The sequence below is a fragment of the Pseudomonas sp. E315 genome, from assembly GCF_055406205.1.
Genome location: NZ_JBUZPJ010000008.1, coordinates 172,246 through 223,622 on the forward strand (window position 1 = coordinate 172,246; position 51,377 = coordinate 223,622).

The 51,377-nt window shown below is 54.9% G+C and carries 39 protein-coding genes, 1 tRNA gene and 5 pseudogenes (1 of these 45 running past the window's edge); 19 read left to right on the forward strand and 26 right to left on the reverse strand.

Going from position 1 to position 51,377, the window contains the following annotated elements; translation table 11 throughout:
* The 3 genes from umuC to ACZRJQ_RS13605 all read right to left on the reverse strand — a co-directional run.
* Positions 1–893 carry the 5' portion of a translesion error-prone DNA polymerase V subunit UmuC gene (gene umuC, locus ACZRJQ_RS13595; protein ID WP_463978862.1) on the reverse strand. 391 nt of this gene lie to the left of the window's left edge, so 893 of the gene's 1,284 nt are visible here — the first part of the coding sequence; its start codon is at positions 891–893; its stop codon lies beyond the left edge, outside the window.
* The gene (locus ACZRJQ_RS13600; protein ID WP_463978863.1) at positions 883–1,311 is read right to left on the reverse strand and encodes a LexA family protein; all 429 of its coding nucleotides are present in this window, start codon (positions 1,309–1,311) and stop codon (positions 883–885) included. Before ACZRJQ_RS13600 ends, umuC begins: the two co-directional genes overlap by 11 nt.
* 685 nt (positions 1,312–1,996) lie before the next feature.
* Positions 1,997–4,396, reverse strand: a complete 2,400-nt coding sequence (locus ACZRJQ_RS13605) for a membrane-bound PQQ-dependent dehydrogenase, glucose/quinate/shikimate family (RefSeq protein ID WP_463978864.1) — start codon at positions 4,394–4,396, stop codon at positions 1,997–1,999.
* An 838-nt stretch (positions 4,397–5,234) separates the two neighbouring features.
* On the opposite strand from ACZRJQ_RS13605, the gene ACZRJQ_RS13610 reads away from it, so the two are divergent.
* Positions 5,235–6,527, forward strand: coding sequence for a carbohydrate porin (locus ACZRJQ_RS13610; RefSeq protein ID WP_463978865.1), 1,293 nt, complete (start codon positions 5,235–5,237; stop codon positions 6,525–6,527).
* A gap of 44 nt (positions 6,528–6,571) precedes the next feature.
* Here ACZRJQ_RS13610 and ACZRJQ_RS13615 read toward each other — a convergent pair.
* The 3 genes and pseudogenes from ACZRJQ_RS13615 to ACZRJQ_RS13625 form a co-directional block, all read right to left on the reverse strand.
* Positions 6,572–6,826, reverse strand: a pseudogene (locus ACZRJQ_RS13615) (Arm DNA-binding domain-containing protein); the annotation flags it as partial.
* A 561-nt stretch (positions 6,827–7,387) separates the two neighbouring features.
* A pseudogene (locus ACZRJQ_RS13620) lies at positions 7,388–7,915 on the reverse strand (RHS repeat-associated core domain-containing protein); the annotation flags it as partial.
* A 46-nt stretch (positions 7,916–7,961) separates the two neighbouring features.
* Positions 7,962–8,375, reverse strand: a complete 414-nt coding sequence (locus ACZRJQ_RS13625; RefSeq protein WP_463978866.1) for a hypothetical protein — start codon at positions 8,373–8,375, stop codon at positions 7,962–7,964.
* 245 nt (positions 8,376–8,620) lie between these two features.
* Here ACZRJQ_RS13625 and ACZRJQ_RS13630 point away from each other — a divergent pair.
* Both ACZRJQ_RS13630 and ACZRJQ_RS13635 read left to right on the forward strand, forming a co-directional pair.
* Positions 8,621–9,345, forward strand: a pseudogene (locus ACZRJQ_RS13630) (IS630 family transposase).
* Between the two features lie 340 nt (positions 9,346–9,685).
* Positions 9,686–10,360, forward strand: coding sequence for an MgtC/SapB family protein (locus tag ACZRJQ_RS13635; protein WP_463978867.1), 675 nt, complete (start codon positions 9,686–9,688; stop codon positions 10,358–10,360).
* A gap of 380 nt (positions 10,361–10,740) precedes the next feature.
* Here the strand turns inward: ACZRJQ_RS13635 and ACZRJQ_RS13640 are convergent.
* The 3 genes and pseudogenes from ACZRJQ_RS13640 to ACZRJQ_RS13650 form a co-directional block, all read right to left on the reverse strand.
* Positions 10,741–11,549 (reverse strand): annotated as a pseudogene (locus ACZRJQ_RS13640) (IS3 family transposase); the annotation flags it as partial.
* A gap of 93 nt (positions 11,550–11,642) precedes the next feature.
* Positions 11,643–11,933 (reverse strand): type II toxin-antitoxin system RelE/ParE family toxin, encoded by a 291-nt coding sequence (locus ACZRJQ_RS13645; RefSeq protein WP_463978868.1) that lies wholly within the window; start codon positions 11,931–11,933, stop codon positions 11,643–11,645.
* Positions 11,926–12,171, reverse strand: coding sequence for a type II toxin-antitoxin system ParD family antitoxin (locus tag ACZRJQ_RS13650; protein ID WP_463978869.1), 246 nt, complete (start codon positions 12,169–12,171; stop codon positions 11,926–11,928). The genes ACZRJQ_RS13645 and ACZRJQ_RS13650 overlap by 8 nt, the downstream gene beginning before the upstream one ends.
* A 254-nt stretch (positions 12,172–12,425) precedes the next feature.
* Between ACZRJQ_RS13650 and ACZRJQ_RS13655 the strand changes: the two genes are divergently transcribed.
* The 3 genes from ACZRJQ_RS13655 (at position 12,426) to ACZRJQ_RS13665 (ending at position 13,999) form a co-directional block, all read left to right on the forward strand.
* On the forward strand, positions 12,426–13,259 hold the full coding sequence (locus tag ACZRJQ_RS13655; protein ID WP_463978870.1) for an endonuclease: 834 nt from the start codon (positions 12,426–12,428) through the stop codon (positions 13,257–13,259).
* 89 nt (positions 13,260–13,348) lie between these two features.
* Entirely contained in the window at positions 13,349–13,468 is a 120-nt protein-coding gene (locus ACZRJQ_RS13660) for a hypothetical protein (protein WP_463978897.1), read from the forward strand.
* A 291-nt stretch (positions 13,469–13,759) separates the two neighbouring features.
* A complete protein-coding gene (locus ACZRJQ_RS13665; protein ID WP_463978871.1) occupies positions 13,760–13,999 on the forward strand; it encodes a hypothetical protein in 240 nt (79 codons plus the stop codon).
* Here ACZRJQ_RS13665 and ACZRJQ_RS13670 read toward each other — a convergent pair.
* The 6 genes and pseudogenes from ACZRJQ_RS13670 to ACZRJQ_RS13695 form a co-directional block, all read right to left on the reverse strand.
* Positions 13,924–14,443, reverse strand: a pseudogene (locus ACZRJQ_RS13670) (tyrosine-type recombinase/integrase); the annotation flags it as partial. The gene ACZRJQ_RS13665 and the pseudogene ACZRJQ_RS13670 overlap by 76 nt on opposite strands.
* A 217-nt stretch (positions 14,444–14,660) precedes the next feature.
* Positions 14,661–14,736: transfer RNA gene (locus ACZRJQ_RS13675), tRNA-Gly, on the reverse strand.
* Positions 14,737–14,802: 66 nt separating this feature from the next.
* Positions 14,803–15,360 (reverse strand): CDP-diacylglycerol--glycerol-3-phosphate 3-phosphatidyltransferase, encoded by a 558-nt coding sequence (gene pgsA, locus ACZRJQ_RS13680; RefSeq protein WP_463978872.1) that lies wholly within the window; start codon positions 15,358–15,360, stop codon positions 14,803–14,805.
* A 32-nt stretch (positions 15,361–15,392) separates the two neighbouring features.
* Positions 15,393–17,216, reverse strand: coding sequence for an excinuclease ABC subunit UvrC (gene uvrC / locus ACZRJQ_RS13685; RefSeq protein WP_463978873.1), 1,824 nt, complete (start codon positions 17,214–17,216; stop codon positions 15,393–15,395).
* Between the two features lie 2 nt (positions 17,217–17,218).
* Positions 17,219–17,857 carry a response regulator transcription factor GacA gene (gene gacA, locus ACZRJQ_RS13690; protein WP_047273603.1) on the reverse strand — a complete coding sequence of 213 codons (639 nt, stop codon included), beginning with the start codon at positions 17,855–17,857 and terminating at the stop codon, positions 17,219–17,221.
* A 154-nt stretch (positions 17,858–18,011) separates the two neighbouring features.
* Entirely contained in the window at positions 18,012–18,377 is a 366-nt protein-coding gene (locus ACZRJQ_RS13695) for a helix-turn-helix domain-containing protein (protein ID WP_463978898.1), read from the reverse strand.
* 81 nt (positions 18,378–18,458) lie between these two features.
* Between ACZRJQ_RS13695 and ACZRJQ_RS13700 the strand changes: the two genes are divergently transcribed.
* The 7 genes from ACZRJQ_RS13700 (at position 18,459) to ACZRJQ_RS13730 (ending at position 25,314) form a co-directional block, all read left to right on the forward strand.
* Positions 18,459–18,701: a DNA-binding protein gene (locus ACZRJQ_RS13700; RefSeq protein WP_463978874.1), complete on the forward strand. Its 243-nt coding sequence runs from the start codon at positions 18,459–18,461 to the stop codon at positions 18,699–18,701.
* A 683-nt stretch (positions 18,702–19,384) separates the two neighbouring features.
* Positions 19,385–20,470, forward strand: coding sequence for a 3-deoxy-7-phosphoheptulonate synthase (locus ACZRJQ_RS13705; protein ID WP_463978875.1), 1,086 nt, complete (start codon positions 19,385–19,387; stop codon positions 20,468–20,470).
* A 274-nt stretch (positions 20,471–20,744) separates the two neighbouring features.
* Entirely contained in the window at positions 20,745–21,626 is an 882-nt protein-coding gene (locus ACZRJQ_RS13710) for an alpha/beta fold hydrolase (protein WP_463978876.1), read from the forward strand.
* A gap of 103 nt (positions 21,627–21,729) precedes the next feature.
* Positions 21,730–22,011: a peptidylprolyl isomerase gene (locus ACZRJQ_RS13715; protein WP_008150918.1), complete on the forward strand. Its 282-nt coding sequence runs from the start codon at positions 21,730–21,732 to the stop codon at positions 22,009–22,011.
* Between the two features lie 121 nt (positions 22,012–22,132).
* A complete protein-coding gene (locus ACZRJQ_RS13720) occupies positions 22,133–22,903 on the forward strand; it encodes a 3-hydroxybutyrate dehydrogenase (protein WP_463978877.1) in 771 nt (256 codons plus the stop codon).
* 149 nt (positions 22,904–23,052) lie between these two features.
* Positions 23,053–24,159 (forward strand): enoyl-CoA hydratase/isomerase family protein, encoded by a 1,107-nt coding sequence (locus tag ACZRJQ_RS13725; RefSeq protein ID WP_463978878.1) that lies wholly within the window; start codon positions 23,053–23,055, stop codon positions 24,157–24,159.
* Between the two features lie 3 nt (positions 24,160–24,162).
* Positions 24,163–25,314 (forward strand): acyl-CoA dehydrogenase family protein, encoded by a 1,152-nt coding sequence (locus ACZRJQ_RS13730; RefSeq protein ID WP_463978879.1) that lies wholly within the window; start codon positions 24,163–24,165, stop codon positions 25,312–25,314.
* A 75-nt stretch (positions 25,315–25,389) separates the two neighbouring features.
* Here the strand turns inward: ACZRJQ_RS13730 and ACZRJQ_RS13735 are convergent, their stop codons facing one another.
* From ACZRJQ_RS13735 to selD, 7 genes are all read right to left on the reverse strand, one after another.
* Positions 25,390–26,163 carry an enoyl-CoA hydratase gene (locus tag ACZRJQ_RS13735; RefSeq protein ID WP_463978880.1) on the reverse strand — a complete coding sequence of 258 codons (774 nt, stop codon included), beginning with the start codon at positions 26,161–26,163 and terminating at the stop codon, positions 25,390–25,392.
* Between the two features lie 16 nt (positions 26,164–26,179).
* Positions 26,180–27,307, reverse strand: a complete 1,128-nt coding sequence (locus ACZRJQ_RS13740) for an acyl-CoA dehydrogenase (protein ID WP_463978881.1) — start codon at positions 27,305–27,307, stop codon at positions 26,180–26,182.
* Between the two features lie 8 nt (positions 27,308–27,315).
* Positions 27,316–28,509, reverse strand: coding sequence for an acetyl-CoA C-acyltransferase (locus ACZRJQ_RS13745; RefSeq protein ID WP_463978882.1), 1,194 nt, complete (start codon positions 28,507–28,509; stop codon positions 27,316–27,318).
* 10 nt (positions 28,510–28,519) lie between these two features.
* Positions 28,520–29,287, reverse strand: a complete 768-nt coding sequence (locus ACZRJQ_RS13750) for an SDR family NAD(P)-dependent oxidoreductase (RefSeq protein WP_463978883.1) — start codon at positions 29,285–29,287, stop codon at positions 28,520–28,522.
* Between the two features lie 16 nt (positions 29,288–29,303).
* On the reverse strand, positions 29,304–30,968 hold the full coding sequence (locus tag ACZRJQ_RS13755) for an AMP-binding protein (protein ID WP_463978884.1): 1,665 nt from the start codon (positions 30,966–30,968) through the stop codon (positions 29,304–29,306).
* 165 nt (positions 30,969–31,133) lie between these two features.
* Entirely contained in the window at positions 31,134–32,228 is a 1,095-nt protein-coding gene (gene mnmH, locus ACZRJQ_RS13760) for a tRNA 2-selenouridine(34) synthase MnmH (RefSeq protein ID WP_463978899.1), read from the reverse strand.
* Entirely contained in the window at positions 32,228–33,262 is a 1,035-nt protein-coding gene (gene selD / locus ACZRJQ_RS13765; protein WP_463978885.1) for a selenide, water dikinase SelD, read from the reverse strand. Before selD ends, mnmH begins: the two co-directional genes overlap by 1 nt.
* A gap of 618 nt (positions 33,263–33,880) precedes the next feature.
* Here selD and ACZRJQ_RS13770 point away from each other — a divergent pair.
* On the forward strand, positions 33,881–34,210 hold the full coding sequence (locus tag ACZRJQ_RS13770) for a hypothetical protein (RefSeq protein ID WP_463978886.1): 330 nt from the start codon (positions 33,881–33,883) through the stop codon (positions 34,208–34,210).
* 80 nt (positions 34,211–34,290) lie between these two features.
* Here ACZRJQ_RS13770 and ACZRJQ_RS13775 read toward each other — a convergent pair whose 3' ends face one another.
* Positions 34,291–34,944 carry a hypothetical protein gene (locus ACZRJQ_RS13775; RefSeq protein WP_463978887.1) on the reverse strand — a complete coding sequence of 218 codons (654 nt, stop codon included), beginning with the start codon at positions 34,942–34,944 and terminating at the stop codon, positions 34,291–34,293.
* Between the two features lie 34 nt (positions 34,945–34,978).
* A complete protein-coding gene (locus ACZRJQ_RS13780) occupies positions 34,979–35,557 on the reverse strand; it encodes a chorismate mutase (RefSeq protein ID WP_463978888.1) in 579 nt (192 codons plus the stop codon).
* A gap of 327 nt (positions 35,558–35,884) precedes the next feature.
* Here ACZRJQ_RS13780 and ACZRJQ_RS13785 point away from each other — a divergent pair, with 327 nt between their 5' ends.
* The 5 genes from ACZRJQ_RS13785 to ACZRJQ_RS13805 all read left to right on the forward strand — a co-directional run bounded on the left by ACZRJQ_RS13785 (position 35,885) and on the right by ACZRJQ_RS13805 (position 45,494).
* Positions 35,885–38,497: a LuxR C-terminal-related transcriptional regulator gene (locus tag ACZRJQ_RS13785; protein WP_463978889.1), complete on the forward strand. Its 2,613-nt coding sequence runs from the start codon at positions 35,885–35,887 to the stop codon at positions 38,495–38,497.
* A gap of 131 nt (positions 38,498–38,628) precedes the next feature.
* Positions 38,629–40,716, forward strand: a complete 2,088-nt coding sequence (locus ACZRJQ_RS13790) for a hydantoinase/oxoprolinase family protein (protein ID WP_463978900.1) — start codon at positions 38,629–38,631, stop codon at positions 40,714–40,716.
* Positions 40,717–40,718: 2 nt separating this feature from the next.
* A complete protein-coding gene (locus tag ACZRJQ_RS13795) occupies positions 40,719–42,377 on the forward strand; it encodes a hydantoinase B/oxoprolinase family protein (RefSeq protein WP_463978890.1) in 1,659 nt (552 codons plus the stop codon).
* Between the two features lie 8 nt (positions 42,378–42,385).
* Positions 42,386–43,282 carry a hypothetical protein gene (locus tag ACZRJQ_RS13800; protein WP_463978891.1) on the forward strand — a complete coding sequence of 299 codons (897 nt, stop codon included), beginning with the start codon at positions 42,386–42,388 and terminating at the stop codon, positions 43,280–43,282.
* Between the two features lie 268 nt (positions 43,283–43,550).
* A complete protein-coding gene (locus ACZRJQ_RS13805) occupies positions 43,551–45,494 on the forward strand; it encodes an avidin/streptavidin family protein (protein WP_463978892.1) in 1,944 nt (647 codons plus the stop codon).
* Between the two features lie 111 nt (positions 45,495–45,605).
* Here ACZRJQ_RS13805 and ACZRJQ_RS13810 read toward each other — a convergent pair whose 3' ends face one another.
* A complete protein-coding gene (locus ACZRJQ_RS13810; RefSeq protein WP_463978893.1) occupies positions 45,606–50,291 on the reverse strand; it encodes a dermonecrotic toxin domain-containing protein in 4,686 nt (1,561 codons plus the stop codon).
* Between the two features lie 281 nt (positions 50,292–50,572).
* The coding region (locus ACZRJQ_RS13815) for an electron transfer flavoprotein subunit alpha/FixB family protein (RefSeq protein ID WP_463978894.1) at positions 50,573–51,377 on the reverse strand (805 nt) is incomplete at its 5' end.

The following is a 51,377-nucleotide window of genomic DNA, read 5'->3' on the forward strand; positions in this document are numbered from 1 at the left end:
CCGGTACGAATGCTGACCCGGATTTTTTTGCAGTAAGACTTTTGCGCCCTTAGCTTTTCCGAGGCGCGCATCATGTAGGTGGCCACGGCTTCCTTGATTGGGGCAAGCTCGGTCAAGCGTTTGCCAAACATGCGGCTGCAGCAGATTTCCTGTTTCGGCGGATCGGGCTCGTCCAGTTCCAGGCATGGCGTGCCGGATAGCTCGCGCGCCGTTTTCTCGATGACTACGCTGAATTGTTTGCGCAGTGTCCACGGATCGGCTTTGGCCAAGTCCATTGCGGTGCGAATACCCATGCGTTCTAGGTGAACCGTCATCCGGCGCCCTACCCCCCACACTTCTGACACAGCCGTGTTGCGCAGTACCCAGTCACGTTCGTAGTCTGCGCATAGGTTCACCACCCCGCCCGTATGGGTTGGCAAGCGCTTAGCCGTATGGTTGGCCAGCTTGGCCAAGGTTTTGGTGTGAGCGATACCGACCCCAACCGGGATGCCCGTGCATTGCAATATTCGGCTACGCAACTCTCGCCCCATCGCGCTCGCATCGGGTATTCCGGTGAGATCTGCAAACGATTCATCAATGCTATACACCTCCACCGCTGGCACCATCGACTCGATCATGCTCATGACCCGGTCACTCATGTCGCCATACAACGCATAGTTTGACGAGAACGCCACAATGCCTAGTTGCTTCAAGCGATGCTTGATCTGGAAATACGGCTCGCCCATTTTTACGTGGGGCTTCGCGTCATAACTGCGTGCAATGACGCAGCCATCGTTATTGCTCAGTACCACGATGGGCACCTTGGCCAGATCAGGTCGAAACACGCGCTCGCAACTGGCGTAAAAGCAGTTACAGTCGATCAGCGCGAAAACCGGCTTGGGCTTAGCGTGCATGACTGCGCACGGTGTAGGTAATCACGCCCCAGATTGAGAGGTCATCACCTTCCATGACGTGGCGATCAGGGTATTTAGCGTTTTCGGATTGAAGAATGATGCGCTTGCCTCTCACACAAAGGCGTTTGCACAGTGGGTCGTTATTGAGCAGCGCCACTACCACATTGCCGTGAACGGCCTCGATCGAACGGTCAACCACAGCCAGATCGCCCGAAAATATCCCCGCCCCCAGCATGCTGTCACCCTCAATGGAGACCAAGTAAACGTGCGGCGCGCGGATGTTCAGCAGTTGATCCAATGAGATTTCTTTCTCAATGTGATCCGCGGCCGGCGAAGGGAAACCCGCCGGGACCTTGAACGAGCAAAGCGGTAAACGCGCTCCGCCTTCAGCAATTGGGCCCAAGGATGTGAAGCTCATGATGCACGCCTTTCAGTTAACTGTATGGACATACAGTTAACTGTGTAGGATGTTTCTGGTCAATTTTTCTGTCAGATATTTCGACAAGCGGGAAAGGGGTTTTGACCGTTGGTAGCTTTGGCTCATGGGTCACTGGATAGAAAGGACGACTGTGCCTATACACGTTATCGTGCTGCCCACGGCGACCATGAGGTTTTCAAGCCCGGATAGTAGGGTATTCGCGCAGCAGGTTGCCGGCCACTGAACTCTATCAGTCAGGATTGTCGTCCCCAAGCCCAGTTTTAAATATGAGCAATAGAAGGCAAAATTTTAGGTATATGAGTCAAATCGGAGGCTTGGGCTCCAGATAAAAATCAAGAACACAGCATGAGACTTCACTAATTAACGGATTGTTTAAAAAAGCTATCCGCTGGCTATATTCATCAAGGCTGTAGGTGCTCTCAGCATGGTTCTTTATTAGGTGGACCTGGAAAGCGCTCGACAAGCCGTCGTTCCTGTTTGATCGCGAGCGCCCGAATATGGCTCTCGGAGGCATCACTCCCAAACAGAAATTGGCCCTGGTGGCCTGACCTTTATTTCTGGTGTGGATTAGAAATGGGGGGATTACCGGTCTAGCCCTAAAGACAGGTCAAAAAGCCCGCCTGCAAGAGCAGGCGGGCTTTTTAGCTAACATCAACCCAAGGCGTTATTTCTGGGTAATGGTGTCCGGCAATGCATAAGCGATGATGTAGTCGCCGACATCAGGCGAGTGGCTCATCCCGCCTGCCGAGATAACCACGTATTGCTTGCCGGTGGCAGGCGATTTGTAGATCAGTGGGGCTGCAACCGCGCCAACCGGCAAGCGGGCTTTCCAAACTTCTTTACCCGTGGCCGAATCGAGCGCTCGCAGGTAGTAGTCTTGGGTACCCGCGAAAAACACCAAGCCAGATGCCGTTGAGGTCGGGCCACCCAGTGTCGGCATACCCAGCGGGATTGGCATGTGCGTTTTGATCCCCAGCGGGCCGGTGTCCTGGACGGTGCCCAATGGAACTTGCCAGACCAGTTTCTGGGTGTTGAGGTCAATGGCGCTCATGCTGCCGAAGGGTGGGCTGTTGCACGGAACTCCCAGAGGCGACTGCAAAATGTCGATTTTCACACCGCCATAGATACCGGCGACTTGTGGGCGAATGGTTCCCATGAAGCCGGGCACTTCATCGGTCGACACTTTAAACTTCTTGGTGTCTTCCTTCGTGACCAGTGACATTCGCAGCGGCATACGCATGTCATTAACGAACATCATGCCCGTGTTCTCGTCGATGGAAATGCCACCCCAGTTCATGCCGCCCAGCAAGCCAGGCCATTCGATGTACGGTTTTTCACTTGGAGGTGTAAACGGCCCCAGATAAACGGAGTCTTTGAACATGATTCGGCAATACAGTTGGTCGAACGTCGTCACACCCCACATCGATTTCTCGTTCAGCGGCTCGACACCGATCGTCGGCATCCCGACCGAAAACGGTTGGGTAGGCGATAGATGCTCACCTTCTGCGGCTGGAGAGGTTGGAACCGCGCGCTCTTCAACTTCTGTGACCGGCTTTCCGGTACGACGATCCAGTACAAAAATGTTGCCCGTCTTGCTGGTCTGGATCAAGACCGGAGTCTTCTCGCCCTGGGCGTTTTTGATGTCATAGAGGACAGGTTGCGAAGGCAGGTCATAATCCCAGACATCGTGGTGAACGATCTGGTAAACCCACTTGGCTTTACCGGTTGATGCATCGACTGCAACGACGGCCGTGCCAAACTTTTCTTTCACTTGATTACGATCACCACCCCAGTAGTCGGGCGGGCCATTGCCCGTAGGCAGGTAGACCAGATTTAACTCTTTATCGTAGGTTGGAATCGTCCAAACGTTAGGCGTCTCCAGAGCGAACTGATGATCATCTGCTGCTGTGTTCTCGCCCTCTGGTGCGCCAACGTCCCAGGCCCACACCAACGCACCTGTCAGGACGTCAAATGCACGCACGGCGCCGGAAGGCTCGCCCGCCACAATGTCACGTACCCAGCCACCGACTACGGTGAGGTGACCCATGACAACCGGCAGCGAGGTTGGATGATAGCGCTTGCTGTTTTCTGTCGGGCCCATGCCTTTTTTGAGGTCGACATAACCGTTGTCGCCAAAGCTCGGGCACAGGGTGCCGGTATGCGCATCAAGCGCAAACAATCGAGCATCTACAGACGACACCAGAATACGCTGACGGCACTGTTGTTCATTGCTATATGACGCCTTGACCTCAGCATCCAGGCTGTCGTCTTTATCAATGTCGTAATAGCCCACGCCACGGCAAGTTACGTGCTCTTCGCTTTTGGCTTTTGGATCGAATCTCCAGATCGGAGTCCCGGTATCACCGTCTAGGGCCGTTATTAGGTTTTCCGGTGTGCACGAGTACAGAACGTTGCCGATCTGCAATGGTGTGTTTTCGTCTACACCCGCACCGGCCCCCGTGGTGCGACGGCCTGTTCTGTAGGTCCAGGCAACCTGTAGATCCTTGACGTTACCCGGGGTGATTTGTGTGTAAGGTGCAAACCGTGTTCCCGAGGCATTACGCCCAAAGAACTCCCAGTTTTCAGGGGCGCTGGTGGGAGTTTCGGCCTTGGGTGCGTCAGTGATGGCGACCGGGTTCGAAATCCCGCCGTGCGGGTAGAACGCTGCGATAAATGTCGCGATCAGTGCCAAGAAAACAGCAAACCCGAACCGGTTAGCCATCCGCCGCGTACTCAGGGGCGTGTGCGGCAAGGCGGCGCCCACCCACAGACTGAGCGTCAGGATGATGGCTGGAATGACCAGACGTGGCAGCAGTTCCCAATAGCTAAACTGTCCAACCTCATAAAAAGCCCAAGCACAGGTCGCAAGAAATATGACAACGGAGAGGCTGATACCAATGCGTTTGCGCAACACAAAGAGTGCCGCCAGCACCAAATAAGCCAGGCCCGCCATCAAGTAATAACTTGAACCGCCCAAGGACACTAGCTTGATCCCGCCATAAATTAAAGCCAGTGAAACGGCAAATACAAACAGGGAAAACAGTAGCCTCGCGATATTACTCATTGAGCGTCTTGCAGTTTGAGATGGTTTGTCATTCGTCATTTTCGTGAATGCTCTGTGGGTTAATACAAAACTGCCCGCACTGCGTGCGAACAACTGGCCGAATGTTCACTCCGACCCGTAAAGGGCTGTGCATGGCTGATGTCGGATTCCGAACTACCGTCTTGCCGACAGAAAACAATCAGTGGAGATCAGCTCAGCAGATTGCTGCAATCGCAATGGGTACGTCGAAGGCTCTAAGGAACGTGGTAGAGGTATTTGTCTGAGCACTGCCGGCTGACATTCCGAGGTTAGGCTGGAGACTTTGAGTCAGTTTATACGGGTACTTTTTTGAATAAATCCAAAGGTTTGAGAAACATTGTTGGCGAAACAGTAATAATTCATAGCAACAGCGAGCTTACGGCCCCCCCTCATGACTTCTTTTGACGCAACGTGCTACTGACCTCAAAAGCAAAGTGCGTTCAGATCAATCGCTCACCGCTTTCGAAGTGAGAGTTCCGATATCACCACTGGATTATTACTGCCTCACCAACAATGTTTCTCAACTCCCTGGATTTATCCAAAAAAACATCTGCATAAACTTATGCCTTACGGCTCACGCCGGACGACATTCATCATGTCTTGTCACTTTCAGGATTTTGTTGTCCAGGTGAGACGAAGATCCAAACGGCTTCGAGCACCTGCAAACCCAATCATGACTCCGTTGATTACACCCAAGCAGGTGCTAACACCGCAGTTCTCACGGCGGTATCAATCCTGAAAAACATGAACTGGCCAGTTTCCTGTCTTGCAGCGTGTAGTTGAGCGACACACCAACATTTTTGTAACGGAGCACACTTCAATGTTTTCTTATTTGCGCACGCTGCTGACCACCAGTCTGTGCGGCGGTTTGTCGCTGTGCATCTTGACCCCGTCCTCAGCATTAGCTGACGCCTCCAGCCTGATGAGTCGGTCGACACTCACCGGCGATTGGGGTGGCGAGCGCCAAAAGCTTATTGACAAGGGCATCACGCTGACCGGTGACTACAGCTCTGAAACGATTTCTAACGTGCACGGAGGGATCAAGCGCGGCACTCGTTATGCGCAACAACTACGCGTGGGCGCCAAGTTTGATCTGAGTAAATTGCTCGATACCCCGAACGCTGGATTTGTGCAAATTCTGGTTAACGACCGTCGAGGCCATAGCGCTACGGAAGACTTGCTCGGCAACCGCCTGTCTGCGCAAGAAAACTACGGTGGCGAATACACCCGACTGACCGAGTTCAGCTACCAACGCAATTTGTTTACTGCGCAGGTGTCCACCAAAATCGGTTATATGGTGATGGGGACCGATTTTGGTGGCATGCCAATCCTGACCAACTTTGTAAGCGCCGGCTTTTGTGCGCACCCGCTGACCATGTCCAGCGGAAGTGGGTGGGGCAACTACCCGACGGCTCATTGGGGTGGCGAGTTACGTTACGACATCAACGATTCACTGACGCTGCAAACCGCAGTCTTCCAGGTCAACCCGGAGCACAACAGTCTTCCTTCCGAAGCGTTTTCCATGCCTAGCCACGACACCACCGGGGCCATTATGCCGCTGGAAGCCATCTTCAATAACAACGCCTTCCTCAATGGCCAATACAAAGTCGGCTGGTACTACGACAGCTCTGACTCGCAAAAAATTGGCAGCACAGAAAAAAGCAGTAACCGCACCGGCGCTTACGTATTAATGGACCAGGCAATCTGGAGGGATGAGCAAGATCCAGAAAGCGTACTACGCCTGTTTGGACAGGCGGCAACCAGCAACGCGGCAACCTCGCCAATGCGTCGCTGGTACTCAGTAGGCCTGGTTAAACAAAAGCCTTTTGCCAGCCGCCCGCATGACACGATCTCTTTTGGCTACGGCCGAGCTGTACTTAACTCACGCACGCGGGATGTACAAGAAGCGGCTGCGATCAGTCTCGGCGAATCCGAAATGATCGCCAACCTCGACAATGGCGAGCAAATGATTGAGCTCAACTATGGCGCGCAAGTCACCCCATGGCTACTGCTGCGTCCCGACCTCCAGTATTACATTGAGCCCGGCGCGTTCTCTGGCAAAAAAAGAGGCAACGCATTGGCCGCGGGCTTACAGATCAAAGCGACGTTTTAAGCGGCTTGCGTAGGTTTAAACGAAGACCTGTGGCGCTCTAGCGGTTACTTCGCGGCTGCGCCCTCACCTACTCGCCCCATCATTGTCGTCTTGCAATGCAGGCGCAGATCAAGACCGCTAGCAACAAGTAAGCGGGCTTCTTCGCGCCGATTATGCGCGTCGTTCAACTTGATCTCAGGATAAGCCCTAAATACCAACCTCAAAGTTCGTCCATACCACTGAGATCTGAGACTCCAACGCCTCACATCACGAGCAAGCACATGCAGCGATAAGCCGCGGCCGTCGCACAGGTAGTAAGCGTCTCTTGGGGCTTGGCTTGTCGAACGACAGCGTCAATCAAGAACGTACGCAGCTCCAGACAATCACGGATAGCTGTCGCTAGAGGGAGCGCCGAGTTGAGTACAGCAGCCAGTCAATCGACCGAGGCGGTGTCATCAACGAACTATCGTGCAGTAATCGGCTTTGAGAGCGGGTGGAGGGCAGCCATTTTTCGGAGACGGATTTAGAACAACTTTCCGTCTACTGGAGGCTGCCCCCTTGGTGGAGCTTCATATGCGAAAAAAGCGACCATAAGGTCGCTTTTTTCAAAGGCCCAGGAACATCACTGAATTTCAGTGGATGCCCTAAGAGCCATAATTTGGAGCGGGAAACGGGCCATTCACCGGTCATCTACCCTCTTGAAGTCCTTGAAGTTTGGCCAACTTCAGCGATTCCAATGGACAAAATTCTGGACTACTTTGAGGGGGGGGGTGACAAGCCGGTACTATCCACGGCGTTCCACTTCCCCATCACAAGCCCTGAAGCTCATTCTTCATCCTCACCGACGGATGCCTCCTTCGGCGCTTGGGGTGACTCAGGTAGGAGTTTTTGTACAGCCGGCGGCCCAATGCGTCGTAGGCGTAGTCAACACTCAAGCGGACGTCGTTGAACTGCACCAGACGGTCGAACAGGTCCCATTGCAGCTGGCTGTGCTGAACGTTGTGTCAGCGCCGGATCTGGTTGCCGCGTTCGTCGTAGTCGTAGTGGGTGCCGGCGTATTCGCGCAGCAGGTTGTTGCGTTTGGGGTCGTGGTCCAGCAGGCGTTGGTACTGTTGGTTTTTTTCATCCAGCAGGTTGCTGGCCGGGTCGAAGGCGAAGGTTTCTACGCCCAGGCGGCTGGTGGCGCTGAGCAGGCGGCCGACCGGGTCGTAGCGGTAGGCCAGCGGCCCGCGACGGCTGTCGTTGATGTCGGTCAGTTGTCCCACCGCGTCGTACTGGTAGGTGCGTTTGATCAGGGTCGTTTTGTCGTCGCGGCGGCCTAAAAGTTGTTCTTGCAGGCGCCCGGCCGGGTCCCATTGTTGGGTTTGCAGCAGGCGGTTGCCTTGGTGGCGGGCGACTTCGCGGTGAAGGCACTGTCATAAACTCATTGAGCCGCAGCCGTGTGGCCAATCTGGCTCAAGCTAAAAACTCAGTCATGGCTTTTTCAATATCTATAAAAAGAGCATCTTTATTGACAAGCTCGCCCAGCTCAGTTGACTTTTCCACCATTAAATTAAGGCAGTCGAACGTGCCTCTTGCTGCGTATTTTTTAAGTTCTTCGAAATCTACGTTTAGCCATTGAGACTCAGGAAAGACAAGATCTATGGATATAGTATTATCCTTTTTAAAGTATTTTAAACGCTCTGCCCCTTCTGACTTAAAGTCCCATATCTTACCGGACACTCTAAATGCTATTGCAAATTTCAAGTCACTTTTAAAATAATTTCTCGCAACATAAGTTTTAAAACAAACATTGAGCTTTCTTTGTATGGGCCCAAGTGCCTTGCGCGACGCTGGATCACCGTACTGCCCACTGATTAAAATCTCCATATACTTCACCTTCTATTTTTCCGCTTGCTTCCTGCCCATGGCTCGTTATTTTTTGGACCTGGAAATCTTTCTACGAGTTTTCGCTCCCTGTCTAGCATTTCAGAGCGAGGCCCTGTCCGATAGGGTACCAACTCACTCCCTGCCAGTTCTTTAGTGCTGTATCTAGTGTGGCGTTTCACAAGTAGAGCAAAAAATCGGACTACGCTTATTCTGAGAAGCATCTCAGGATGCTAGCACCGATGAAAATGGGTCGACCCGCAACTCCCATTGCTCTATCCGAAGCTGACAAAGCCGAACTACTGCGCCGAGTTAACCTACGCAAGGGCCCGCAGGACGCCTGTACCCGTGCAAAAATCATCCTCGCCTGTTCAGAGGGGGAGTCTGGGAACTCCATTGCTCTGCGCCTTGGTGTCAGCAAAGACGTGGTATCTCGCTGGCGGTTGCGTTTCTCAAAATGGGGATTACCTGGCTTGAACGATGAACAGCGTTCCGGCCGCCCTCGCATGATTACAAGCGGCACGGGACAACCTCGCTGTTCGCTGCGCTGGATGTCGCCACTGGGGAAGTCATTGGGCGGCTGAGACGCCAGCACCGCAGTATCGAGTTTCTGTCCTTCCTCAAGGAAGTCGACGCATCAGTGCCGGCCGACGTGCCGATCCACCTGATTATGGACAACTACGCGACTCACAAGACCGACAAGGTAAAAGCGGGGCTGGCTGCCCGTCCGCGTTACAGCATCCATTTCACCCCCACCTCTGCCTCATGGCTGAATCTGGTCGAGCGGTTTTTCTCAACGCTGAGCGAGAAATGGATCAAGCGTCAAGTGAATGTCAGCGTAAAAGACTTGGAGTCCTCGATTGAGTATTACCTTGAAACCTACAACCAGAATCCGAAGCCGTTTCGGGGGCATAAGAAGGCCGAGGACATCCTTGGCTCCGTTGCTCGTGCAGCGAAAGCGTTGGGCAAGTAGTTTTCAGCCTTACTTGTGAAACGCCACACTAGGCCACCAAACCCGCCCTATAAGCCTGCAAACCTAGGCAAAGTCCAGTTCTGGTCACTGAGTCGTGCGAACAGGCGGACTAGTAAATGGTTTTGAACTCTTATTATGTACAATTTTGAAGCGTCTATGCTGGCGGAGAAAGGCATGATTTGTGAGGGGGGGAGCGTGATTCACATACTGAAAAAAATCACCCTCACTCGCCGCGTCCGAATAACTCCAAGTTTTGTAAAGGTCTATTATGCACTTTCCGTAATCTTGACTACGCTCTACTCGGCAAACTATATAGTTTGCCGACATGGAGGGGTGAATTATGATTTCTGATTGGGAAATGTGTTATCGCCTATTGTTAGCTGCATTGTATGGGAGCCTTATTGGAATTCAACGGGAACATCTTTTTTGGACTGCTGGTTTACGCACGCACATGTTGGTTTGCGCGGGTGCCTGTTTAATTATGATAGTGTCAGCGTTTGGTTTCTCTTTGGCGCTAACTCAGCCCGGCACACAATTAGACCCGTCTAGAATAGCCGCTCAAGTAGTCTCTGGCATCGGTTTTTTGGGCGCTGGATCGATCATGATGCGCGGAGAGATCATAAAAGGCCTCACTACCGCGGCCAGCTTGTGGGCTGTTGCGGGAATAGGGTTGGCGGTAGGGGGCGGGCTCTATATGCTTGGCGCAGTAGCTACTTTCTTGATTTTGATTATTCTCATCGCCATCCGGCCTGTAGAGCGAATGCTGAGGGATATTATTCAGATACAAGTAGTTAAGTTGATAGCCCCCAATAACACACTTTCACCCAATCAACTAAAACAACTCTTGGGGGAGCGCGCTGATAAAATAAGGCAGTTTATTGTAGAGCGCGGACCCGACAGTAGCAGTGAAACCTTTACTATCGAATTGCGAGGCGTTACAAAAGCACAGTCGGACGAGATTGTTAAACAAATCTTGGGAGTGGACGGTGTGAGAGAAGTAGCCCCGCCGCACTAATTTATATATATGCGTGTTCAATAATACCGCTTATATTCATAAGCCCCCAAGGTCAAGCAAGGCCGGAGTTTCTGGCTTGGGCAGCTCAGTATGATTAGGGAGGCGCCCCTAAACGGAGCTTGGCCAGGCATCAGGAGTGGCTGTCTGTGCTTACTTGTGCTGTCTTAAAGCTTGAGGGGGACATGTCCGTTACAGATCGTGTGCGGCAAATACTAGGTGCCATTGACGGGCTGAACCACACACCGTCGGTCATGTGAACGTGTGTTGGCAACACGCTTACTTTTCAGGTTTGGTTTTTGGCGGTCTTTTTACAGTAGGGTCTCAACCCCGCCAGTAGCCTTGGTAATCCCCTCATTTCTAATACACACCAGAAATAGAGGTCAGGCCACCAGGGCCAACTTCTGTTTGGGAGTGATGCCTCCGTGAGCCATATTCGGACGCTCGTGATTGTATGCCCAGATCCAGTTTGCCCTGTAGTCCTGAACTTCAGCTATCGATTCAAATAAGTAATGCCCCAGCCAGTCGTAACGTACCGTGCGGTTATAGCGTTCGACGTAAGCGTTTTGCTGCGGGTTACCCGGCTGAATATACTCCAGGCGTATACCCCGTTTCTCGGCCCAGCCAGTAAGTTTGGTGCTGATAAATTCGGGGCCATTATCACAGCGGATTGGCTGCGGTTTACCGCGCCATTCAATCACTTGATCCAGCGCTCGCACCACACGCTCCGCTGGAAGTGAAAAATCAATTTCCATGCTCAGGGCTTCCCGGTTGAAGTCGTCAATCAGTTTGAAAACTCGAAAGCTGAGTCCGTCCGACAACTGGTCGTGCATAAAGTCCATCGACCAGCACTGGTTGCTGGCATCAGGAACCGCCAGTGGCTCAAGCTTCTCGCGCACGATACGTTTGCGCGGTTTGATCCGCAGGTTCAGCTCCAGCTCGCGGTAAATCCGGTACACCCGCTTGTGGTTCCAGCGGTAGCCTTTGACGTTGCGCAGGTACAGAAAGCATAAGCCGAAGCCCCAGTTTCGCTGATTATGGGTAAGGCGGATTAAATGATCGGCAATCTCTGCGTTTTCAGGCGCCAAGCGTGGCTGATAGCGATAGCAAGTGATACTGACCACGAAGGCCAGGCATGCCGCCTGATGCTACATCGACCTGAACGCACCACTTCCTGCGCCATCTCTCGTCGCCGATTTGCTCCGGTAAGGAGAAAATTCTACTTCTGATGCGTACTTTTTCTGGGGGGATTACCCTGCAAACGTTGACGACCTGAAGCGGCGCATTACAGGTAACGTGCCGCATCCATTCGATCGTGCAAGACACGAATAATCGCAATCCCGTAATCGGTGATACGGAAATAAATCATGTGCCGCTCAACCCGACTGCAACGATAGCCCGGTCGAATGTAGTCACAGGCCTGAGCTGTCCTGGGTGACGCCGTCAAAGCAGAAAAAGCGGTGGTAAGGATGTCGGTGTAGCGCTGCGCTTGCTCCACACTCCACCGCTGAACGGTGTAAACCCAGATCATCTCCAGATCCCGCTCAGCGGCTGGCGCAAGACGATACTCAGCCATGCTTGGTCAACATCCGCTGCTTGAAGGCTTCAGCGTCGAAGGCTCGCGGCTCCCCACTGGACTCACCGGCAATCAACGCCGAACGGATGGCCTCCACTTCGGCACTACGCTCCTGTTCACGCCGGATCAGGTCGCGGATGTATTCGCTGTCATTGGTGTAATGCCCCGCCTCAATCTGTGCTTTGATCCAACCGTCCTGCGTATCGGTCACAGTGATGGTTTTGCGCACGGTTCCCATGATTCAGCCTCCAGCAACGTTATTAACAGAACGACGCCATCATACTATTGGTGCAAAATAATGCACGTAACGCGTTAGCCGAACCAGTAACCTGACCCTGCCGATCATCCGTTCTTGCTTGAACGGCCCAAGACCTGACTTCACACTCGGCCGCCTATGACCTGGGGCATGCTCAACACCGCGAGCACCCGCCGATTGCGCGGCTGCCACAGACATGATCATTACCGCCAAAGTCCTCAACGAAGGTTTCCGGCATGCCTACTGCCCGCCCCGACCTGATTTATGAATACCCTGCCCATCTTCGCGCTCAGGTCGAGGCTGCCCCACGAGCACCCGGGGTATATTTCTTTTACGCGGATGGCGATTCGATACCCCTCTACATCGGGAAAAGTATCGATATTCGAAGCCGATTGCTTGCTCACCTCCGTACACAGGAAGAAGCCAGGATGCTGCGACAAGCGCAGCGAATCGAATACCGCCAAACAGCCGGGGAAATCGGCGCTCTACTGCTTGAGTCCAGATTGATCAAAGAACTGCAACCCTTGAAAAACAAGCGGCTACGGCGACAACAGCGCCTGTGTTCACTGCGCATTAGCGCTGGGATACTCGAGATCGTCGACACCACAGCCATAGCCGAAGGACCTCAACTCTACGGACTTTTTCGCAGCAAGCGCATGGCCACCGAAGCGTTGATGCTGATCGCTGACGAGCACCGCCTCTGCCATACGCTGCTGGGCATTGATAAATCGACGGGGCGAGGTTGTTTCAGGGCCCAAATTGGAAAATGCGCCGGGGCATGCAAAGGCGAGGAAAGCCATGAGGCTCACACCGAACGCCTGCTGACTGCGTTGACGCACTGGACCGTACATCACTGGCCGTTTCCCGGCGCCATTGCATTACACGAACGGCATGGTGAGATTGAGGAATTCCACGTCGTTGATGGCTGGCGCTACTTGGGGACATTTGCCTCTGAGTCAGAGGCCAGACTGGCACCCAAGCTGTCAGGGCAGGCATTCGATGCCGATTGCTACAAAATTTTGGTGCGCCCTGTGCTGCTAGAAAGCAGCGCCATGATCATGCTCTCTTAGCCGATAAGTTGTATGCAGCCACCCAGATTCATCCCCCTGTCAGGGTGGCCGCTTGACGTGGGCACCCGCCTGAAAAAGTTGAACTGGTAATTCAACGCACGCCCTATATCGCGGCCTACCGGGTCTACGATGATCGTGTCCGAATCCTGCGCGTACTGCATGAAGCCCAAAGCTGGCCAATGGATCTGCCAACGCTGATTAGCCGCTGACCACGATCAAACTGTAAAAACGGAACGCGCCTGATTCCATTACCCCTAGCATCTGCAATCCCCCACACTATTTAGTGATTGGCAAATGGCGCCCAGACCTACGCCAATACATGTCGTGTTGCCCGGCCCTGCCAGGCATCCGCCCAGGTGGTCAAGATCTTCAAGGCCACGGCGCGGTGTCACCGCGTTGATCCCGTGCTCCTGCCGCCCAATCTCGGGCGCACCTCTCATCACACCCTCGGGGTTCCTGCCCCTTGGGCCGGGGCCCTGCCGTTCGTTCAGGAGAACCCCATGAACCTGTCACTTCCCGACGCCAATGCTCCAGCATCGGCTACACCGCCTACGGCGCTGACGGTCAACGAAACGCAATTGGTCCACCAAGCCCTGCGCGTGATGGAACAACGCCTGTTCCAACGCGGCCCTTACCTCGAAAACGCCAAGGATGCCCGCCATTACCAGATGCGGCACTTCTCGGACGTGGTCAAGGCACCGCGCCGTTCGATCCTCGCCAACACCCTCAACAAGTCCTGACGGCTGATCTCACTGATAGAACACAGACCCAGTGAGGGCAATACGTCGTTGTTGAAGATACGGCGGATTTGAGACAGCGTACTTTGGCGCCCCTCCTTGAGCGTGAGCCCACGATGCTCGACCCAGCGATCGAACATGTCCAGGAAGGTGTTTGCTTCCGCCAGCCGATCAGCCTCACGGTTGCGCCGGCGCTGCAGTTGGGGATTGATCCCTTGGGCCAACAGCTTGCGCGCTTCATCCCGGCGCGAACGCGCCTCACGCAGAGTGATTTCGGGGTAGGTACCGAGCGACATGCGTTTTTGCTTGCCCGCCCAACAGAAGCGGAAGTGCCACGAACGCCCACCCCTCGCCGATACCGCTAACGACAGGGAGTCAACATCACCGATGGGTGTAGTCCTTGCCAATGGGTTTGGCATGCCGGACGGCAGTATCTGTAAGAGCCATAGGTCTAGCCTCCTGAAGGTTGAGTTCAGGGCCAGATGTTCAGTGAATGGCTCGCAGGCTTCGCGCAACAATCCGATCTCGAAGGCTTCCCACAAATGGACTAATTTAGTCCAGATGTCCGTGGCTTTCGGTGGATGTTGGCGGAACGAAAAAAGACGCCTAAGCGTCTATTTTCAGTGACTTACAGAATTCCTTGGAACTCTGCAGATCAAAAATCTGGAGCGGGAAACGAGACTCGAACTCGCGACCCCGACCTTGGCAAGGTCGTGCTCTACCAACTGAGCTATTCCCGCTTTTTGGTGTTGGGCATTCTATAGCAATCAAAGAATGCGTCAACCCCTTGATTCAAAAAGTTTTATTTATTTCGTTGAAGTGGTTTTAAGGTGCGGCCAAGCTGCGCGTAAATATTGAAGCATCGACCATAGCGTCAGCCCAGCAGCAATGAGCAGTAACGCATACCCCACCAATACCCAGAAGCTGAAATCTGAGGGGTTAGCCAGCAGAATCACCAACGCCAACATCTGAGCTGCGGTTTTCCATTTGCCCATGTTCGACACAGCAACTTGGGCTCGAGCACCCAGCTCGGCCATCCACTCGCGCAAGGCAGAGATAACGATCTCGCGGCCAATGATCACCGCCGCAGGCAGCGTCAACCAAACGTTATGGTGCTCTTGCACCAACAAAACTAACGCCACAGCCACCATCAACTTGTCGGCAACAGGGTCTAGAAACGCGCCAAAAGGCGTGCTTTGCTCCAACCTGCGAGCCAGATAGCCATCAAGCCAGTCCGTTGCAGCAGCAAAGGCAAAAACCGAACTGGAGGCCACATAGCTCCAGCTATAAGGGAGATAGAACAACAGAATGAAGATAGGAATCAGTAGAACGCGGAGTACGGTGATCAAATTAGGGATATTCATCTGCACAACTGGCTACGAGGTGAGGGGGCATTCTACTCGCTGTGCAGATTTGCATAAATCAACTCAGCAAGCTTTTTACTGATCCCCGGGGCTTTGGCGATCTCTTCGATGCTGGCACGAGACAGCTCCTGTAATCCACCAAAATGTTTCAATAAGTCACGACGACGTGTCGGCCCGACCCCTGCAATCCCTTCCAGGGTTGAGGTTCGGCGGGTTTTACCACGTCGCGCTCGGTGTCCGGTAATTGCAAAACGGTGAGCCTCATCACGGATTTGCTGAATCAAATGCAAGGCTGGAGAGTCGCCTTTAAGCGTGAACTCATGGGCTGCATCATTCAAATAAAGCGTTTCAAAGCCAGCCTTGCGGGTCGCACCTTTGGCCACACCCAGCAAAATCAGGTCAGGGACAGCCAGTTCGTTGAGCACATCACGGGCCATCGAGAGCTGCCCCTTGCCACCGTCGACCAATAAAATATCAGGCAATTTGCCCTCACCTTCTTTGAGCCGACTAAAACGGCGCATCAGCGCCTGGTGCATGGCCGCATAGTCATCGCCAGCGGTAACGCCTTCGATGTTGTAGCGCCGATAGTCCGACTTGATCGGCCCTTCAGGCCCAAAAACCACACACGACGCAACAGTCGCCTCACCACTGGAGTGACTGATGTCGTAGCACTCAAGGCGCTGCGGGATCTCGTCGAGCTTCAAGACTTTGGCCAACGCTTCAAATCGTGCAGCTACATGCTGACGATTAGCCAGGCGCGCGCTTAGCGCTTGCTCGGCATTGGTAACCGCGAGCTGCTGCCAACGCGCACGCGTACCTCGCACGCGATAGCTGATTGACATCTCTCGCCCACGCAGCTCGTCGATGGCGGCAATAATCGCTCCAAAGCTCTCGTGCTCAACGTTGACGATCAGTTCGCTCGGCAAGTCGCGCTCAGGGCTACTGATGTAGTACTGCCCAAGAAACGCCGCCATTACTTCGGCTACGTCTTCCTCAATACCCACTTGAGGGAAGAAGTTTTTGCTCCCCAGCACACGACCGCCGCGCACATTGATCAAATGCACACAGGCGCCACCTGGGTTCACAAAAGCTGCAATCACATCGACATCGCCCGTGCCGCCTTCCATGCTTTGCTGGTCCTGAACCCTGCGCAGCAACGAGATCTGATCGCGCACTTGCGCGGCATGCTCAAAGTCCAGAGTGCTAGCGGCTTGCTCCATCTCGTGGTTCAGCTCGTCAGTTAGCGCACTGCTGCGCCCCTCAAGGAACATCACAGAATGGCGCACATCCTGAGCGTACTCCTGCGCATCTACCAGCCCAACACAAGGCGCTTTACAGCGTTTGATTTGATATTGCAGGCAGGGCCGGGTCCGGTTTTTAAAGTAGCTGTCTTCGCATTGACGAACCAAAAAGGTTTTCTGCAAAAGGCTCAGACTTTCGCGAATAGCCCCGGCACTGGGGTAAGGCCCGAAGTATTTACCTTTTTGCTTCTTGGCCCCCCGATGAATACTCAGCCGAGGGAACTCGCCATCTGACAGAAACACATAAGGGTAGGACTTGTCGTCGCGTAACAGGATGTTATAGGGCGGCCGCCATTCTTTGATCAGCGTTTGCTCCAGCAGCAACGCTTCAGTTTCGTTAGCGGTTATCGTGGTTTCGATCTGGGCAATGCGACCAACCAAAGCAGCGGTTTTAGGCGCCAGACCGGTTTTACGAAAGTAACTGGCCAAACGCTTTTTCAGGTTCTTGGCCTTACCCACGTAAAGCAGCCGTGCATCACAATCGAACATGCGATACACACCAGGTCGGCCGCTGCAGGTCGACAAAAACGCACTTGCATCAAACACGTCAGTCATCGTTAGCCAGCATCAACCATGCCGTGGCGAACCGCCAACAATGCCAGTTCAACATCACTTTTGACCGAGAGCTTTTCGAAAATTCGATAGCGGTAGGTATTCACTGTTTTAGGCGACAAGCACAGCTTATCGGAGATGACCTGCACCTTTTGGCAGCCCACGATCATCAATGCAATCTGAATTTCTCGCTCAGAGAGCGCGTCAAAGGGTGAGTCGCTGGCAGGCTGGAAAGACTTAAGCGCCAACTGCTGGGCAACCTGTGGGCTGATATAGCGCTGCCCTGCAAAAACAAGACGTATGGCCTGAACCATCTCGGCCAACCCGGCGCCCTTGGTCATATACCCAGCTGCACCTGCCTGAAGAAGGCGCGTGGGAAAAGGGTCTTCTTCACAGACAGTCACGGCGACCACTTTGATATCGGGATGGCTACGCATCATTTTGCGCGTAGCTTCCAAGCCACCAATGCCCGGCATTTTGACATCCATCAGCACGACATCGGGCTTCAGCTCCCGAGCCTTGATCAATGACTCTTCGCCTGACTCGGCTTGACCAACCACTTGCAGGCCGTCGATATCAGCCAGCATCCGTGTGATGCCTGTGCGAACAAGATCGTGGTCATCGACCACTAGAACCCGAATCAAGCCGATACCTCGCGAATTGGTCTTAGTAGGTTGCCGGACACCTTAGCAAAAAACTATTGAGCTGACCTACTCACATGCGTCATATAACAACTATCAATAGCCTGAAAATCCGCAAAACATCTAAAACGTTCAATCAGGCTATCGTGTCATCAATTCAAACGTCACTCGGCCCCGGCCGCCCTTTCAGGGCCTGAGCGGCTGAAAGTTCAGCCAGCGTTATCGTCAGACGACGGATCGCGTCCTGATCCTCCTTATGAAGGACTCGATAACTGACCAACACTTTTTCTTCAATTTGGCTGAGGTTGTCCGTTAATGTCGGCGTTGGAGTACCCGTCAACACATACAGAACGTCTACGCCACGTGCAGCCACACGCGACAAATAATCTGCTTTGGGTGCGCGATCACCATTTTCATATTTGCCTTGGGCATTCGCTTCGACGCCACCGATTTCACCAAAAGCTTTCTGCGACAAGCCCAGCCGCTCTCTCTCTTGCCTCAACCGCGAACCAATTCCACTCATTTGGATGTAAGATCCCATTTTAAACACCCGCGAGGATGGTATAATCAAAAAATATTAAACAACTTTGAACGGTTTTGAACTATGACCGGAATTCGTACTGCCGCACAAGCCAAGGCATGGCTGGAACACCAAGGAAAATCCGTTCAAGAGTTCGCTCGAGAGCATGGCGTCGATCCGGCAACCACCTATCAAGTGCTCGCTGGGCGTAAAAAGGGAAAACGTGGAGAAGCCCACAAGGTAGCGGTTCTTTTGGGCATGAAAGACGGGATCATCCCTTCGCCAACTCATCAGCCAAGCGAAGACGCAAGTGATGAACTGTCCTGAGTATGCGCTTAATTAGCGCAGTGACATGATTTAGTCTTGCGAACGCACTATTAAATATGGTTACGCGCTTTTTTCAGCACGGGCATACATCTTTTGCAAGGGCAAACAGTCGCTTTTAAGAAGCTAGCCCCCCTCCAATAGTCTTATTGGTCAACTCAGTGCAAATTACTGATTGAATCCTGCAGCTCGCCTCTAGTAAGCTCCGGAGCATTCAGCGGAGATAACTCATGTTGCATCACGCACGTACAACACTTAGCAAGACCATCGGCGCCCAGCGCCCGGTTAATGCTGCGCGCGCGACCAACACGCTTTCGTCTGCACGATTTTATTTTGGGTATTGGTTTAGCCACTGGCGCGCCTGATACCCACACGGCGCCCACTTTTTAAGGGTCGCCTACCAGAGAATTCTCACCCCCGGTCGGCCTCCCGACCGGGGGTTTTGTTTTTTTAAGCCCCCTATTTTATTGAATTGAGGAATTACCCCATGAACTACGCCACTTATTACTGCTTCGACCTTTGCACTGCATGGCGATTTATCAGCCGCCGCTCGGGACAGTCTGCCGCCTCCGAACGGACCCACATTGGTGGCACGCATGCACTCACAGCCAGTCTGGCTAATTGTCGAACACCCCAGTAGGGCTGAGCGCGCGGGAGACCCGCCGCCTGCCCAGGAAGCACACACCATGAACGCATCCGTTTCTGCTTTGCCGAAAACCGCTCACACCAGTACCGTACTGACCCAGCGCCTCCCCAGCGCCTCAGACCTCAAACAGCAATTGCCACTCAGCGCCGCGCTTGGCGAACAAGTGAACCGGCAGCGCCAAGCCATTCGCGCCATCCTTAACGGTGAAGACTCCCGTTTGCTGATCGTCGTCGGCCCCTGCTCTATTCATGACCCACAATCAGCACTTGAATACGCGAGCAATCTGGCCGCTCTCTCTAATGAACTAAGCGATGACCTATTGCTGGTCATGCGGGCGTACATCGAAAAGCCCCGCACCACCATTGGCTGGAAAGGCCTGGCCTACGATCCACATTTGGATGGCAGCGATGACATGGCTCATGGCTTAACCCTGTCACGCGAGCTCATGCTCGAAATGCTGCGCATGGGCCTGCCGATTGCAACCGAGTTACTGCAGCCGATGGCGGCTGGCTACTTCGATGACCTGCTTGGCTGGGTTGCTATTGGCGCCCGCACAACTGAATCGCAAATACATCGAGAGCTGGCCAGTGGCCTTGATCTACCTGTCGGATTCAAAAACGGAACAGACGGCGGCGTGGCGATTGCGTGCGATGCCATGCGTTCAGCAGCCCATAGCCATCGCCACTTCGGGGTCGATAGCCAAGGGCACCCTGCCACTATCACAACCCCAGGCAACCCTGATACTCACTTGGTACTGCGCGGCGGCCACAGCGGCCCGAATTACGATCGAGTAAGCGTGGCGCAGGCCCGCGCAGACCTTACAAAAAACGCCATTGCTGCCCGCTTAATGGTGGATTGCAGTCATGCCAATAGCGGTAAAAACCCGCTGCGCCAGCCTGATGTTTTTAATGAGACCCTCGCTCAGCGCCTTGAAGGCGACCGCTCACTGATTGGGATGATGCTGGAAAGTCATCTTTTTGAAGGATGCCAGCCCCTGAGTTCAACGATGCGTTACGGAGTTTCAGTCACTGATGGCTGCCTGGGGTGGGATGCGACCGAGCAGCTACTGCGTTCAGCGGCTAAACAAATGCAAGGGCAGCGGCGCTTAGTAACTGCCTTCAACTAATCAGTTTGTGCTACCCACGCGCCGCCACAGCTCCTATCTGCGGCGGCGCAAAGTCGCTAACTCGTATAAGAAAAGCCGACTCAAACAGCCAGAAAACATACAAAACATTAGTTCCTACATAAACCTTGATGGATTGAATTTTCCTGGAAGCCATCTCTGGTGACTCTGCACACCTATCACCCTCCTCTTACACACTTAGTAACCTCGCCCTTACACGCTAAATCGTCGGCTAAGGTGTTTTTATGAGTTGAAAAACACCTACAAGAGAATCGACATGACTGACTTAGCACGCACGCAATATCCGATCGTATTGGTTCACGGGCTCTTTGGTTTCGACCGGATTGGCCCTTTCAGCTATTTTCATGGCATCGAAGAAGCATTAGAAAAAGCAGGCGCCAAAGTGTTCATTGCCTCCGTCTCTGCGGCCAACAGCAATGAAGCCCGTGGCGAACAGCTACTTGAGTATGTACATCAAGTGATCAAGCAAACCGGCGCCAAACGGATCAACTTGATCGGTCACAGCCAAGGCGCATTGACCGCCCGCTACGCCGCGGCCCTCGAACCCGAACTGATCGCCTCCGTCACCTCAGTCAGCGGCCCCAATCACGGCTCTGAACTGGCCGACCGCCTACGCATGGCGCTTACGCCCGGCAAACTGCCCGAAACCGTGGCCGCCGCCCTGAGCACTGCATTTGGCACCTTCCTCTCCCTCATCAGTGGCAAACCCGAACTACCCCAGCACTCCATAGAAGCGCTCAATGCACTGACCACTGAAGGCGTGGCGGCTTTCAATGCCAAATACCCCCAAGGCTTGCCAACTACATGGGGGGGCGCCGGAGCCGAGCAAGTCAATGGCGTGTTCTATTACTCTTGGAGCGGCATCATCAAAGATTCGTTGTTCTCGGAATCTTCAAACATGTTTGACCCGCTGCACAGCGCCTGCCGGGGGCTTAGCAGTTTTTTCACCCTTGAAGCCAATGCCAATGACGGTCTGGTTGGCCGCTTCAGCTCTCATTTGGGCACAGTGATCCAGTCGGACTACGCAATGGACCACGTAGACACCATCAACCATCTGGGAGGCGTGACACGCAAATCCGTCGATCCCGTTAAGTTGTATGTAGACCATGCGCAACGCTTAAAAAAGAACGGCCTGTAACCCTTGCAACTGACGCGCACTGAAAACGGCCATGGGAACTTTGCCAAGAAAAAAAGCACTGAATCCGGTAGGCTCACCACTTTCTTGAAAGGAGTACTCCCTCATGGCTAAAGCCACTGCTCGTCACATCCTCGTAGCCAGCGAAGCCAAGTGCAACGAACTGAAAGCACAAATTGAAGGCGGCGCCGACTTCGCTGAAGTTGCAAAGGCCAACTCCACTTGCCCATCCAGCCGTCAAGGCGGTGACTTGGGCTCTTTCGGTCCTGGCCAAATGGTTAAAGAATTCGACACCGTCGTCTTCAGCGCACCGATCAATGTGGTGCAAGGCCCGGTAAAAACCCAGTTCGGTTACCACCTGCTGGAAGTCACTAGCCGTCAGGACTAACCTCCAAGCGCTGTGTGAAAACGGCCCACCTTTTGGTGGGCCGTTTCGTATCCGCAATCATAAAACCCGTGTTACGTTTCCTCACCCACGAACCCATCGTGTTTCATCTGAGGAATTGATCATGAGCCTGAAAGGTAAAACTGCCTTGGTTACTGGTTCCACCAGCGGCATTGGCTTGGGCATCGCCCAATGTCTTGCCAAGGCGGGGGCCAACTTGATACTCAACGGCTTTGGCGATGCCAGCAAAATCGTTGCCGAGATGGGACAGTTGGGCGTCAAGGTGGGGCATCACACGGCCGATGTCAGCGACCCCGAGCAAATCGCAGACATGATCCGCTATGCCGAGAGTGAGTTCGGCGGCATCGACATTCTGGTCAACAATGCCGGAATTCAACACGTGGCCAGCGTCGAAGAGTTCCCTGTCGAGCGCTGGGACTCGATCATTGCAATCAACCTGTCCTCGGTCTTTCACAGCACCCGCTTGGCGTTACCGGGCATGCGCAAACGCGGCTGGGGCAGAATTGTGAATGTGGCCTCAGTGCATGGGCTGGTTGGTTCGGTCGGCAAAGCGGCTTATGTGGCAGCCAAGCATGGGGTCATTGGCCTGACCAAAGTGGTTGGCCTCGAAACCGCCACCAGCAACATCACATGCAATGCCATCTGCCCTGGCTGGGTGTTAACCCCGCTGGTTCAAAAGCAAATCGACCAACGCATCAATCAAGGGATCGACCCTTATCAAGCTCAGCATGACCTTCTTGCCGAAAAACAGCCCTCACTTGAGTTCGTCACCCCGCCGCAGCTGGGTGAACTGGTGTTGTTTTTGTGCAGCGAAGCCGGCAGCCAGGTACGTGGTGCAGCGTGGAATGTCGATGGCGGTTGGTTGGCGCAATAACGCAGCCTGTTGCTGCACAGTAAGCAAGCAAAAATGCACACCAACCCTGCACTTATCAGGGTTGTATTAGGCAAATTTGCACTGTTAGCATCGGCCATCAGTTCGCCCGCGAACACCTTCTAAAAATAATCAGAAGCAGGGAGTTAGTGATGACTGCTCAGGTTTCAGCCTCACCGACACAGGATGTCGAGTCGACTCACAGCACAGTGCTGGCCCAAGTGCGCAACCATATTGGCCACCTGACCCTAAACCGACCAAGCGGCCTCAACGCTATTGACCTTGAGATGGTTCGCAGCCTTCAAGCTCAGCTCGATGCGTGGGCCACAGACGCAAACATCAAGGCTGTGGTATTGCGCGGCGCAGGCGAAAAGGCCTTCTGTGCCGGTGGCGATATTCGCTCGCTTTACGACAGCTACAAACGCCAAGACACCCTGCACACCCTCTTCTTCGAAGAGGAATACGCGCTCGACCTGACCCTGCATCACTACGCCAAGCCGGTGCTGGCCCTGATGGATGGTTACGTACTGGGTGGAGGCATGGGCCTTGCCCAAGGTGCGGATTTACGCGTGGTCACAGAACGCAGCCGCTTGGCGATGCCAGAAGTGGCAATTGGTTATTTTCCGGACGTCGGCGGCAGCTACTTTTTGACCCGAACACCCGGGCAAGTGGGTACTTATCTGGGCGTCAGCGGCGTACAGATAAGTGCCAGTGACGCGCTGTATTGCGGCCTGGCAGATTGGTACACCGAAAGCGACAAGCTCGCTGAGCTGGACCAACGCCTCGACACCTTGAAATGGCAGCACACCCCTCTTGAAGACCTCAAATCGCTGCTGAGCACTCTCGCCGTAGAGACCCTGCCCGATGCGCCGCTGGCTAAATTGCGCCCCTTGATTGACGAGGCGTTCTCGCACAACAACGTACCTGCCATCGTTGCCCACCTGCGCGCCGTGACCGCTCCTGACACGCGCGAGTGGGCCCACAGTACGGCCAACGTGCTGCAAACCCGTTCGCCGCTGGCGATGGCCGTCACGCTTCAAATGCTTCGCCGTGGGCGTGAGCTCAAGCTCGAAGACTGCTTCAAGCTTGAGTTGCATCTAGACCGCCAGTGGTTTGACCGTGGCGATTTGATTGAGGGCGTGCGCGCACTCATCATCGACAAAGACAAAACCCCGCACTGGAACCCACCGACCTTGGCTCAGCTGGATGACGAGCATATCGCCAGCTTCTTCACTGACTTCACATCGAGCGAGGTTTAAGTCATGCACGACCTCGAACTGACTGAAGAGCAAGTGATGATCCGCGACATGGCCCGCGATTTTGCCCGAGGCGAAGTCGCCCCCCACGCTCAAGCATGGGAGAAGGCTGGCTGGATTGATGATGCCTTGGTATCGAAAATGGGCGAGTTAGGACTGCTGGGCATGATCGTGCCTGAGGAGTGGGGCGGTACTTACGTGGACTACGTCGCCTATGCCCTGGCGGTAGAAGAGATATCCGCAGGTGACGGCGCGACAGGCGCGCTGATGAGCATTCACAACTCGGTCGGCTGCGGCCCCATTCTCAAATATGGCAGTGAGGCGCAAAAACAAACGTGGTTGGCCGAGCTGGCCAGCGGCCAGAGCATCGGCTGCTTTTGCCTTACCGAACCCCACGCGGGCTCTGAAGCGCACAACCTGCGCACGCGGGCAGAACTGCGCGATGGCCAATGGGTGATCAACGGCGCCAAGCAGTTTGTCAGCAACGGCAAGCGCGCCAAATTGGCCATTGTGTTTGCTGTGACAGACCCTGAGCTGGGCAAAAAGGGGCTCTCCGCATTTTTGGTGCCGACTGACACGCCCGGCTTCATCGTTGATCGCACTGAACACAAAATGGGCATTCGCGCTTCAGACACCTGTGCTGTCACGCTGAGCAATTGCACAGTGCCTGAGGCCAACTTGTTAGGCGAGCGTGGCAAAGGGTTAGCGATCGCCCTCTCCAACCTTGAAGGCGGACGCATTGGCATCGCAGCGCAGGCGCTGGGGATCGCTCGCGCAGCCTTCGAAGCCGCGCTGACTTATGCCCGTGACCGGGTGCAATTTGACAAGGCCATCATTGAGCACCAAAGCGTGGCCAACATGCTGGCTGACATGCAAACCCGCCTCAACGCTGCCAGGTTGCTGATTCTGCATGCCGCCCGTCTGCGTAGCGCGGGCAAGCCGTGCTTGTCAGAGGCGTCACAAGCCAAGCTATTCGCGTCAGAAATAGCTGAATTTGTGTGTTCTAAAGCCATTCAGATTCATGGGGGTTACGGCTATCTGGAGGATTATCCGGTGGAGCGTTACTACCGCGACGCCCGAATCACCCAGATCTATGAAGGATCAAGCGAGATTCAGCGCATGGTGATTGCCCGCGAGCTGAAAAACTACCTGATCTAAACACCCAAGTCAGGAGCAGGCTTGATCGCGATGAACTCAAAGCATCGCGAACAAGCTCGCTACAGCGGTTTAGCGTTACTGGTTTTTAAACTCTGCTTCACGCTTGCCTACAAAGGCGGCCATGCCTTCTTTCTGATCGTGAGTGGCAAACAGTGAGTGGAACACGCGGCGCTCAAACCGCACGCCTTCGGTCAAATTGACCTCAAATGCCCGGTTAACGCATTCCTTGGTCAGCATCAGCACGGGCAACGATTTTTTGGCAATCAAGGCGGCCACTTTAAGCGCTTCTTCTAGCAGTTCATCCACTGGCACCACTCGCGACACCAACCCTGAACGCTCAGCTTCAACGGCGTCGATCAAACGCCCACTCAAGCACATCTCCATTGCTTTGGCTTTGCCCACCGCACGGGTCAGGCGCTGCGTGCCGCCCATGCCCGGCAGCACACCAAGATTGATTTCCGGCTGACCAAACTTGGCGTTGTCACCCGCCAGAATGAAGTCGCACATCATCGCCAGTTCACAACCACCGCCCAAGGCAAAACCCGCTACCGCAGCAATAACCGGCTTGCGACGGCCCGCCACGCGGTCGCTGTCTGAAAACAGGTCATCAATGTAGATTTTCGGGTAAGTCAGCTCTGCCATTTCCTTAATATCGGCGCCAGCAGCAAAGGCCTTTTTCGAGCCGGTGATCACAATACAACCGATCTCGTTATTGGCTTCCAGCGCATCCAGCGCCTGATTCACTTCGTTTACCAACTGCGCATTCAGGGCGTTCAAAGCCTGCGGCCGGTTCAAAGTAATCAAGCCAACACGGCCATGAATGTCCAACAAAATGGTTTCGTAGCTCATTGATAACGCCCTCAATTCAAAGATTTCGCGAGATGACCATGCGCTGAATATCACTGGTGCCTTCGTAGATCTGGCACACCCGCACATCACGGTAAATCCGCTCCAGCGGGAAGTCGCTCAAATAGCCATAACCGCCCAAGGTTTGCAACGCTTTGGAACACACACGCTCAGCCATTTCCGAGGCAAACAACTTGGCTTGCGATGCCTCAACCAACGCCGATTGCCCGCTGTCACGCAAAGCGGCTGCGTAACGAACCATTTGCCGCGCGACGGCGATTTCGGTCGACATATCGGCCAAGCGGAAGGCAACGGCTTGATGCTCGATCAGTGCCTGGCCAAAGGTGACGCGCTCGCGAGCATAATCGCGTGCCGCTTCATACGCTGCGCGGGCCATGCCTACGGCCTGAGAGGCAATCCCGATACGCCCGCCTTCGAGGTTACCCAGCGCAATTTTGTAGCCCTGTCCTTCTTCGCCCAGACGATTGGCCACCGGAATTTTCAGATCCGTGAACAGAATCTGACAGGTGTCTGAGGCGTGCTGACCCAACTTGTCCTCAACCCGCGCGACGCTGTAGCCCGGCGAATCGGTCGGCACGATAAACGCACTAATTCCCCGCTTGCCCGCCGCGGGGTCAGTGACTGCAAACACGATCACCACCCCAGCGCTTTGCCCAGAAGTGATGAACTGTTTGCAACCGTTGAGCACGTAAAAATCACCTTCGCGGCGCGCACGGGTTTTCAGATCGCTGGCATCAGAGCCCGCTTGCGGCTCAGTCAACGCGAATGCACCGAGCATCGCACCGCTGGCCAGCGGGGTAAGAAACTCACGTTTTTGCTGTTCGGTGCCGTACTTCAAAATCGGCACACAACCCACCGAATTGTGCACGCTCATGATGGTTGAGCACGCGCCATCACCTGCGGCGATCTCTTCCAGAGCCATGGCATAGGCTTGATAGCCCGTGTCGCAACCGCCCCACTGCTCAGGCACCAACATGCCAAAAAAACCCAACGCAGCCATCTCGTTGATAGCCTCGCGGGGGAAGCGATGTTGCTTGTCCCACTCAGCAGCAAACGGCTTCAAACGCTCTTGGGCAAACTGCTGGGCCGCTTCGCGAATCTGTAATTGTTCGGATGTGGGAAGCATAAATTTCCTTAGTACAGGCACTCCACGGCAATGGCCGTGGCTTCGCCGCCGCCGATGCAAATAGCCGCAACGCCATGTTTCAAGTGGTTTTGGCGCAACGCCGAAAGTAGCGTCACCAGAATACGTGCGCCAGAAGCGCCAATCGGATGGCCGAGCGCACAGGCGCCGCCGTAGATGTTGACCTTGCTGTGGGGGATGTTCAGCTCACTCATGGTTACCAGGCTGACCACCGCAAAAGCCTCGTTGATTTCAAATAAATCAACCTCGCCCAAGTCCCAGCCAGTCTTGCTCATCAACTGTTTAATTGCACCCACTGGGGCGGTGGGGAATAACCCCGGCTCATCGGCAAATGCCGCGTGCCCATGAATCACCGCCAAGGGTGTGAGGCCACGCTTTTGCGCCTCAGACTGGCGCATCAACACCAGCGCTGCCGCTCCGTCAGAAATAGAGCTAGAGTTGGCGGCGGTAACGGTGCCCCCCTCACGGAAAGCAGGTTTGAGCGTCGGTATTTTCGCCAGATTGGCTTTGGGCGGCTGCTCGTCATGACTGACAACACGCAGCTCTTTGCCGACTGTGATCTGCACCGGGACTATCTCGGCGCTGAAACTGCCGTCTGTGATTGCCTGTTGGGCGCGGGTCAGCGATGCCACTGCAAAAGCGTCCTGCGCTTCGCGGCTAAAACCGTGAGCCTGAGCGCAATCTTCAGCGAAAGTGCCCATCAAGCGCCCACGATCGTACGCATCTTCAAGTCCGTCGAGAAACATGTGATCCAGCACACGACCATGCCCCATGCGATACCCCGTGCGTGCGCGGTCCAGCAAATAAGGGGCATTGGACATGCTTTCCATCCCGCCTGCCACGACCACTTCGGCACTGCCAGCCAAGAGGCGATCATGGGCCAGAATCGTCGCTTCCATGCCAGAGCCACACATTTTGTTAAGCGTTGTACAACGGGTGGACTTGTCCAGCCCGGCACCCAAAGCAGCTTGGCGCGCAGGTGCTTGGCCCAGCCCCGCTGAGAGCACGCAGCCAAACAGCACCTCTTGCACGCCCAGGGGTGAAATACCTGCACGTTCGACTGCAGCACGAATGGCCTCAGCGCCCAATTGCGGCGCGGTCAGGCCTTTAAAATCGCCCTGAAACCCGCCCATAGGGGTCCGCGCCACACTCACAATCACGACCGGATCTTGAACCTTGCTCATGTCATACCTCTTATTTGGCGGCCATGCGCAAGGCACCGTCGAGGCGGATCACCTCGCCATTGAGCATGCTGTTTTCAATGATGTGCCGCACCAGCAACGCGTACTCAGCGGGCTTGCCCAAGCGCGGCGGAAACGGCACCCCGGCAGCTAAGGAGTCACGCACTTCTGGGGTCATACCTGCCATCATTGGCGTTTCGAAAATACCCGGCGCAATGGTCATCACCCGGATACCGAAGCGCGCCAGTTCGCGCGCTGCGGGCAAAGTCAGGCTGGCGATTGCACCTTTGGACGCGGCATAAGCCGCCTGCCCGATTTGGCCATCAAAGGCCGCCACCGAGGCGGTATTGATGATCACGCCGCGCTCGCCGTCAGCGTCCGCGCTGCTTTGCGCAATGGCCACGGCACTCAAGCGCAGCATGTTGAAGCTACCGATGAGATTGACATTGATCACCTGGCTGAAACTGTCCAGCCCATGCGGCCCGTTTTTACCGAGGATTTTTTCGCCGCGCACAATGCCCGCGCAATTGACCAAACCATTGACGCCACCGAACGCCTCAACCGTGGCGTCAACCGCCCCTTGAGCTGCATCCGCCTGACTGATGTCGGCCACAAAACTGCTTGCCTGGCTGCCCAGCGCTGATGCCTGAGCCGCTACCGCCTCGGCATTCAAGTCCACCAGCATCACCTTGGCGCCCGCCTTGATCAACATGTCAGCTGTCGCAGCTCCCAGGCCCGAAGCACCGCCAGTCACGATAAAAACCTTGTTTTCGATCTGCATCATTAAGTCCTTGGGTTTACGCCGTGACCTGGGTCGTGGCGGCCAGTTCAGCCTTGGCGATTTCTTGATTGCGCAAAATAAAACGCTGCAACTTGCCGCTTGGGGTTTTCGGCAACTCGCTGACAAATTCAATTTCACGGGGGTATGCGTGCGCCGCCAAACGCTGGCGCACATGCAGGCGCAAGGTTTCTGCCAATTGCGCATCGCCTAGATACTGCGGGCTCAGCACAACAAAGGCTTTGACCAGCTCAGTGCGTTCAGGGTCTGGTTTGCCGACCACTGCGGCTTCAACCACGGCCGGGTGTTCGATCAAAGCACTTTCCACGTCAAACGGGCCGACGCGATAACCAGAGGTGGTGATCACGTCATCGCTACGCCCAACGAAACTGATGCTGCCATCGGGGTTCAGCTCAACGGTGTCGCCACTCAAGTAGTAATTACCCACAAAGGCTTTGGTTTTAAACCCGTGATAGCCGCCAAACCAGCACATGGGTGATTGGCTGCGGTCGACGGCCAAAATGCCGGGCTGCCCGACGGGTAACTCTTGGTAATTGTCATCCAGCACCACAATCCGGTGCCCCGGCGACGCAAAACCGGCAGCCCCCATATGCACGGGGTGTTCAAGGCCGTGGTGATTGCACAGCACCATTCCCACCTCGGTTTGCCCGTAATGGTCGTGAATGGTGACGTTGAGCTGCTCAGCAAACCAGCGAATGACCTCCGGGTTCAACGGCTCGCCTGCACTGCTGACAGCCCGAAGCTGGCCCTTGACCTTGTCCGAAAACGCTTCACCCGCAGCAATCAGCATTCGATAGGCCGTAGGGGATCCTGTGAGGTTGGTGATGCCGTATTTATTGATGACTCGGCAAGTGCTTTCTACCGTGAACGGGCCATCGTAAAAGGTGATGGGATGCCCCATCGAGAGCGGCCCGGTGATCCCGAAGTAGATCCCATAAGCCCAACCGGGATCGGCCAGGTTCCAGAATGAATCTTGGGGGCGCAGGTCTACCGCGTCGCGGGTGTAACTCTGGAACGCCACAATGGCCTTAAGCGGCACCAGCAAAGGTTTGGCCGGGCCCGTGGTGCCTGAAGTGAACATCAGCAAAAACGGGTCTTCACCTGTCAGCATCACTGGCTCGCACACAGCGGAGTAATTATCCAGCTCAGCCCAAAAACTGAAATCGCCGCGAACCAGCCCCTGCCCTTTGGCCCCCGCCACCGTGACGATACTTGGGCAGTCATTGACTTCGTTAAGTTTGGGCCGGTTGGCGGCGTCGGTGACCACCAGCGTCGCCCCCGAACTGTTGAGGCGGTGCTCGATCGCTTTGGGGCCGAACGCCGTAAACAGCGGCTGATAGATCGCGCCAATTCGCCAAGCGGCAAAAGCAACAATTAATAATTCGACATTACGTGGCAAAAGGCCCGCAATCTTGTCACCGCGCTTGACACCTTGGGCCAGCAAGAAGTTGGCAAAGCATGCGGCCTGCGCTTGCAACTGGGTAAACGTATACGTCGCGCTGCTGGCGTCACGCCCCTCCCAAAACAGTGCGATGCGACCGGGCATAGCATGCCGGTCACAACACTCAACACAGGCATTAAGTGCCGCCAAATGGCCGTCCAACGCACCTGTCACGGTACGTTGGTAGTCAAAGCCGGTCATTGCGTTCAGATAGTCGCGCATCAGCAGAATCCCTCGGTCTTTTTGTTAGGATGGGAACCGTCGAAAATCCTGCTGATAATCGCCCCGCGAGGGCTCTGCAACAATGGTCAAACCGCTCAAGCTGGTTGACTGCTTTGGCCAATGATCGACGCGCCATCCACGCGCCGACTGGTTGATCGCTGTCGGTTAGTTCACTTGCTGGCGCAAATACTCCAGCACTGCAGCCTGATCGCCGGCAAATGCAATACGACCGGCTTTTTTCTCGCGCTGGAAGGCGTACATCGGGTCGTAATATTCGCGCAGTAACGCCTCGATCCACACCCGATGCAAATCCACCGACCCGCAGCTCGCTTGCTCTTGCAACGCCGCTTGCATTACCGCCTGCAAACGCTGATAACGCTCCCCGCCCAGACGCCGCTGGATATTGGCCAGACTTTGCAGCAAGCGTTGCGAAAACAGCGTAAAGCCGTGCTCACCGTTTTTGTCGCTGAACTCGGCACACAACTGCACCACATAGTCGCGCAAGATGCGTTCAACACGGCTTTGCAGGCTGTCTTCAAGCCAGACCATCGGCGCGTCCTGCATGCGTTGGTAGAAGGGCAGCGGCAAGGCGCAACTGCCCACCGTACGGCTTTCATCTTCAAGGACAAAACGTTGATGGCCCTTGGCGCGTTTCTTTAACACGTCGATAGCCAAACGGTTTTCAAAATCGATGTTGGTCGGCTGGCCAGTGGCTCGCTTGCCGAAGCTCGAGCCTCGATGATTGGCATGCCCTTCAAGGTCCAGCGCGTTGTCCAGTTGCACCAACACATCAGTTTTGCCTGTGCCGGTCATGCCACCGAGCACAGTCAAATCACACTGCACCACGGCATCGTCAACCGTTTGAATCAAGAAGCTGCGCAACGCCTTGTAGCCGCCAGTGATGCGCGGGTAATCAATCCCGGCATCCTGCTTGAGCCACTGCTGAACTATTTGCGAGCGCATGCCGCCACGAAAGCAATACAAACACCCATCAGGGTGAGCCTGAGCAAAGTCCGCCCAAGCTTGAAGACGCTCAGCCTTGACCTGCCCCGACACCAATTGGTGCCCCAGCAATACGGCCGCTTGCTGACCTTGCTGCTTGTAACAAGTGCCGACCCGCTCACGTTCAGAGTCAGTCATCAGGGGCAGGTTAACGACACCCGGAAAAGCCCCCTTGTGAAATTCAATCGGCGCGCGGGTGTCCATCATGGGTCGGTCATTGAGAAACAGGTCGCGGAAGTCGGTAATGTCATGAGCCATCATGAAACCTCAACCGCGTACGTCTGTCGCTCTACCAACTGGCCAATTGGCTCAAGGGCCAAACCATTGTCAGCGGCCATTGCCAAAAACTCAGCGTTGCCTTGGGGGCTAACCGCAACCAGCAAACCGCCACTGGTTTGCGGGTCACACAGCACGCGCTTGTGCAGCTCTTGAACAGGCGAAAGCTTACTGGCATAGCTGTCAAAATTACGCAGCGTGCCGCCAGGAACACAACCTTGCTCCAGGTAGTACTCAACCGATTCAAGGCGTGGAACCTTGGCGTATTGGATCTGCGCCGTCAGACCACTGCCGTCAGCCATTTCCACCAAATGCCCAAGCAGGCCAAAACCCGTCACGTCTGTCATGGCTTTGATGCCATCCAATTTGGCAAATTGGCTGCCCACCTTGTTCAACGTACACATCCAGTCCCGCGCTACGCCGACGTCTTCGGCACGCAGTTTGCCCTTCTTCTCAGCCGTGGTGAGGATGCCAATACCCAGGGGCTTGGTCAGGTACAGCAAGCACCCAACTGTGGCGGTGTCATTACGTTTCATCTGGCGCTTATTGACCACACCTGTGACAGCCAGCCCAAAAATAGGCTCTGGGGTATCAATCGAGTGGCCACCGGCCAGTGGAATTCCCGCCTCATCGCACACTGCACGGCCACCACGGATCACTTCGCGGGCAACTTCTGGCGCTAGCAAATGCACAGGCCAACCTAAAATCGCAATGGCCATCAACGGATCGCCGCCCATAGCGTAGATATCACTGATGGCATTGGTCGCGGCAATGCGACCGAAATCGTACGGGTCATCAACGATAGGCATAAAGAAGTCGGTGGTTGAAACCACGCCACGCTCGTCGTCCAGTGCATAGACTGCAGCGTCGTCACGTGAGGCGTTGCCCACCCACAACTTAGGGTCCAGGTTCTGCGCACCGCTGCCGGCAAGGATCACTTCCAGTACCTGGGGCGAAATTTTGCAACCGCATCCCGCTCCGTGGCTGTACTGGGTCAGGCGAATCGGCTCGCTCATGGGGCTCTCTTAGTCAATTTCAAAGTGCCAGATACTAGCAGAGCAACACTGCCGCCATGTATTTGTCCTACAGATTGGGCCGCAACTACCCTTACGCACAACTGAACAGGCCTAAGCAGCTGTAGGGGCTTGGCGCCGTTTTTGGTGATGACCGGCATGCTAAAAAGCGACTCACGAGTCACACATGTAGTGGATCAAAATAATCACTACATATGTATTGACGACGCCTTTTTCCCCTTGCATGATGCAGACGTCTTCCCCACCGGAAGCGCTGGAAAGGGTTGTTGCAAGCATGCTCGACGAGCTGTCGGGCTGTTCCGGGATAGGTACTGCCCACAAGGCAGAATTGATGAAGCTGACCTGGCTTGATCGTCCGCAGTTAGGGCGTGAGGTGCTAGCGAAACGTCTTCAAGAGGCTTGTGGTTGATGTGTCATGTCACTCAGGCATCCTGGTTCACGTTGCTCGCCCTCGCTTAACGCTGTTTGTTGTAGTGTTTAATTTCACTACTACATATGACGAACTCAAGGCCAGATCTGCTTTAGATGGACATACGTAGCGCTGCATCAGCAGTTGCGCGAATCAATTAGACAGATCAACGAGTGGTCAAGGAGTTAGCTATGAACCTGAATAATCAACCGACTGTTAACGAGCTGGCTCGACTGTTCGCCGCCCAGAAAGACACGCTGAACGACCACATTCTGTGGATCAGCGATGCAGGCGATGTTCGCATCGAGCCTGTCACTGCCTGCAAAGAAGAAACTGAATTCGAGAAGGATCGCCCAGACATGCGAGCCCATCTCAAGATGTACCGCCGCGGCCAAGGTTACGTGGGCAAAAAAGCCGCCGCCGATAAAGACTTTATGTCGCAAGTGCTACAAACACTGACCCTGACATGGGAAAAGGCGCAAACCGAGCCGGCCCTGGTCAAAGTTAACAGCTACAGCTGATAACCCCTCGCCCAATTAAAACAGCCCCGGATATTCTCCGGGGCTGTTTTATTACACGCTGAATCGACTCAGGTTGAAGCTCACTTTTTGTAGCGCACTTCAAACACAGCAACAGCCATGTGCTTAGGCACACGCTTGGCATCATCTTTTGTCCAGTGCGCAATCTCTTGATACTTTTTGAGTGTATAGGTCACCTTTCCGCGCGCCCTAGGGTTGGTCTTCTTACGCTCGGCTTCCTGCTCACTTAACATCGCCAATAGCCGAGCCTCTGTTTTTTTGGTCGTGAACACCAAATAGTTGGTTTCCAACCGAGAGCCGTCACTCACTGTTTTGCTGAGATGCTCCAGTCGGATGAGATCCTTGAGCAGATGGGCGCTGCGAGACCCTCTTTTGAATTCCAGCACATGCGCCGGGACACCTCTGCGGCCCGTTCGCAGCACTAGATCAAACCGGCCATTTCCCCGTAGCTCCGGGGTATCAAGGAGGTCATTGATTTCACTCTCCTCAACCCCCGCCTCAGCCAGCGTCTGTTTGACAGAAGCTTCGAGCCTATAACCAAAATTGCTAAATGACTGAGCGAAGTGATTGGCAACATGGACAGCCATAAAGTACTCAGGCATCCGGCTCAAAGGGCTGTCGCTATGTTCAATCGCCCGATTGCTTGCATCGACCAACGCTTCAATAATCGCGTTCAGCCGGTTTTCAGGTGAAGACTTAAGCAGTGTTTTAGACAATTTAACTTCCTGTAGGCCCGCATTGCAGGCATGCTCACTGGGTTACAGCGGGTGATCGACTCACACAAACACTCGCCACCGCACGATCCAGTGCTGACAAGTGCTGTGCATCAAACCCCTCCTGTTTAGCGACATATCCCACTGCCCTGGCAAGGTTTACTGGGCAGTTATCCATTGAGCGCTGGGAGTGGATGCCATGCAGATTTTGCAAGATGGCCATCTGCAACCTATCCAGCTCGGGCCGGATGATGCCAGAAAGACTCTGACGTGGCACATCGGGAGCATCACCCTGACGACGCCAGCTATTGAGCAGCCCATATTGAACCGCCTTATTGGCCTCCATTTGATCTCCAAAAATACGAGTTGCGTCCTCAGGCGCTACCCCCTGGCCAAGCGCCATGTCAGCCACGTTTGAAAGCACCTGAGCTTCACGCTGGGCGTCATAAACCGCTTTGCCCGAGTCCCATTTGCTCAGGGCAACCTGCTCCGCTGTTTTGAGTCTGTCCGCCATGCTGCGTGCCAGGGGCACAAACACATTGCCATCACTTGGCCCTATTTGGGAGCGACAGCCCGTAGTGACCATCAGGGCCAGTACCACTATAAGAATTCGCATATCACCTCGTTGTTTTTAGAATTCGCCCTATTTTTGGATGCTTTAACGGAGTAAAAAACGAACTAAATCCGGGTCGTTTTATTCCCTTTTTGCTCACCGTAACGTGCTGTATCAATACAGGGTCCACCGAGGTGAACTCAACGCAATACAAATTCACTTACAAAAACCAGAAGCCTGCGACTTGGCTCAATCTGAACCAAGTCACAAGCTTGTAACGTTGTTTTCTGCATTGGCCCTGCGCACATGAGTCATGAGCCTCCATACAGATGCGCCAGCATATGGCGCTGGATAGGTAAGCTAAGCCCTCCAAAAACGCTGCTAACCTCGGTGGCGCGCGAAACCGTATTGGCCTCGCTTCGCACTCACCATCAACTGCCGCTGCAACTTCTGGTGGCACCCGCCGGGTACGGCAAAACGACTCTGATGATGCAGTGGCGCCAAGAACTGCTGACGAACACACCTCGGGCTGCCGTAGCTTGGCTGTCTCTGGACGATGCCGACGGCGAACCCCATCGTTTTCTGACCTGTTTGATCCTGGCACTTAATCGCGCCGGGGTGTCACTGGGGCACTTGTCTCGACTGGCCACCTCACAAGCGCTAGATCCCCAACCACACCGAACAGTTGCAGCCCTTGCACAGGCGTTGGCGCAAGCAAAACGGCCTGTGATCGTGATGATTGATGACTATCACGCAATCAACAGCCGAGACGTCGATCAGCTCATGCACACCCTGATTGAACAATCGGCCCCGTGGTTGCGGTGGGTTGTGGCTACTCGTACCCGCCCTGCCTGGTCGCTGGCAAGCTGGAAGTCAAAAGGCTGGGTACATGAGGTTTCAGCCTGTGAGCTGCGGCTCTCGCTGGATGAAACCCATCGCATATTGGGCGCACAGGTGAGCGATGAAGAAGCTCATCAACTGCACCAAACCACCGAAGGCTGGGCTGTGGCAGTACAGCTTGCGCGCCTGTGGCAAGTCAGTCGCGACGGCAACCTGTATGGGCTCGCCAGTTTTAGTGGTCGAGTGGCCGATGTGGCGGAATATCTGACAGAACAGGTGCTGACGAGCCTGTCGCCAGAGTGTCAGGCCTTTTTGTTCGAAACCGCACCGCTGGAGCGTTTTAATGCTCAACTGGCTGACGCCGTTCGTGAACGTGATGACAGCAGCTTGCTGCTAAACCAACTGAGCCACTTGGATTCTTTGCTCGTTCCGTTAGACGCCGAGCGCCAATGGTTTCGTTACCACAGCCTGTTGCGCGACTTCCTTGGCCCTAAAATCAACGCATCCCAAGCCCAACGTATTCATCGCGCAGCCGCCCAGTGGCTGGCGCAAAGCACCGACTGGACTCACGCCATCACCCACGCTCTCAAGGCTCAAGACACCCAGTTGGCCATCAGCCTGGTGGTACGCGCGGGAGGCTGGGCAACGGTCATGCGCCACGGCATTCGTTATGCACAAAGTCTGGTTGACCCCTTTGATGAGCAAACACGCCACAGCGCGCCTGATCTTCTGCTGCTTCAGGCCTATCTGAATGCCAAATCGGGGAACCCCGCGCTGGCCACACACCAACTGCAACTGGCCGAAAGTGCATCGAACGGCGATCCGCGCCTTACCCGCGATTTGCATGTGATTGGCCAGCTCTCGAATGCTTATTGCGATCGCTTTGAGCGCACTTGCATCCACCTGCCCGCTGGCGAGCACCCTGAACAGCTGCTGGCTCAGGCGACGCTCGAATGTGTAAATACCTTGGCGCTGCTGGCCCAGGGCGACATGGCGCTGGCGCTCCAGACCTGCCGCTCAGCGCAGGCAAAAATGCGTCTTGTCGCAAGCCCGCGGGGCGAAAGTTTCTGTCATTTTCACGAGGCTCAAGCACTGGCGCTGTCAGGGAAGGTTGCCGAGTCAAGGCAACTGATCGACAAGACGCTGGCTTTTGTCCACAGCCACTTTGGCGGCGAAAGCTCATTAAAATCCCTCATCGGATGCTCAAAGGCCCAGCACTGTTATTGGCAAGGTGATTGGGCGACGGCGACACGCTGGCTACACGACGACTGGGCTTCCATTGAACAGACAGACGGTTGGCTAGACGTCGTTGCCGCCACCACTGAAATGACCTGGCGCATAACATTGCGCACTCAGGGCTTAGAAGCTGCGCTCTTGACCCTCGAACACGCCGCCATGCTTGCGACCACACGCGATTGGCACCGACTGAGCCTACTCGTCCGGGCCTGGCGGGTAGATTTACTGGTGCAGTGCGGCATGCTCAATCAGGCGCGCAAGGAGGTACTGGATACCAACCTCCAAGCCACAGCGTGCAAGCCCCAAGACTGGCGCAACCACGAAGCTGCCACCTTGGCGCTGGCTCGACTCCAAATTGCCACAGGCGCTGCCCAAGTCGCGCTCAACCGGCTAGAGCGTGAAGCCGGAGTATTGCGTACTAAAGGGTTGTTATTACCCTGTTACCGCTTGCAACTGATGGCCTTGGCTGCCTCATGCAAGGCGCAGATCGCTGTAAAAAAAACCGACGTATTAGTGGCTCTTGCGCCTGTTACTCAACATGCGCTGCCCGGCCTTTTACTTGAAGTGGGGCCGTGGTTAGTGCCTGCATTGCAAATGTGCGTTGATGAGCTGCCTGCCATAAAAACTACAATCACGCACTTACGCGGCTGGCGGGCGCACCCTGTTACGCCAAAAATACCGCTCAGCGCCAAAGAAACCCAAGTGCTGAGCTTGCTTGCCAACGGTCAGCCCAACAAAACCATTGCACAGGCACTGGATATTTCCGAAAACACAGTCAAATTTCACCTGAAAAACATCTTCGTCAAACTCTCGGTCGACAATCGCACGGCAGCCATTACTGCCGCAGTGCAACAAGGGCTGTTGAATTTATCGGGCGAAACCACCCACCTACCCATTTGGGTAATCAAACCAAAGAAATCCCCCTGACCTACCCGCGCACCTTCTGGCGTCCTACAACGCCGGGTCGTTAGCATCGTTGCTATCTGCACGACTGATCGCAGGGTTGATCAGCCGCTGCCTCCAACAAGAACGATTAGAACAGGAGCGCGCCCGTGGATATGCAGGACAACACTGTACGCATCGCGACCGATGTCGGGGGAACGTTCACTGATCTGGTTTACTTCAAAACTGATCCGTGTACGGGCCAGCAAACCATTCGTACAGCCAAAGTCGACACCACCCCATTTCACTTCGCGCAGGGTGTGCTTAACGTCATTCACAAGATGGGCATTGCGTTAAGTACCGTCGATTTTCTGGCTCACGGCACCACGGTGGTCATCAATGCGATTACTGAGCGCCGGGGCGTAAAGACCGGCTTGATTACTACCCAAGGCTTTCGCGACATTTTAGAAATCGCCCGGGCCAACCGTCCCGATTACTTCAACTTGAAGTGGATCAAACCCGTCCCTTTTGTACCCCGCTATTTGCGGCGTGAAATCAGCGGGCGTTTGCATATCGATGGTCATGAGCGTGAACCGCTAAACCTGTCGTGTCTGGTCAATATACTGGATGACTTTCGCGCCGATGGCGTCGAGGCCATCGCCATTTGCTTGCTGCACGCTTACGCCAACCCAGCCCATGAGCAAGCGCTCTTGGCTGAAATTCAGCGGCTGTGGCCTGAAGTTTCTGTTGTGGCCTCGCACCAGATCACCCGTGAGTGGCGTGAATATGAGCGCTCCAGTACCACCGTGTTATCTGCTTATGTGCAGCCCATCACCACACGCTATCTCGAAGACTTGGAAGCGTGCCTGCGAACGGGAGGTTATGAAGCGCCCCTTTACATCATGCAATCCAACTGCGGCATAGACAGCGTTGCCCATGCCCGCAAAACCCCGATCACTATGGTTGAGTCGGGCCCTGCCAGCGGCTTTTGGGCGGCAGCGCAACTGGGTCAGCTCATCGACGAACCCGATGTGTTGGCACTGGATATCGGCGGCACCACCGCCAAATGCGCTTTGATCCGCAACGGCCAAGTGACGATAAAAACTGATTACTGGATTGAGCGCACGCGGCTCAACGCAGGCTATCCCATCATGGTGCCAGTGGTCGATCTGGTCGAAATCGGCAATGGCGGGGGCTCTATTGCTTGGGTTGATGACTTCGACAAGCTGCATGTCGGGCCGCATTCCGCAGGCGCCCTCCCCGGCCCGGCGGCTTATGGCAATGGCGGCGCAGAAATCACCACAACGGACGCCAATCTAGCGTTGGGCCGCATTAATCCCAACTACTTTTGCGGCGGTGAAGTGGTCGCTGATCTGGCCGCCGTCAAGCGGGGTTTAAGGCAGTTAAGCCAACGCTTGCTGATGCCCAGCGACGAAATCGCACGGGGCATTGTGCGACTGGCCAACGACAACATGGTCAACGCACTGAAGCTGGTGTCGCTGAGCCGTGGGCATGATCCACGGGAGCTGACCTTGATGGCATTCGGCGGCGGTGGCGCCCTGCACGCCGTTGCCTTGGCTCAGGAGTTGGGGGTCAAAAAAGTCATCGTCCCACGTAATGCCTCCGTGTTTTCAGCGTGGGGCATGGTTCTGTCGGATCTGCGCCGCGACCTGTTCATCAACCACTTCGCCAACCCTTATCAAGACTACTCACTGGCTGACACCCAGCGGTTTCTAGAGACGTTGATGGGCTCGGCCCGCGAGCAGTTCATCGCCGAAGCTATTGCGGGCGAGCAGGTTGAATTAACGACCTACTGCAAGCTGCGCTACCAGAATCAGGAGCATTCGGTGGAAGTACCGCTCAATGCTAACGAGCGCATTAACGATCACTGGCCGCACATCGAACAGCGTTTTCATGATGTCTACGAGCAGCATTACACCTATCGCCTGCAAGCCCCGGTGGAAATTGTCGGTTTTCACCTGATTGCCGTTGCACACATTGGCAAGTTAAAGCCCGAAGCCCTGCCCGTAACAGGCCGTGTTCTGGCCACAGCCTTCAAGGGACGACGGCCCGTGGACTACGCCTTGGAAGGCGTTCATGACGCGGCGATTTATAACTACTCCTTGCTTGAACCGCACATGACGTTTAACGGCCCCGCCATCGTCGAAGACGAAGGTACCACCGTGCTGATTCACCCCGCTAACCACGTGCGTGTGGATCATTTGGGCAACCTGCATATCACCCTGAGCAACAAGGGAGCATGAGCATGCACAGCCTCGACAGGTTCACCCGTGACATCATCCAGAACTCGCTGCAGGCCATCGCCGATGAAATGTTCGCGGCCATGCGCATGGCCGCGATGAGCCCGGTGATTTACGAAGTGCTGGACATGGGCACCGGTATTACTGACGCCCAAGGCGACATTGCCAGCTCAGGTGCCGGTATTCCGGCCTTTGTCGGCGTGCTCGACAAGGCCGTAAAAAAAATCCTGCTGCACCACTTGCCCGAAGACATTGCACAGGGTGATGTCTTTATCAGCAATGACCCGCACGAGGGTGGCGCGGTCACCCATCTCAATGACGTGGTGCTGGCGATGCCTGTTTTTGCGGACGAACAACTGGTGGCCTGGACCGCCAATATCGCCCATTGGAATGATGTGGGCGGCATGGTGCCAGGGTCGTTATCAACCGAAGCGGTCGATATTTTCCAAGAAGGGTTACGCCTGACCTCAGTGAAGTTGATCGACCAAGGACAACCCATTCGTTCAGTGCTGCAAATTTTGCGGGCCAACTCCCGCATGCCGGACTTTATGGAAGGTGACCTGTGGGCCGGTGTGGCCGCCGTACGCGCTGGTGCAAAACACTTGCAGCAACTGACTGAAAAGTACGGCACTGAGCTGTTTGTATTGGCCATGAAGGACTTTATGGATTTGGGTGAAAAGATCTCGCTCAAGGCATTACAAGCGCTGCCCTGCACAGCGCTGCAACTCGATGAGCAACAAGACGATGGCGCCTTGTTCAACGTGAAAATTAACATCGGCGACAACGCGCTGGTTATTGATCTGCGCGACAACCCCGATCAATGTGCCGGGCCTACAAACCTCAGTCGTGACGGCACAGTGGTCGCCGCCCAAATGGCGTTCAAGGCCCTTACCTCGCCCCAAGGCGTGACCAACGGTGGCACCTTTCGCCCGCTCAAAGTGCTGACCCGGCCCGGATCGCTGTTTGACGCCCAACCTCCAGCGGCAGAGGGTTTTTATTTTGAAAACCTGATTCGGGTCCATGACCTGATCTTGCATTGCCTGGCCAAGCAGTTTTCGGATCGGCTGCCAGCCGGCAGTTTCGCCTCCATTTGCGCCACCATTATTGGTGGCCAGCACCCAGACACTGCCCGCCTGTTTACGTTGGTAGAACCCGGAATCGGAGGCTGGGGCGCAACAGCAGAGCATGATGGCAATAACGCCGCCTACTCAGGCTTGCATGGTGAAACCTACAACTGCCCCGTCGAAATCTGCGAAGCCCGTTACGGCCTCTATGTGGAACGCATGGCGCTCAATGACGAACCCGGAGGCCACGGTCAATTTCGAGGCGGGCGAGGCATCTGCATCGACTATCGCATTCGTGCCGACGCCAGCTTTATGACCTGTGGCTACACCCGCTCGCGGGTGCCCCCTTGGGGCCTGAATCAGGGCGAACCCGGATCGCTCAATTACGTGGAGGTCCTGCGCACCAACGGCAGCCGTGAGCGCTATGCAATGGCCAGCAGCATCCGCCTGGACGCTGGCGATCTGGTTCAGATACGCACTGGCGCCGGGGGTGGCTACGGCCCGGCGACCGAGCGCGCCTGCGAGGCCGTGCGCTCAGACGTGAAAAACGGCTATATCGACACTCAAACCGCTCGCGCCGTCTACGGCGTCCACGTGTGAGTTGGGCCATGAAGCCACACGCCTCACTACCACTGCGCCTAAGCACCGCACTTATATTCGTCTTGATGCTGCTCACGAGCACATCGGCCGAGGCCGAGCAATTTATAGGCTTTGCCCAACCGGGCTTGCCGGGCCGTTGGGCGGTCGAATCCTTCCCTGTGTTCAGCCGCACAACGGAGGGTGACGTCAGCGCCGCTGCCAATACAGTGCTGGCCTACTTTTCAAAAACCGGTTTTACCGGCACTCAACGTGATCAGTTGCAATTCTGGGCCGGGGCTATTGCTGGTTATGCCAACACCCGGGGAGCTCGCAACGCCAGCGCTTGGGGCATGGCCTCGCCCAACCTTGGGTTTGCCTATTACTACAACATTGTCGAACCCACCCCCGACGCAGGGCCAGCGAATGACATAACCTGGTGGACCAACCCGACACTGATGGTCGAATTCCCCAATGGCAATAATGATGTCGCCGGTTACGGGGCCTTTGCCAACCGCTATGCCGTGAGCTTCAGCGTAGCCAACTACCTGCGCGCGGGGCGCTTTGCCGCCACGTTCACCCCCGCAGGTATTCATTACGCTGCCCGCAACCGTAACGCGACCAACATGGGCGCCGGTGATCCTGTTCGTTTGCGCGGTGGGGTCAGCCTATGGCTGGGTAATGTCGCTGCCGGTTATCTGCTAACCGATGACTTATGGGTGGGGGTGCATCACGTCTACAACATCAACAACACAGCCGCATCGGACTTCAAGGTGTCACGCTCAGGGAAAATAGGCCCGTCGATGACCTACACCGGCTTTGCCAAAAACGGGGTCTACGTGTCGGCCAACCTGAATCTGGATTATTACCACACGCCCAACCTGCCCCGCTCCAACACCTTGACTCTGGCGTTAGTGAAGTTTTTTTAAACAACCTCACGCTGACCACTCTGACAAGGGCTGGGTTAGCGACATTAAAAGGCGAGGCATGTCATTCGGTCTGCTGGATTACAGCCTTTTCCGACAGGGCAATCAGGGTGTATCTGATATCCCCTGCAACACAACTCCTCTTGAATACACGCCGGGGCATGGATGCGTTGCGTGCCTCATAAACCAGCGTCCCACCTATAGGCTCCTATGAAGGTAGCCTTCTTATTGCGCGGTGTTGCCGCACAGCGACACAGACACGGAAGTCTCTATGAACAAACAATACTGGGCTGATGGACTGACATTCCCCATGCAACGTGGGCCATTTCAGAATAATGGGGCGGCGCCGTGGTATGTAACGCTCTTACTGGGCACACCCGGCCAGCCATTGAAACTGTCAATAGACACCGGCACCAACATTACATGGGCAACTTCAACCCTCTGCCCGACAGATCAATGCAAACATTTCGGTGGCCGCCGATTTGATTACAAGGCCTCCAAAACCTTTGCCTTCGCAGATTGCCTGCAACGCCCCTACAGTTTTGGCCCTTGGGGCACCATGCAGGTGGAGGCCGGCACTGACTTACTGGCAATGCCCAATGGCGCATTGCTCCCGACAAACCTCCTGCTGGCAGCCAACTACTCTGGCGATCAGTTCCGTCAACTGGACTGGGACGGCGGTATTGGCCTGCCCGCCAGCAGTGCTTATGTTGAGGGCCGCAGCTCTTTTGTGCTTCAAGAGTTGGTACACAGCGGTCACATCGACCCAAGGCAACCCTTTGTCTGCTTTGATTGGGACGCCAAAAAGCACAGTGGCACCTGCACCATGGGCGCTATCGACAAGGCAAAAACCCAAGGTGCGCATCTGTTTCTCCCTTGGTCGGTCTACAGCAAAACTCCAGGGTTGGAGTACATCTGGGCCACCGACCTGAGCGCTTACTCAGTAGGCGGTAAAACACTGGCCACCCAACTCAAATTCGCTCTGGACTCAGGCTCTTCGCAGTTCAAGGGCGATGACCAGTTGATGAGGCAAACCCTTCAATTGATCGCGCGCGGCGGCCACCCCGACATCGTGCTCAAATTCGCTGACGGCGAGGTCACTCTTGGGGCCAATCTGTATAACGTGTTGATTGAGCAAGGCCCACAAAAAGGGCAAACCATCCCCCAGTTTTGCCCACTGGGTTTGGCAGACCTGATATTGGTCGGCTCGCTCATCATGGAACATTGCTACACGGTGTATGAGTATCAGGTCATACAGTGCGGCCCGAATACATACTCGCTGGCGCCTGCTGGCGTCTGGCTGTTCAATCGCCCTGATGGTCCGCAGCTCATCACACGTTCTTCAGCCCATGCCTTCAAATCCGGGCCGCGATGCATCAACTCCGAAAGAGTTGTCCTACCCCCAGCCCCTCACACCGTAAAGCCGCCGCCCTGTGGGTCAGTCGCAGGTACGTGGACGAATGACTATGGCTCCGTCATGAACCTCACAGTGGCGGGCAATCAGGTATCCGGCGTTTACCAATCTTCAACAGGCTCTACCGGAAAGTACGAAGTGACCGGCTACCAAATGGGTACGGCCTCAACTCAAAAACTGGGCCAGCCGGTTGCGCTAGCCATTGAGTGGCGCTCCATCAGCGAAGGCACAGGTGATCCCAGCTGGAACTGGTCATCCGGTCTTTGCGGGCAAATAAGCCTTGTGGGCACAGAAGAAGTATTGACGCTTAATCATGTGTTGGTCGCCAGTCGTGACTTTGCAACCGTCGCCAATCAAGGCACTTACATCGACAAACTGCTTTATCGCCGCTCAGGCTCTACGCAAGGCAATAAGCAACACATTGCGTCGCCTCAAGAACAGACGATAAAAAACGCCTTGGTCGGCACCTGGGAAGCCAGCGATGGCACGCGTTTGAAGTTGAGTGTCAAGGCGGCCAGACAAGGGCGGCTTGGGCGTGTGCATGGGCAGCTCACAACTGCATCAGGTGATAGCGAGGTCTCAGGTTTCACCGATATCAATGCAACAGCCAGTGACTTAGCGCTGCAATCTCTGGCCATCACGGCCGCGCAAAAAAACAGCGTGGTGTCGCTCAGCGGTGCCTTGGACATTAAGCGCGATACGTTGAATCTGCAGGTGCTCATCAGCACGCCGACTGCACCCGATCATGTCTATGTGCAAACGCAACTGTCCTCACTCACCTTCGAACGTAGTGCGCCATAAGGCGTTTGCGAGCCCAGTGTCGCAGCCTGATTGAGTCGAATGCCCCCCAGGGCCAATCAATAACCACTGTGGGGGCGTTTGCGTTATCAGGTTCAAATCAAGCTTGTTACATCAAGGTGCAAGGGGCAAAAACCAGCGCTCGGCCAGTTTTTTGCCAATCGCGCCACGGTGTACATCAACAATGGCCTGCTTACCTTGGGCTTTGGCCAACAGTGAGTAATAGCTTTGCTTGCGCTGCTCTTTGGTTTTCATGTGGGCGACGCTGTACTCCAGCTTCGGCGTAGTGGCTGCAGCGTAGTGGAAGTGGGCATACCACAACGGATAACCATCGCGGTTATTGATCGCATACTCCTGGATAAAGTCCCGTTTCTCTCCTTTAAGCGGCACCCGATCGCCAAGCTTGGCAATTTGTACCAGCTTCTCATCCAGCAAGTACTGAAGATTACCGTGGGTTGGGGGCAGGCTAAGACTAAGTTGAGTACGCAACGCCTTGCCTCGGCTGGTCAGCCGTAAGGCGCTGCTACGCATGTCGCTCATGAGTTTTTGACTCGCTGCCTGTTGGGCAGTGTCAGGTTGCTCCTGAATAGCTCGCCCAAGCTCATCGGTTAATTTATCTAAACGTTGCGCCTCAGACTGGAGCACATGTTCAATATCTTCTGGGTAACGGGTGGTTTTTATGTAACTGTCGGCACGCTTGAGGTGCACATCGACCATGCTTAAAAGCTTGTGTGCGTCGCCTTTGATCGCGGCGAGTGCTCGCGTTGCCTGTGGTTGCTGGGCAGGCTTGACGACTTCAACTTCATCCCACTCGTCCCCATGCTTTGAATAAGTGGCCAGCAATTGGTTGTCAAACTCCGAGCGCAGCTCGACAACGTCTATTGGCAGTTCTTCATCTGACGGTTTTAGTTCACCGATCAGTTGGCCACGGTGGCGGGTTTTAATAATTTGCTTTTTAGGCTTGCCCGGCTGGGTTCGAGTGTGTTTGGGGAATGTCAGAGGCTGTTCCTCGGGTGGCGGCGGTTTGATTTCTGCGGCCAGTTGCTCTGTCACATCTGCGTACATCTCCTCCAACAGCGTGAACAGCTTGTCAAAGTACTCCCAGTCCAACTCATCGGAATAGATGATTTTGAGGCATTGCAACGCATCCAAGCCCTGACCGTAGTGCTCCACCAGACTGTCCAGCACCTCAAGACGTTCGCTGTGGCTGAGTTCAAGATTGTTCAGTTCGGCGTGCGTGCGCACATGCTCTTGCAGCGGATCAATCACCGTATCCAGACTGTCGATCAGCCCCAGTGTTAACTCTTTTATGCTGGGTAACTTAAGGCATTTGAGTTGCAGGTCTTTGATGGCAAGGACATTGAGCTCGCTCTCAGGGCGACTGCTGTTCAGTCGTGCATACACCTCAGCACCGGCAGCGCCAAGGTTGTATAGCTTATTCAAATACGTCTCTTGCAACTCAAGCCCGCTGATAGTGCGCTCGTTGATCTCAACCAAATCCTTGATGAACTGCTTATGCCCTAAAGAATCGGTGAAGATCGCCTGACCCAGCTCGCCGGCAGAGACTTGAAACTGCGGCCATTTTTCGGGAACAGCATCGCGCGAAAGCCCCGCGAGCACCACTAACTTACGACCATTATTGACAACATTCTCCATCAAAGTGAGCACCGATTTTGCGGCGAGTGGTATCTGAAGCTCTGTCCGCTCTTTATTGCTCTCCAGAATTTTTAGGTAGCTGTCTGTCTGGGCTTTAAGGAGGTTATAGAGTCTTTCGCGGAAAGTGGCACGCTGCGCGTCGGTGTACTTGGGATCCCTCCTAATGCTGGCCACAATGTTCCCTTCAACTTCTATCCGATGCTGTGCGGGGTTCTCCTGAGTGAGAAACTGATCAAGCTCGTTCAGCAACTCACTTACACGCTGAGCCTTGCGTTGGCGTACGGCGTCCACCCGTTTCAGTGGCATCCCGCCAAACAAACGCAGGCGCAGATCCAACGACCAGTGGCCATCACCGTCAGTCTTCAAATAGGGCCCATGTTGATTGCTGTTTGACGGATCAACAATTACGACACCTTCGGGCTCCAGACTGACCTTGTACAGATTGCCCTCAACCATTGCATGCCACTGACCGTTAATGACATATAACCCTTTATTGGGCACTTGAGACATCGGGTCTGGCAATGGCACAGTGAGCAGCACCTCAAAACGCGACAAGCTTGCACGCTGACTTGGTGTTAAACGGGAATGGGCACTGGCGAAACTGAAATCCAGAAGCGTACTGTCTGCACCGGGTACTTCGCCCGCCAAGGTAACAGCACCTGCAATGATTTTTGAGGGGGGCGGCTCAGGCCATTGATTGGCAACACGAGCGGGTAAGCGTGTTCGTATCACTTGTGCTTTAAGCTTTTTGGACAGGGAACGAACAGGAGGCGAGTTGGGAGCCATTTGAAACAACAACATGCCCAAGTTGAGCAACATATCAACCACTGCCAACTCACGCGTCGTGGCATCTTCGCTATTAAGGGCAGGTATGTCTTTGTTCAGCGCCGCAGCTAATGTCCAAAGCCAGGCACTCACCATCGCCGGGCCACGTAAAAATGGCAGCATTAAGGTGTTGAACAACAAGCCCCCACCCTCAAGAAACACACTCCAGCGGCTTTCGCTGTTGGACACCGAGTCTCTGTCTGCCTGATCTACCAAAGCCCTGGCGTTACCACTGTAGAGAAACTGCATCAACTTGCCGTTCTGCAGATACTGCAGCAACTCATCACTGGCGCCATCAGTGGAAAGGATGGCAGGCTGCGGCACTTCAAGCACTGAGGTGTCGCTCCCCTGGCCAAAACGCACGTAATGGGGTTCTTGAAAACCACCATTGTCATAAATTGGCCGGGCCACGTCAGACAACCAGACCAGCACGCTGTCTTGTAGCTCACCGGGCGCGGCAATCGCCTCTAACAGTGCCGCGCGAGTGCTGAACTCATAAAGCGAATGCGTGTAAAGCGGCCGATACAAGACGTGCGGGCCAACAGCCATATCGGCTGACTCAATCACGTACATGTTGTTGACCACATCAGGGCGTGCGCCAGATTTGCGCATCAACGCCAGAGGGCGGACGACCACGGGCTGATTATCGACCTGTCGGTGTGCTGCGTCCCTACGCATGAGTGCCACAACATAACGGCTGCCAAGTGAGGTAAAACCGTTTTCTTTTTTGAGGCTCAACTCCAATGCCTGTAAAGGCAATTGAACGCTAAGCTGCTCTGCAAACAGTTGTTCACGCTTGAGGGCGTCCGGGGTATTGCTCAGTAGCAGGGTCTGGAGGTTTTGAGGGTACGTTCTGCCGATATCCACCTGCTCGATCAGACCGTTACGCTGAGTGATGTAATCGGGAGTCAGCCATACAGGTAGCGTCAGCCCCAAGCGATGTTGCAGCGTTAGACTGCCCTGAGGTTTGCCCGACAGATTCTTCAACGCCAGATCAGTCAGGCTCATCACAACAGTTTCAGTGATGCCGGATGTACCGGGGAAGCCCGCTACTACCAGAAAACTCAACACAATGTCATCGGGATTTAGCGCTTCACGGGATGGATCGTCGGGCGCATCCAACTCAAATTGCGCCTGATCAAGTCGCATTTGTTGTTGCAAGGCATCAACAGCAAACGAGCGAATATCCGCAATATCGCTGAGAAATGTACGCCCTTGGCTGCTTTTTTTAGCACTGGCCAGCGCCAGGCTGTATTGGCGATACAACGCCTGGTCAGCAGCAGACGCCTGCAGTAGCCAATCGGGCAGATGAGTGCTGATAGCACTAAGGCTTTGATGTTTGGGCGCTGGGGCTCCCAACACATACTGCGCCGGGTTGGTGAGCTCCTGATAGATTGCCTGCAACACATCCTGTCCAACAGTAGCGGGCAATTTTAGTGCTCCGAGGCGCTCTAGCTGCAAGTTCAATATGAGCCCGGCCTGAGCATCAAAAATGTTGCCATCAAGCTCGTAGCGCTTAATGCGAACTTCGTTTGTTGAGTACCTGGCGCTCAGGCGCTGCCCTTCATACTCAATGACTGCATCCAGAGAGGAAAAATCCTTGACAGTACCATCAGGCCTGCACGATAGAACCCGTTCGGAGCGTACCAATAAGAGCGTCGTACTTAATTGAAGACTGACGGCATCGCCGCTATTAAGCGTGGACTCCAGGCAGTACACGTACGCGCAGTCCTCACCGTACCGGCTCACGCGCTCATCGCGTTCAGGGCACTGGATCACCTGATTAAGGGTTTCACGGGCAAGATTGCTCAAGTGGTCCTGCTCAAGCGCACTTATGCTCAGGGTGTCCTTGAGCACATTACTCAGCCAGCGCCAACGGCTCACGCCCGTATCAGCATTGGCAGCCCAATAATCACTGAGCGCATTTTGCAGGCCAATGGGTACGCTCCAAGACAACTCCTTGATCAGCGAATCGATAACCTGCATGTCCAGACTGCCTTGCGCAGGCTCAAGCCAGTTACCGGTTTCATCAGACAGAAAGCAATTTTTGCCGTGGCGTGGACGTAAATCGAGCGCCACACTATTCGCCAGATAATTGAGCACTAACGGCATGAGCAACGTCAGTTCCCAGCCGCCTCCTTCACGAGGCGTTGCTAATCGGACGTGGGCTAGATCAAAACTCAATGAAGGGTATTTTTCGGTAAGGGCAGCGGCAAACATTTGCCGAGTGATACTTTCCAGAGTCGGACGACTGGCAAACTGTGCATTCACAGCGTTCGCCAATGGCACCCAAACCGGGGGGGAAGATGAGACAGGCATGAAAACTCCTTTTGAAGTCGCAATGGGGTCATGTGACCAATTGCGCATTTATTCCAAAAAGGCTTCACGCCAGGTGTTATCTAAATATGTCGCATGTTCAAAACGCCATTGCTCCCTCCATGAGGGCTTCACGGAGGGATGCTGCTTTAAGGCCCACTGCAAGAGCAAAGCGCTCAAGATCACGGCGTTCGTCCTGTAAAGACGCGTTATCGTTCACGACCTCCGTGAGCACACTCGCTCCTGCAATGGCTTTAATTACGCTCGGCTAGCGCAGTAAATCATTAACCCGCGATTGCGTTTTGCAACTCAGGTACTGCTTCGAACAAGTCCGCTACCAAGCCGTAATCAGCCACTTGGAAGATCGGCGCTTCTTCGTCCTTGTTGATCGCAACGATCACTTTGGAGTCTTTCATGCCCGCCAAATGCTGGATCGCGCCCGAAATACCCACCGCGATGTACAGCTGTGGCGCAACGATTTTGCCGGTCTGACCGACCTGCATGTCGTTCGGCACAAAACCTGCGTCCACTGCTGCGCGCGAAGCACCAACAGCCGCGCCCAGCTTGTCAGCCAGTGCGTACAGGTGTTTGAAGTTGTCACCGTTCTGCATGCCACGACCGCCAGAAACGACGATTTTGGCAGCGGTCAGCTCTGGACGATCCGACTTGGCCAATTCTTCGCCAACAAACGACGACGTGCCTGCATCGTGAACGGCGGCAACCGCTTCAACCGCTGCCGAACCCCCTTGAGCTGCAACCGGGTCGAAACCGGTAGCACGAACGGTGATCACTTTAACCGGCGCAGTGGATTGCACGGTGGCAATGGCGTTACCGGCATAGATCGGACGCTTGAAAGTGTCAGCGCTTTCTACCGAAACGATCTCGGAGATCTGATCAACGTCCAACTGCGCAGCCACACGCGGCAGAATGTTTTTGCCGTTGGAGGTTGCAGCCGCCAGGATGTGGCTGTAGCCAGCACCCAGCTCAGCTACCAGCGGAGCAACGTTTTCAGGCAACTGATGCGCGTAAGCAGCATTGTCAGCCACGAGCACTTTAGAGACGCCGGCGATTTTTGCAGCGGCTTCAGCA

What these genes read in the sequence shown, in the direction of transcription:
- ACZRJQ_RS13600 (WP_463978863.1), bottom strand. Translation starts at nt 1,311, where the DNA reads ATGAGCTTCACATCCTTGGGCCCAATTGCTGAAGGCGGAGCGCGTTTA.
- ACZRJQ_RS13605 (WP_463978864.1), bottom strand. Translation starts at nt 4,396, where the DNA reads ATGAGTAATATCGCGAGGCTACTGTTTTCCCTGTTTGTATTTGCCGTT.
- ACZRJQ_RS13610 (WP_463978865.1), top strand. Translation starts at nt 5,235, where the DNA reads ATGTTTTCTTATTTGCGCACGCTGCTGACCACCAGTCTGTGCGGCGGT.
- ACZRJQ_RS13625 (WP_463978866.1), bottom strand. Translation starts at nt 8,375, where the DNA reads ATGGAGATTTTAATCAGTGGGCAGTACGGTGATCCAGCGTCGCGCAAG.
- ACZRJQ_RS13635 (WP_463978867.1), top strand. Translation starts at nt 9,686, where the DNA reads ATGATTTCTGATTGGGAAATGTGTTATCGCCTATTGTTAGCTGCATTG.
- ACZRJQ_RS13645 (WP_463978868.1), bottom strand. Translation starts at nt 11,933, where the DNA reads ATGGCTGAGTATCGTCTTGCGCCAGCCGCTGAGCGGGATCTGGAGATG.
- ACZRJQ_RS13650 (WP_463978869.1), bottom strand. Translation starts at nt 12,171, where the DNA reads ATGGGAACCGTGCGCAAAACCATCACTGTGACCGATACGCAGGACGGT.
- ACZRJQ_RS13655 (WP_463978870.1), top strand. Translation starts at nt 12,426, where the DNA reads ATGCCTACTGCCCGCCCCGACCTGATTTATGAATACCCTGCCCATCTT.
- ACZRJQ_RS13665 (WP_463978871.1), top strand. Translation starts at nt 13,760, where the DNA reads ATGAACCTGTCACTTCCCGACGCCAATGCTCCAGCATCGGCTACACCG.
- pgsA (WP_463978872.1), bottom strand. Translation starts at nt 15,360, where the DNA reads ATGAATATCCCTAATTTGATCACCGTACTCCGCGTTCTACTGATTCCT.
- uvrC (WP_463978873.1), bottom strand. Translation starts at nt 17,216, where the DNA reads ATGACTGACGTGTTTGATGCAAGTGCGTTTTTGTCGACCTGCAGCGGC.
- ACZRJQ_RS13695 (WP_463978898.1), bottom strand. Translation starts at nt 18,377, where the DNA reads ATGAGTGGAATTGGTTCGCGGTTGAGGCAAGAGAGAGAGCGGCTGGGC.
- ACZRJQ_RS13700 (WP_463978874.1), top strand. Translation starts at nt 18,459, where the DNA reads ATGACCGGAATTCGTACTGCCGCACAAGCCAAGGCATGGCTGGAACAC.
- ACZRJQ_RS13705 (WP_463978875.1), top strand. Translation starts at nt 19,385, where the DNA reads ATGAACGCATCCGTTTCTGCTTTGCCGAAAACCGCTCACACCAGTACC.
- ACZRJQ_RS13710 (WP_463978876.1), top strand. Translation starts at nt 20,745, where the DNA reads ATGACTGACTTAGCACGCACGCAATATCCGATCGTATTGGTTCACGGG.
- ACZRJQ_RS13715 (WP_008150918.1), top strand. Translation starts at nt 21,730, where the DNA reads ATGGCTAAAGCCACTGCTCGTCACATCCTCGTAGCCAGCGAAGCCAAG.
- ACZRJQ_RS13720 (WP_463978877.1), top strand. Translation starts at nt 22,133, where the DNA reads ATGAGCCTGAAAGGTAAAACTGCCTTGGTTACTGGTTCCACCAGCGGC.
- ACZRJQ_RS13725 (WP_463978878.1), top strand. Translation starts at nt 23,053, where the DNA reads ATGACTGCTCAGGTTTCAGCCTCACCGACACAGGATGTCGAGTCGACT.
- ACZRJQ_RS13730 (WP_463978879.1), top strand. Translation starts at nt 24,163, where the DNA reads ATGCACGACCTCGAACTGACTGAAGAGCAAGTGATGATCCGCGACATG.
- ACZRJQ_RS13735 (WP_463978880.1), bottom strand. Translation starts at nt 26,163, where the DNA reads ATGAGCTACGAAACCATTTTGTTGGACATTCATGGCCGTGTTGGCTTG.
- ACZRJQ_RS13740 (WP_463978881.1), bottom strand. Translation starts at nt 27,307, where the DNA reads ATGCTTCCCACATCCGAACAATTACAGATTCGCGAAGCGGCCCAGCAG.
- ACZRJQ_RS13745 (WP_463978882.1), bottom strand. Translation starts at nt 28,509, where the DNA reads ATGAGCAAGGTTCAAGATCCGGTCGTGATTGTGAGTGTGGCGCGGACC.
- ACZRJQ_RS13750 (WP_463978883.1), bottom strand. Translation starts at nt 29,287, where the DNA reads ATGCAGATCGAAAACAAGGTTTTTATCGTGACTGGCGGTGCTTCGGGC.
- ACZRJQ_RS13755 (WP_463978884.1), bottom strand. Translation starts at nt 30,968, where the DNA reads ATGCGCGACTATCTGAACGCAATGACCGGCTTTGACTACCAACGTACC.
- mnmH (WP_463978899.1), bottom strand. Translation starts at nt 32,228, where the DNA reads ATGGCTCATGACATTACCGACTTCCGCGACCTGTTTCTCAATGACCGA.
- selD (WP_463978885.1), bottom strand. Translation starts at nt 33,262, where the DNA reads ATGAGCGAGCCGATTCGCCTGACCCAGTACAGCCACGGAGCGGGATGC.
- ACZRJQ_RS13770 (WP_463978886.1), top strand. Translation starts at nt 33,881, where the DNA reads ATGAACCTGAATAATCAACCGACTGTTAACGAGCTGGCTCGACTGTTC.
- ACZRJQ_RS13780 (WP_463978888.1), bottom strand. Translation starts at nt 35,557, where the DNA reads ATGCGAATTCTTATAGTGGTACTGGCCCTGATGGTCACTACGGGCTGT.
- ACZRJQ_RS13790 (WP_463978900.1), top strand. Translation starts at nt 38,629, where the DNA reads ATGCAGGACAACACTGTACGCATCGCGACCGATGTCGGGGGAACGTTC.
- ACZRJQ_RS13795 (WP_463978890.1), top strand. Translation starts at nt 40,719, where the DNA reads ATGCACAGCCTCGACAGGTTCACCCGTGACATCATCCAGAACTCGCTG.
- ACZRJQ_RS13800 (WP_463978891.1), top strand. Translation starts at nt 42,386, where the DNA reads ATGAAGCCACACGCCTCACTACCACTGCGCCTAAGCACCGCACTTATA.
- ACZRJQ_RS13805 (WP_463978892.1), top strand. Translation starts at nt 43,551, where the DNA reads ATGAACAAACAATACTGGGCTGATGGACTGACATTCCCCATGCAACGT.
- ACZRJQ_RS13810 (WP_463978893.1), bottom strand. Translation starts at nt 50,291, where the DNA reads ATGCCTGTCTCATCTTCCCCCCCGGTTTGGGTGCCATTGGCGAACGCT.